Source organism: Pontibacter sp. H249, from assembly GCF_037892465.1.
Lineage (GTDB): Bacteria > Bacteroidota > Bacteroidia > Cytophagales > Hymenobacteraceae > Pontibacter.
Map to the genome: position 1 here is coordinate 173,015 of NZ_JBBKTR010000004.1, position 57,013 is coordinate 230,027.

Below are 57,013 nucleotides of genomic sequence, written 5' to 3' on the forward strand. Positions count from 1 at the left end.
TGGATATAATATTTGGTACAGACACTTGGGGTATTACCCAACCCCTTAGCTACCTGCTTTACAGCCTCTTTTATACATTTTTCTTTACCTAGTTCAGGGTTCTCGTCAAGCACGTTTTCCAGGCACTCTACCATGCGCACAGTGCCACCCCAGGTGCGAAAGTCTTTAGCAGTAAAGTCATACTTCGTAGCCTCGCGCAGGTACTCGTTCACATCACCAGATTCCAGCGTTTGCCGTTCTCCGTTCTCATCAAAATATTGGAACAGGTCGTACCCAGGAATATCACGGCACTTTTTAACCAAACGGGCAAGTCTGCGATCTTTAAGGTCAATTTCATGCTCCACACCCTTTTTGCCTTTAAAGGAAAACTTCACAGTGCTGCCATTAAATTTTACATGCTTGTCGCGCAGGGTGGTAAGGCCATACGATTGATTTGATTTGGCATAGTGACGGTTCCCAATCCGGATCAGAGCATTATCCATAATAGAAAGCACCAATGCTGTTACCTTGCGGCGGTCCAAATGACGGGACTTGATATCCTGCTCTATCTGCTCCCGTAGTTCGGACAGACTCTTGCCAAAAGTGATCATGCGCCCAAACTTTGTCAGGTTGCGCGCCTGCTGCCACTGCTGGTGGTAAATGTACTGCTTGCGCCCTTTGGCATCGCGACCAGTTGCCTGCAAATGTCCTTTAGGATGTTTTGATATCCATACTTCTGTCCAGGCTGGTGGTATTACCAAGGCATTCAGTCGCTCCAGCGTCTTTTCATCTGTAATTTTCTCACCTTTATCATCCAGGAACTGAAACCCTTTACCAGCTTTTTTGCGGGTAAATCCTGATTTGGTATCGGATGTATAGCGTAAGCCGGCCCCTGCAGCAGATTTGGTTGGGTCGGCATATAATTCGTGCACTTCGTTCTTTCTTGCCATCTTCAGAGGCTCCATTTCATCACCTCAAGCAAATCATACTACAGTTTACCTTAAAAGTTTTGCGTCGGTCATACTTTAGATGTCTTGTGTTAGTATCGTCGGTGGTTCTCTTTTATATTTGCGGCATCACCTTGTACTTTAAACGCCCTTACCATGCACAAAAACTTATCCTATTTATACGCCTTTTTTGGTTTCTTTATGCTGGCCTGTGGCGTAGTGGCCGTAGACCTTGCCGGAGAGCAGGCAAATACTGCTTTAATAACCGGAGCCGTGGGTGGTTTAATGGGACTCACAGCAGGCCATTTCCTGAACCGGGGGCACCGCTGGGGATTTATACTTGGCGCTGTAGAAGCAGGTATGCTGACACTTATACTTGGCTGGCGCTCTGCCACTTACTTTATTAAACTGCTAGGCATGATGCAAGGTACACAGGAAACAGCTACCACTGAAAAAGCCGGAATGGCTTTTTTACTTACAACTGCCATGCTAGTGATCGCCTTGCTTACCTTCGCAGTGTCAGTAATGTTTGCGAAACAGGTTTTAAGAGAAACAAAATAGGGTTTCGTCTATATTATTTTTGATTTATATTATCTTGTGTTATCTTGTTTGTTAGATTTTACCATCAAAAAAGACAAACATGATAAAGCAAGTCGGTTTGAGTATTGTGCTTACTGCCAGTGTAATAAGCGCAGCCGAAGCTCAGACAAAATTAGTGGAGAAGGTAACCAAGCAAGGAAGCGAACTGGTTATACCTTACTCAAAGTATAAGCTATCTAATGGCCTTACTCTAATTGTACACGAGGATAATTCTGATCCGGTAGTACACGTGGATGTTACCTACCACGTAGGCTCAGCCCGCGAAGAGGTAGGCAAGTCTGGTTTTGCGCACTTTTTTGAGCACATGATGTTCCAGGGCTCAGATAACGTAGCCGACGAAGAGCACTTCAAGATTGTGTCTGAATCTGGTGGTACGCTGAATGGTACAACCAACCGCGACAGAACAAACTATTTCGAAACAGTGCCTAGCAACCAGCTGGAGACAGCACTGTGGCTGGAGGCTGACCGTATGGGCTTCTTATTAGATGCTGTAACGCAGCAGAAATTTGAAGTGCAGCGCGAAACAGTAAAGAACGAGCGTGGCCAGAATTATGACAACCGTCCGTACGGTTTGGTATACGAAAAAACCTCTCAGAACCTTTACCCTTACGGCCACCCTTACTCCTGGACAACCATTGGTTACATTGAGGACCTGAACCGTGTAAACGTAAATGACCTGAAAAACTTCTTCCTGCGCTGGTACGGCCCAAACAATGCTACTGTAACAGTTGGTGGCGACGTAAAGCCTGAAGAAGTCGTGAAACTGGTAGAAAAATACTTTGGCTCTATTCCTGCTGGCCCTGCCGTACAGGACATGAAGCCAATGATACCGAAGCTGGACAAAGACCGTTACGTATCTTACGAAGACAACGTGCGTTTCCCGATGCTGCGCATGACCTACCCTACCCCAGAGGCAGGACATAAAGATGAGCCAGCACTGGATGTATTAGCAGAAGTATTAGGACAAGGTAAAAACTCTATCTTCTACAAAAACTTTGTAAAAGATCAGAAAGCCATGCAAGCTTCTACCTTCAACTCAACTTCTGAGCTTGCCGGTGAGTTTGGCATTACAGTAGTTACTTACCCTACCAACAAACTTGCCGACATGGAAGCTCTGGTACGTAAGTCGATTGCTGATTTTGAGACTCGCGGAATTTCTGACGATGACCTTATTCGTTTCAAGGCATCTGCCGAGAGCAGCCTGATTAACAGAATGGCAAGCGTAAGCGGTAAAGTATCGCAACTGGCTTCTTACGAAACGTTCCGTAACAACCCGAACTACATTCAGGAGGAAATCAAGCGTATCAACGCTGTTACCAAAGCGGATGTAATGCGCGTGTACAACCAGTATATCAAAGGCAAAAATGCTGTTATACTTAGCGTAGTACCAAAAGGCAAGTCTGACATGGTTGCTAAAGCTGATAACTATACTGTCTCTAAAGACGGTTATGTAGCTGCTACAGAAGACTATAGCAACCTGAAGTATACTAAGGCTGTTGATACATTTAATCGTAGCAAACGTCCTGAAATTGGTGCAAACCCAGTGGTGCAAGTGCCTAACTACTACACCACAAAGCTGAAAAACGGCTTAAAGATAATTGGCGCCAAGTCTGATGAGATCCCAACAGTAACGTTGCAACTTTCTATTAAAGGAGGTCACCGCTTATCAGCAAATGATATGAGCAAGGCAGGTGTGGCATCGATTACTGCTGCTATGCTGAACGAGGATACTGAGAACTATACTTCAGAGGAGTTTACAAACGAGCTCAACAAATTAGGTAGCTCTGTTAGCATCTACTCCGGCTCCGAGGAAACATATGTTTACGTACAGTCGCTGAAGAAGAACCTGGACAAGACGCTGGCCCTGATGGAAGAGCGTATGTTTAAACCTAAGTTTAACCAGGACGATTTTGACCGTCTGAAAAAGCAGCAATTAGAAGGCATTGCTAACACGGCAACGCAACCAACTGCTATTGCAAACAATGTATACTTGAAGCTGCTTTATGGCGAAGGTCACATTGAGGCAATGCCATCTTCAGGTACGGCTGAGACCGTGAACAACATCACTTTGGATGATGTAAAGACGTTCTACCAAGCTAATTTCTCCCCTTCTGTAGCAAACCTTGTAGTGGTTGGTGATATTACAGAAAAAGAGATCATGGGTAAACTCAACTTCCTGAAGAACTGGAAGAAGAAGGATGTGAAACTGGTAGCTGATACAAAGGCACCGGCCATCGAGAAAACCCGCATCTACTTTGTAGACAAGCCTGATGCTGCTCAGTCTGAGATCAGAATTGGTTATGTTGGCATACCTTACGATGCAACCGGTGAGTACTATAAGCTTGGCCTGGTGAACTATAACCTGGGTGGTGCCTTCAACAGCCGCATCAACCTGAACCTGCGCGAAGACAAAGGCTATACGTATGGTGCCCGTTCATACTTTGCAGGTTCTAAGTTTGCCGGTCCGTTCACGGCTTCTGCCGGCGTTCGTGCCGATGCTACAGCCGAGTCTGTAACCGAATTCATGAAAGAGCTTACCAACTTCAGCAAGACAGGTATCACTGAGGATGAAGTAAAGTTCATGAAGAGCTCAATCGGTCAGTCTGATGCACGTAAGTATGAAACTCCTGGTCAGAAAGCCGGCTTCCTGGGTCGCATTATTGAGTACGACCTGAACAAGGACTTCGTGAAAAAGCAGACTGATATTCTTAACAACATCACCAAAAAAGACATTGATGCGCTTGCAGCGAAACACCTGCCGGTAAACAACATGCACATTGTGGTGGTTGGCGATAAGAAAACAGTGCTTTCTAAACTACAAGCACTTAATTATGAAGTAGTTGAGCTAGACACTGATGGCAACCCGATCGGTAGCTCATCCGTAAAATAAGGTACATACTACACTTTAGAAGAGTCTCCGGATATTTTCGGGGACTCTTTTTTTGTACCCATTTCAGAAAGTGACTGTGCGCCATACTTGTAACCCCGCAACTTTGTAAATCCGTAAAGTGTATTGCAGCGCCGGGAAAGCCATACGTTGGTTTACCCTTATAGAAAAAGTAATTTTAAGCCGTTTACTGCGTTGCATTAAAAATTATACAAACACTTTATGATTAAAAGATCTTTCATACCTATTTGGGTATTAACTATGTGCAGTTTACTGCTTTTTAGCAGCTGCGAAGACAACGATGGCGTCATCTTTTCTATTCAGGATGATATAAGACTAGGCCAGCAGGTGGCTGAAGAAGTAGACTCGACTTACCGCGCCCAAGGCAAACTCCTCGATCCAAACAGCACCAATGCCAAAACACAGCAAGCTTACCAGAGCCTGAACCGTATTGTGAACCGTGTGCTTAACTCAGGCCAGGTAAAGTATAAAAGCGAATTCCCCTGGACGGTGAAAATCATCAAAGACGACGAGACACTAAATGCCTTTGCCTCTCCGGGTGGTCAGATCTATGTTTTTTCCGGGTTGGTAAAGTTCCTGGAAGATGAGGATCATTTTGCCGGTGTGCTGGCCCACGAAATTGCTCATGCCGATAAGCGCCACAGCGTAAAACAACTGCAACGCGATTATGGTATTGCTCTGCTCTTATCTGTTGCACTGGGTAACGATCCCGGTACACTACAGGCCATTGCCGGCCAGTTAGCTGGCACATTAGCCGGCTTACGCTTTAGCCGAGAGGCCGAGACTGAAGCCGACAACACCTCTGTAGATTACCTGGCGGGCACCAATTACTATGCCTGCGACGGAGCAGCCGGATTCTTCGTAAAAATGCAGCAGGAAGGGCAACAGGCAACTCCACCAGAGTTTATAAGCACACACCCTGACCCAGGCAACAGAATTCAGAACATACAGCAACTTGCACAACAAAAAAGCTGTAAAACAACCTCAGCGGCAGACACCGATTTTCAGCAGCTGAAGAATGCTTTAAATTAACACAACTGTAAATGCCTGCCTACCAGCAGGCATTTTTGCTTACGTACTATATCACTATGAAAAAAGTAAAGGATAAACTGGCAGGCACTATACTTAAAGCCGAAGAGAAAATAGACTACCTTACCTTTAAGTTGAAGGATAAGCTATGGAGAAACAAGCCACTGCACATCGTAACCTATCGCAGCTACGGCACTCCCGAACGCCTCTATGTAAAAGGACGCGTGTTAGTAAATAAAGGCATCAGGCAATCAGAAGAAACCCATACTACCTGGGAGAACCTTTTAAACATGTACCGCCGCTTCGAAAGCGACGAGATACCCAATGCACGCGTGCAGCTTACACTGCAGGGGCAACAACATGAGATAACTACTGATGTAGAAGGTTATTTTGTACTAAACATCCAACCCCAGACACCACTACAACTCGACGACATCTGGCATCCAATTGAGCTAGAGCTCCTGGAAGCACCCGTAAATGGGTTTGAACCAGGCATAAAAGAAACAGCTTATGTGCTTGTGCCGCCTCCGGACGCAGAGTACGGCATCATCTCGGATATTGATGACACCATAGTACGCACCGGTGCCACCAGCTTGCTAACAACAGGCAGGAATGTGCTCTTAAACAATGCCCATACCCGCATACCTTTTCATGGGGTATCGCAGTTTTACAAGGCTCTCCAGCTGGGGCGTAATGGCAAGCGCAACAATCCGTTCTTTTACGTTAGTAGCAGCCCCTGGAACAACTACGACCTACTTTACCATTTCCTGGAGCTAAACGAGATACCACAGGGCCCTCTCCTGCTCCGCGACTTCGGTATAGACGAAACAAAGCTAGGCCACTCCGACCACATGAGCCACAAGTATAAAGAGATAGAGAATATCCTGATCACCTATCCTAAACTAAACTTTGTATTGATCGGCGACAGCGGACAGCAGGATGCAGCTATTTACAGCGAAGTAGTACGCAAACATCCGGGGCGCATTATGGCAATTTATATCAGAGATGTAGCCATTGAAAAACATACGAAAAAAGTTGAAAAGATTTTTGACGAGCTTAAAGAAGAAGGTGAAGTAGAAATAGTGCTAGTAAAAGATACAGCAGCAGCAGCCGCGCATGCCGCTGATTGTGGGTATATCTTTACTGAAAAAGTTGAAGAAGTAGAAAAAGAAGCTGAAGTGGATGAGGCTGGTGATGAGGAATAGCTTACAGGCCATACTTTGAGTACTATGAAAATCCGGTAGCGTATAAGTTTATACTTTACCGGATTTCGCTTTTGTCCATGTAAGGCTGCCAGTTCACAATAAGCACCTTTTCGTCTTCTAGCAGCAAGTAACCATAGTCGTAGCAGAAATGGTAGGTGTTGCCCTGCCTGGTGCGGTAAAGGTGGGTAAAGTGCCTGAAATCGAAGCCGGCCAGTTGGAGCACCTCGCGGCGCAGAGTGGTCTTGCCCTCGGGGCTGGCCCGCTGGAGCACCTGCCGGTTGTGGCGCAGCTTATTGTTAATCTCTTTCATCAAGCGCTCACCCGTGTCCTCGGAGCGCCTCCGGTTGCTGGCTGCCGCGCGGCATTGGTTGGAGCAGTAGCGCTTACCGACCCTGCCCACCAATGGCTGGTCACAGGTTTCACAAGTTCTTTTCAGGTTGTCCATAGGCTAGAGCTGCATTAAACGCAAATAAACGATTAAAATCGTTATATACGTTTATAAACGCACTTAAACGTATAATCTGCGCTTAAGTGCGCGAAATACACCAATTTAGCGCCTGTATAACAGATTGCCTGCCATGACACAAGTAAATTCTCAGTCTGCTGTTTTCCTTAATACCCTTGAGCATGAGGGAAAGCGTTTTATCCGCCTATGGTTTAAGGCCAATCCCTTTATTGCAAAGCGCTTAAAAGAGGCGACCTGGATTAAGTACAGCAAAACCTATAAGTGCTTTGTGATGCACCACAGCCCGCAAAGTATAGATATGACATTTGCGCACTTTCAGGGACTGGCGCAGGTTAACACGCGCTACCTTTACCGCCCCAATAGGTTGAAACCCAGCAAACTGGTTCCTGTTTTGGCAGGTGGGCAGCAGGGCGAGCCGCTCCAAAAGCTGCCGGATATGCCTGTAGTAAAGCTGCAGCCCATGCTAACAGCAGACAGCATAACTATGATCAGCGTAACTTTTAAACCATGTGAGCGTGTTTACGAGACCCTCAGATACAGCAAGCTTGCCAACTGGCAGCGGGAGCAGAAGTGTTTCGCCATACCTGAGGGCGGGCAGCACATACAGGCCCTGGCCAAGGAACTGGAAGGCGTTGGCTGGCTATGGCTGAGCCAGGAGTTGGTGGTGCGCGACATCGTGCTGCTGCGCAAACTCTGGGAGCAAACCTATATGAAGGGAACCGACTACATCACCTGCCCGATCGACTACCTGGAGAAGCTCTTTTTGCTCAACTACTCCATGAACACCATCCGCACCTACCACTCCCTGCTGCTGCGCTTTCTCAACAGCCACAAAGACAAGGGGATGGAGCAGGTTAACACCTTCACTGAGGAGGACATCAACCAGTACCACCGGCAGATGGTGCAGGCCGGAGCCTACTCCTGCTCTTTTGTGAACCAGAGCATCAACGCCGTCAAGTTCTACTATCAGCGGGTGCTGGGCCGCCACGAGGTGCAGCTGCGCAACGTGGAGCGGCCCGAGAAACCCGACAGGCTGCCCACCGTGCTCAGCAAGGAAGAGGTGAAGCGGATTCTGGAGGCCACCGACAACCTCAAACACCGCTGCATGCTGCAGCTGCTCTACGCAGGGGGGCTGCGGATCGGCGAGGTGATCAACCTGAGACTCAGCGACGTTAAGTCGGACAGAAACCTGCTGCTGATCAGGGGCGGCAAGGGCAAAAAGGACCGCACCACCGTGCTCTCGCAGAAACTACTGGAGAACCTGAGGATGTATTATAAAGAGTACAAGCCGAAAGAGTGGCTGTTCGAGGGGCAGTATGGCGGGCAGTACACGGTGGAGAGCATCCGTAACGTGTTCCGGGCCAGCAAGGCGAAAGCTGGGGTAAAGGCGCCTGCCACGCCCCACACGCTGCGCCATTCCTTTGCCACGCACCTGCTCGAGCAGGGAACGGATTTAAGGTACATCCAGGTGCTGCTGGGGCATCGATCCAGCAAGACCACCGAGGTTTACACCCACGTCACCACCCATGCCTTGGATAAAATTGTAAGCCCGCTGGATAATCTCTAGAAAACTGCTATATTCGCTTGAAAATCTAAATGCATGCGCACTTCAACCACAAGTACCACATCCAGGCGGCTAATGTGCGCAGAAGCACGCTGCAGCAATTACGTACATAGTGCAGATAAGCGTATGTTTACGTTTATACCATAGTTATGTGCTATATAATGACAAATGAAAAAAATAGATGGCAGTAGATTATTACACTGATGTTTTAGGTGACCTGTTTATTCATGAAATGAACATCGATTTTATTTCAAAGTCTACCACACTTGCTTTTGGCTACCATCCTGAATCCCACCAAGGAAAAACCCATGAACTAAAATTCACAGGTGTTGTATGGCAGGAATTTAGAAATTTCAATTGCTACAATGTACTCTTTGATATTGAAGTAACAGAAGACTTTGCAGAGTTTAGAAGTAGGGAAAAAGATTATCTAAAAAGCATGAAAGGCTATTTTCCGATTGACATTCTAAATGAAATAGAAAAGGACAAAAGTCTTCATTATTTCTTTATTGGAACATCAGTTGGAGTTGAAGGTTTTGTGATTTGCAAAGAAGCTTCAGTGAAAGAAATCGGTGTTGGTATTAAAAAATCCAGCACATAACAAGACCTATAAGGTAGCTGCGCCATCTTATAGCAGAGCCGTTGGTGGTAATTCATGCATACATTTAACAGCCTTCACATACCCAAAACATGATTCGAATATTTACCTTCGCAACTGCGCTATTATTGTTTCTTGTTTGCCAGACATCGGCACAAACGTCAGATTCTTTGCGGCAAAAAATACAACAAATTATTTCAACAAGGAATGCAACTGTTGGGGTTTCGATTATCGGTAACAATGGTAAGGACACTTTATCAATAAATGGAGAAAGGCGCTTTCCCATGCAAAGTGTCTTTAAATTTCATATCGCCTTAGCAGTCTTATCCCAAGTCGATAAAGGAAGGTTGTCGCTTGACCAAAAAATCAAAATCGAGAAAAAAGACTTGTTGCCCGGTCTTCATAGTCCCCTCCGGGAAAAGTATCCGAATGGCGCAACGCTGCCACTCGCTGAAATTATAAGCTATACCATTTCCAACAGCGATAATGTAGGGTGTGATGCGTTGTTAAGGCTTCTTGGCGGACCTACGGAAGTTGAAAAGTATTTTTTAAGAAATAACTTCAAAGACATTTCAATAAAAATCAATGAAGAAGTAATGCAGAACAATTGGGACCTGCAATTTCAAAACTGGACGACCCCGAAAGCTGCCAACAACGTTTTAGAAGCCTATTATCACAACCAGAAAAAACTACTTTCCCCAAGAAGTTATGACTTTGTCTGGAAAGAAATGAGAGAAAACGAATCAGGCAAAAACAGATTGAAAGGACTACTGCCTGAAGGCACTGTTGTTGCTCACAAAACAGGTTCGTCCGGAAAAAATAAAACAACCGGGATAACAGCAGCGGTCAACGATATTGGCATTGTCTTTTTGCCCAATGGAGAACATTTTTTAATCAGTGTTCTTGTATCCAACTCAAAAGAAGACTTTAACACGAACGAAAAAATCATCGCTGATATTTCTAAAGCAGCCTGGGACTATTTTAATACACATAGTAAATAAATCTACCACCAACATTGTGTAAACGGCAGCCTCGCCTAACGGCCTCCGCAGCTTACACGAGACCGTTAGCGGTTATTGCATACACACGCACCCCTATTCATAATGAAATAAAAAATGAAAACTAATAAAATTCATTACATATCAGGCATAGCAATGATATCTTTTGTAGGTATTCATTTATTTAATCACATATTAAGCATTTGGGGTGCTGATAGACATATTGACATGATGAATGTTTTGCGGTTCTTTTATCGGAATATTTTCATAGAAGCAATTTTACTGTTTGCTGTTTTTGTGCAAATCGTTTCAGGATTGAAACTTTTCAAGGAGAACAGAAAAACAGCAGCTTCACCATTTGACAAACTACAAATTTGGACAGGACTTTACTTGGCAGTTTTTTTCATCATCCATTTAAGTGCTGTTTTGAGTGGACGAATTTTTCTGCACCTGGACACAAACTTTTATTTTGGAGTAGCAGGATTAAATTCGTTTCCTTTCAACCTTTTTTTTATACCCTATTACGGACTTGCCATAGTTTCATTTTTTGGCCACATCGCTTCTATTCATAGTAAAAAAATGAAACAGACTATTTTTGGTTTGTCCCCTAACAGACAATCGATCGCAATCGTGACTTTTGGAGTTGTTCTGACCATTGTAATATTTTACGGACTCACAAATCATTTTAACGGAGTAACAATCCCAAAAGAATACGGGGTTTTAATTGGAAAATAAAAAAACAAACCCGTAACGGTCATTGAAAACGACTTGCTTCAATTAACAAAAGGACATATGAAAAGCAATGGTAACACGTCCAGTATTCCTGCTAAATCGATATTAAAAAAAGACAGTGAATTGTTTGACTATATCGACAGTTATCAAAGTTTTTTTTCTGATACTGAAGAGAGCATCGACTCAACAAAAATTGGGGTCTTGTTTTTTTCAGGCAGGTCTAAACTGGGGAGTACTCTATTTGCGATAAGAAACAAAATTGTTAGACTTTTCGGTCTTAAAACATCAGCGCAACTAAGCAACAAACAGAAATTGCTTGACAGTTTTAAATGCGAACCAGGTGATCAACTCGGCCTTTTTAAAGTATTTGACAAGACAGAAAACGAGGTCATATTAGGCGAAAACGACAAACATCTGGATTTTAGGGTTTCATTATTTCTTGACAGACTTCTGGATGAAGCAGGCCAAAAAAGTTTGACGATAACAACGACCGTAAAATTCAATAACCTCTTCGGGCGAGTTTATTTTTTGTTCGTTCGGCCTTTTCATAAACTTATCGTTCCTGCAATGTTAAAAGGCATGATCAACCGAATAGAAAACGAAAAATCAACCAACCGCTAACAAAGGGTTTAAGTTATGCCCGGGTGCATGCACCCGGTTCTTTTAACTTTTTAATTACGCTTATGCTGGGGGAGAGGTGAAGTACTGTTAATCGGGCACAACTCAAACCCAAACCGTTGTAGGATATTGAAATTATGAAGAAACTATACTGTTGGCGGTGCAAAATGGAAGTCCCGATGTTAGATGAGTCGGAATTTGAAGTAGCGAATCGGCTTTATAGTGAAGGCATTAAAAATACTTCTCCAGGTTTAACCAGAGAAGCCCGCTATCAGCCATTGCTCGATTACTATAAAGAAGTAACAGGAATGGAAGAGACGGAGCCCAATGCTATCATGCATCACAGAATCGCTCAGTATGGACCTCCTTGTGAAAACTGTGGCAAACCATATAGAACATCGAAAGCATCATTTTGTGCTGCCTGTGGACATAAAAGAGAGTCAAAATAAAGAAAACAACAACCTACAACACAATGCATGCTCAACCTTCGCTACGCTTCAGGCTCCGCATGCACCCGTCCGTTGGCCGTGATTGGGATTATTTTCAGGTTTTAAAGTGGCGTGTCTTTCAGGCTCTTTAGGGGCTGGAGGGCATCAAAGGCCACTAAAGCTTGAGCAACCGATTGAAAAAGAGCCAAAGGCATGAATGGAATTTGGGCCGGGAAGTCTTGCTTCGGCGATGCCGGGAGAAAGCCAGCGCTTTCGGACGGGGGCGTCCAGGCAAGACTTTGGTGGGGCGAAGTTATAGCCTGAAAATGACAAAGTCAAGTCTATAACTTAGGCTCGAGGTGGCTCTTTTTCAATCGGTTGCGGCAATAGAGGGGCCAATGATTAGTCAGTCTTTCTTTAGATGGTGGCCAGCCCGGAGCCTGACGCCTGCGGAAACATTGCCGATACAAGCATCAACAGTATTTCCTTCGGCTAAAGCGCCACTTAGAATGGAATTTAAGAGGAGAAAATAACCCAACCATGCAGGTTGTTTTTCCCTTGAAACAAAAGAAAAAAGTTCGCATTAATCCGGGGTAAAGTTCGCATAACCCGGTAGGAAAAAGGGAAAAACAACCTCGACCAACACCGTCCAGATGCCATTGGAGGAACCTTGCCGAGCACAGCGAGCCTCCAACGAGACACCATCTGGACTAACGTTAGAGCAAATTTAAATTATGAAGGCAAGATCTGTGACGCTATTCCTACTCCTCATGGTTGGGGTCCTTAGTTCATGTGACTATTTTATAATACAAGAAGGGTGGGTTGTTGATTCGCAGACAAAGGAGCCTATAGGCCAAGTCCAAGTAGAACTACTAATCAACAATGACGATAATAGAACTCCGTTAGGATATGAATTTGACACTTTGACAATTGAAAGTCGAGACAGCCTGAACAAAGCACTGGGCATAGGCAAGAAATGGGAAGAGCAGGGTTGGTATGTATCTGTTCCAAGTATAGAAACTGGAAGGTACGCTCGACACGTACCATTGAAAACAGACTCTGTTGGATATTTTAACGTCCTACTTCATACTGTATATTATTCCAAATATAATTTTAAATTCACCAAGACAGGATACTTTGAAAAAGTTGTTACTGATGAGGATATTGAGAGACTCTTTTGGCAGCAAAAAGATACTCTTATAGTTAGTATGGAAAAAATTAAACCTTCGCATTTCATTAATTAAAAAAACAGGCTCTAACAAGGTATAAAAGCCATACTTCGGCTACGCCTCGTTCGCTTTTTATACAAGCCGTTGTAGGCAATTTAAACTATAGGTTATGAAACAAGTAAATTGGATGTTGCTTCTGTTGTTTGTCTTTTTATCTATTGCGTCAGGATGTATAAAGAAGGAAGATGACTTGATTGGTCCCGTTTGCCAAGGCTGTACTATAATAAAAGGGCAGCTTACTTCTGGTGACGGAACAATTCCCATTGCTAATGCTAAAATAACCTCAAACTGGATAAAAACTTTTTACCTTCAGGGTGGCACTATCAGAAAGAAAGCTGCCACAACTACTGATTCCAAAGGATATTATGAGTTGAAGTTTCAAATTAGGGATGATGAGAAAGGAGAAGGCTATTTCAAAACGGAAATTCTCCCACCTTCAGTAGAATACCTTTCCTGTTCCAACATCGGTCACAGTTTTGCTTTTTTTGATTTAAAAAAAGACACAACCATAGTAGTTAATTATTTTATACCTAAAAGAGCATTTGTTGAATTGCGTTTAACTAATCAAAGCCAAATAAAGGCTTCCGATTACTTTGCAAGCTCATTTACTTCAAAGATGGGGATAGACGGAAAACAAGGCTGTGCACCAGTCATAACATGGAGCGGTGGGTTACCCTCCAATCCTGTTCTTGAAGTTGCTGCAGAACAGCCTGTCATTGTCACGACACATAAGACTAAAGATGGGGTCAAAACTACAACCTATGACACTTTAAATCTATCAGAAGGTCAAAAAGCTGTTTATAATGCAGAGTTTTAAATAAAACTACCTACAACAACACCTAAAAAGCATAAAACGCTTTTTAGCCAAGCCGTTGGCAGAAATTAGAATAATGAAAGATTACTCTCATCTTGTACATAATTGTATAATAAATAAACTGGAACATGATTTCGTATCCAGAACAATTACTTTCTTCCTTGACGGTGGAGAAGAAAAAGGAATGATGGAAGTTCAATTTGTAGGGGTAATTAATCAAGACTTTAAAGTCATTGACAGTTATAACTTACTTTCTGGGATAGAAGAAACAGATTGGAGTGGCTTAGAATCAGAATTCCCTGACCTGATGAATTACTATAAGCACTACAAAAGGATATCTGATGAAAACCAGAAAAAAATAGCTGATAGAATAGCCAAATGTTTTTCTATCAGCAGCCATACTGGACTGTTCGGTTATATAATAGCTGAATCCATAATTTTCAAAAAAATAAATCCTGCCAACAAGACCTATAGTGCATAAACGCACCATAGCAAAACCGTTGGCGAAAATTATATGATAAACTTGATTCATTCATTAAGAATATGGTTTAATTCTCCTAGCAGAGAAGTATATGATAGCATTACGCAAGTTTTAGGAGTTGAACCTCAATCAGTCTTTAGCAAGGAAGTTGATAGAGATATTCCATCGGTTTGGATGTATGAAGTTGATGTAAGTGCAGTGAATGATCACTATGATTACATAAACAAATTTTGTGATTTATTAGATGGAAGATATGATCAATTAAAGGAAATAGGAATCGAAAAAAATCAAATATCGATTTGGACATTATATGGATATGAAGGGCAATGTAACATAGAATATGATCCAAAAGATTTAAAAAGATTAGGTGATAATGGAGTTAAACTATGTTTTTCCTGCTGGGACAATGGTTATGACAATTAAAATTTTGAATAATTAACTTTCTCCAACCAAGTTCAGCCATTATGCTCGGCTCCGCCTCGCCCATCGGCTGCACCAGCACGTTACCTATCATTATAATCTATAGAACTTTGGCTTGTAAATAAGCGTTAATGTAATAACTTTGTAATTACATTAAATAATAAGTGTTATGGAAGTATCAATCATTAAAATAGGAAATTCCAAGGGATTACGGCTGACAAAGTCCATTCTGGACAGGTATAACATCAAAGATAAAGTTGAGCTTATTCTGGAAAAAGGGCAGATTATTCTAAAACCAGTCGAGCATCCAAGAAAAGGCTGGGACAAGGCATTCATGAAAATGCATGAAAACGGCGATGACCAGCTTTTACTGGATGATGTGTTTGGTGATGAAAGCTTTGACGAATGGAAATAAGCCAATATGAGATAGTCTTAGTGAATCTGGACCCCACTGTAGGTAGTGAAATACAAAAGACAAGACCCTGTGTGGTGATATCCCCTGATGAGATTAACCATAACCTAAGAACAGTAGTTATAGCGCCCATGACTACCAAAAGCCGTAGTTATCCAACTCGTGTGAAAGTGAAGCACAATAATCAAGCGGGGTGGGTAGTGATTGACCAGATAAGGACAATTGATAAAGTCCGCATCGTTAAAGTGTTAGGAAAGTTGAATCCATCAGAAGTAGCAGCCTGCAAGAGTGTGATAAAAGAAACCTTCGTGGACTAGTAAAGAACAACGTTAGGTATCCCAGTTCCGCCGTAACCCCTTGCTACGCTTCGGGCTTCGGCTGCACAAGACGTTACCCACAATAGGAGTTTTTAAAAGTTTACATATAAGGAAACTTTTCTTTATCTTTGGCAGTATCTAAAGAGAAGAACTAATGCAACAAAAATTTGAAGTTGACTTGCTGGAGGAGGCTTTCAAGTATTTGGAATCGCTTGAACTGAAGCACCGAGAGAAAATACTTCAGAATATCCGGAGAGCACAGTTCCACACCGACCCTAAGCTGTTCAAGAAGCTAACGAACGAAATCTGGGAGTTCAGGACTCTTTATGCTGGGCTTCAGTACAGACTTCTTGCCTTCTGGGATAAAGCAGACAAGAAAGAAACACTTGTACTAGCCACCCATGGTTTTGTCAAGAAAAACAGCAAAGTAGATAAAAGAGAAATTGACAAGGCCGAGCGTATTCGGGAAATCTATTTTAAAGAGAAATAACCATGAAAAAATATTCATTAAGTGAAGCCGAGGATAAGCTTATCGGTATAAAGGGAACGCCTGAGCGTGACAACTATGAGTTCGAGCTCAAGTTGGAGCTGATTGGAGACATGATTCAAGCAGCAAGAAAAGAAAGAAACCTGACGCAGGAGCAACTTGGGCAGCTTGTGGGTGTGAAAAAAGCCCAAATATCCCGACTTGAGAATAATGCCACTAACGTGACAATAGATACCATTCTTAAAGTCTTTAGTGCACTCGAGGCAAAGGTTAACTTCAAAGTTGAATTACTCAACAGACAAGTGAAAGTTGCCTAAAAGAATCAAAGTGGGTAACCCTGTGCAGCCTAAACCCTTGCTATACTACGGGCTTTGGCTGCACTTATCCGTTGTACCACAAGTAAATCAGCATCCCTCTAAAAAGCATAATTCCTCCTGACCTCTGCCATAATTCGCCGTAAGCAATAGTCTAACCTTAGGATTGCTATGGTAGATATGACAAAGGCTAAGATCATACTTTTTATACTTTGGTTAGTAAATTTCTCTGCGGCCTCTGTGCCACTCCCAGCATCAACAGCTGATTCAGATACAATCACCACCTCCCGTGCAGCCATCAACCTGGGCTTATATGGGCATTATGGATTTATCATCCCCCACTCCCAGGACATCCGAAATATAGCCGACTCAAACCCTTGGGGTATTACTACAGAACTGAGTATACATTTTACAGATAGTGCCTCCTGGCAGTACCTGCAGGCTTACCCCAGGCTGGGAGCTACGTTTGCCTACTACAATTTTGATAAACCGGATGTGCTTGGTAATGCCTATGCCCTTATACTTTATGTAGAGCCTTTCCTGTCGGCCCATAAGAATTTCAGCCTGTCGTTCAGGCTTGGCGCCGGCTTGGCTTACATGAACAACGTTTACCACCCCACAACTAATCCCGATAACTTGTTCTATAGCACCAAAATAAGCTTTCCGCTGGTGGCAAACCTAATGGCCAATTACAGGCTGAACGACTATCTGCTGCTTAGAGCAGGCGCCACATACAAGCACATATCAAACGGTGGTATAAGGCAACCGAATAAGGGCATTAACTTTCCGTCGGCATCGCTAGGTATAGATTATGCATTAAGGCCGGCACACTTTCCGCAGCGCCAGCCAATTGCAATTAAAAGCGGCGAACGAAAGCGCCATTACCTGGTTGCCATACTTGGTACTATGAAAGACCGTAAAGACATACCAACCGATAAGCTGCCTCTTGTGGGAATTAATGCCTACGCCAGCCAAAAGCTAGGCAGGTTAAGCGCCTTAACTGCCGGTGCAGAATGGGTGGCCGACTATACGCTTAAAGAAAACCTGAAAGACAGGGGCAGGAACGAAGACTTCCAGCGGGGTGCCCTGCTTGCCGGCCATGAACTATACATTGGCAGGTTTAGGTTTAGCCAGCAACTGGGGGTATATGTTTATGCTCCGTCCAAAGGCCGCGATCCTGTTTACCAACGCTGGGGGCTGGAGTATCATACGGCAAAGAGGTTGTTCTGGGGCATTAACCTTAAAGCACACCGCCATGTGGCCGATTTCCTTGATGCGCGTGTTGGGCTAAGGCTGAAGTAGGCGTTTGCTGCATTATACTAGGTATTACTACAGTCAGATACAGCTTATACCATTAGTGCCCTTTCAACGCAATAAAACTAAGCGATACAAAAAAGCAGGCTTAACTGGAATGGTCCGCTACTATTTTCCAGCCATCCGTAAAGTGTTTGAAAACAACAAAGAAGTGGCCTTCGAGGTTGCCCTTTGCTGCTTCACGCTGCAGGTGCCATTTACCAACTACCAGCATGGTTTCCGGTGAGAGTTCGCGCATCTCTTTCACGTCGAAAGTCAGCATACCCATGGCTGAGGCATCAGGATAGCTGCGCTTGTAGTTATCGAGGGTTTGCTGCCAACCATAGGTAAGCCCACGGGAGCCAACAAACAGCAACGAATCCGACTTCCAATAGCCTTGCATATAACACTCCAAATCGCTGCGGCTCCAGCAATCCGATTGCGCCAACAGCACATCGCGAATCTTATTTTTTGCAGCAGCAGTAACCTGAGCAGGAGCTTTGGCAGCGGGTGCGCAGGCTGTTACATAAACTGTAGCAATGGCTGCAAGTATAACAAGTTTACTTTTCACTGTTCTCCGGAAGTATAGATTTGATGTAGGTTGTACCACCTAAGCGCCCCATGGCACGTGCAATTCTGGTTCGGCGCCTTTGCGTATAGCCCGATGGATTTTTAGCTGAGTATTTAATTGGATTAGGCAATACAGCGGCAAGCAAAGCCGCCTGCTGACGGCCTACATTTTTGGCTGGTTTGTTAAAGTATTTCTGCGAGGCCGCCTCAACACCAAAAACCCCATCTCCCATCTCTGCAATATTAAGGTATACTTCCATGATGCGCTGCTTGCCCCAAAGTACCTCAATTAACATGGTAAAATAAGCCTCAACGCCTTTGCGTAGGTAACTGCGGCCATGCCATAAGAAAACGTTTTTAGCTACTTGCTGGCTGATGGTGCTACCCCCTCTTATGTTGCCCCCTTTTTGGTTACGCTTAAAGGCATCCATAATGGCATCCACATCAAAACCGTTATGCTGCAGAAAAAGCTGGTCCTCAGAAGCCACCACGGCCAACGGTAACTGCTCCGACATCTCTTCCAGGCGCACAAACTTATACGCTATTTCAGGGTTTGATTTGTCGGCAGTACTAGCCTCTGCCCTGCGCTTAACCATGTGCAGGGTTGCAGGCGGCGCTACCCATCTGTACAGCAGCACCCATGCAATACTTATCAGGAAAAGGCTAAGCACCAGCTTTACAAACAGCAGTTTTATCTGCCTTAAGCCTAATCTTTTTTTACTCATCTTAAAGGTTGGTTTCGGAGCAGGCAAAGGTACAGAGTTTACCACATTTATCAAGATGGCACTGTTATTCTTGGTTGCCAAATCTAACACAGCTCTGCTTATAACCGTAAGGAAAACATATAACAACGTAAAACCTGTTAGCGCGGCTGTGCGCCAACACCTCCAGAGCATTATGGCAAAATACCTTCCGCTGTTTCCGCTTAACATTGTTGTGTTTCCGGGCGAGAAGCTGAACCTGCATATTTTTGAGCCACGTTACAAGCAGCTGGTTCTGGACTGCACTGAAAACGAAAAATCGTTTGGCATTCCAACCTACATCCAGGATGGCGTAGGGGTGTATGGCACCGAAATGGAAATAGTTCAGATTGAGAAAACCCATCCTAACGGCGAAATGGACATCCGCACTAAGGGCATCCATATTTTTAAGATAGAGCACTTCGATAAAATGGCACCAGGCAGGTTGTATGCTGGTGGCGAAGTAGAAGTGTTTGAAAATGATTACAAGGATGATATCGTAACAAGGCTGAAAATTAAAGAGCTGCTCCAAAAACTTTATAATTCGCTGGGCCTGGAGAAGCTGTTTACAGAGCTGCTGGAGGATTTTAAGAGTTATGACATTGCGCACCACCTGGGCCTGAGTACCGAACAGGAGTATGCCCTTTTGCAGCTACGCACCGAGGCAGAACGCCAGGAAGCTATATTACAGCACCTACAGCAGGTGGTACCCATCATAGAAGCAACAGAGCAGCTAAAGGAACGTGTAAAACAAAACGGGCATTTTAAAAACCTAACGCCTCCAAACTTTTAACCACTGAGCTGTTTATACTTTATGCTTAGTTACTTTCTCATTATAATACCCACCCTGTTTGTAGCTTACCTGCTGCTAAGTTATGTGCAGGAGGTAAAGTATAAACGCAAGCCTTTCTACAAACTTTCTGATGTAGGCTGGCAACATTTTCATCCAGATCCGGAAGCAAAACTACTACATTCTGTCGCTATGCTAGGTGATGTTGGTGCCATCGCCACAGACGGTACAGATCCTGTTATGCAGATGCTGGAGGCATGGCAACAGGAAAATCCAAGTAACAGCACCGTACTTTTTCTAGGGGACAACCTCTACCCCATCGGCCTACCCCCTGAAGGCAACCGGCACCGCAAACTAGCAGAAGATCGCCTGAACGTGATGCTGAGTCATTTTAAAGGCTTTGCAGGACAAGGTATTTTCCTGAGCGGCAACCACGACTGGTTTAAGGGTAGAAAAGGAGGTTATGAGCAGATGCTGCTACAGCAAAAGTATGTGCAAGAACATGGTGGCAGCAATGTTGCATACTTGCCTGAGAACGGCTGCCCCGGACCGGTGGCAATACAGCTGGCAGAGGGTTTACTGCTTGTTGTGATAAACACGCAGTGGTGGGTACAACGCGGCGAGAAACCTTTAGGTAAAAAGTATGGCTGCACCTGCGAAAACATAGATGACTTTTATGCAGACCTGAACCGGCTGCTGCGCGAGAACAGGCACCAGCGCATATTAGTAGCTGCACACCACCCACTCTACAGCAATGCCCTTCATGGAGGCAAGTTTACAGTAAAACAGCATATTTTTCCGCTTACTGCTGCCCATAAACGCTTTTACGTGCCGTTACCTATTTTCGGATCGCTTTACCCTTTTTACAGAAAGCTGTTTGGTGCACACGAGGATATGGCCCACCGAAAGTATAAAAAGATGCGCCGCCGGCTGCTCCGTGTCTTCCACAGATACAACAACATTGTTTATGTGGCTGGCCACGACCATAACCTGCAGCACTTTGAGGTGCAGCAAAACCATTACCTTGTCAGTGGCTCCGGCAGCAAAACTGCCTTTGTTAAAAAAGGTGGAAGAGCTACTTTTACCTTAGAGCAACCCGGTTTTATTACTTTGAACTACTATGATACCGGAGAGGCCTGGGTTGAAGTACACATTACTTCAGAAACCTCCAAAGCAGGTCAGGTGGTCTTCCGGAAAAAACTGGAAACTATACTTCAGCCGGTAGTTTGATTGTTGATTTAGAGTATACTTACTGCTTTACCACACGAACCTGCATTGAAATGTTATAAATAGGTTTGCTAAACTTTCCGGAAGATGCGCAATAAATTACTCAATAATCACCTACAATCAACAACCTACAAGCAGTACTCAAATCACTCATCCATCTCTGGTGTAGGAAGTATAACTTTCAGGCTTCTGGGGTGCATTTCTACTTTTATCACTTCATCCATTTCCACGGGTTCGCCGTCTATGTGCAGTAGTTCATGCTCTGTATTGTAAATGGTGGCTCTGCGACAACTGATCCTGCGCGTAAACACAGAAGTGTCTATACTATCTGTGTAAAGTTTGTATAATATGCCAATGCCAGCAGATTTTGGAAAGGGCTCTATCAGGCAAATTTCAAATTTACCATCGTTTAAAATGCCATCAGGGTTAATAGAAGCGTTAGACCCAAAAGCATTGGCGTTGGCGATGGATACCATAAATGCCTCTCCCTCAAATGTCTCTACATCTGTTTCTATTCGGTACAGTTTAGGTTTATAGCTTAAATACTCCTGCAGAGCTATCCAGGCGTAAGAGCCTGGGCCACGGGTATCGCCGTCACAAAAGCGTTTTACTACCAAGGCATTAAATCCCAGATCACTCAGATGAATAGACGGTATGCCATTTAAAGTGATGGTATCGATATTTCTTACAACATGGCTGTGTATGAGCTCAAGTGCATCTTCTGTATCCTGTGGTATGTTTAAATCTTTAGATAGGCCGTTACCAGATCCCAGGGGCACAATACCAAGTGGGATATTTTTACCAATAAGCAAACTACCTAATATATTAACTGTACCATCACCTCCTACTGCATAGGCTCCGTCAAAATTATTTTCGCTTAACAGTTTTTTGATTTTCTCTTTATCGCCTTGGCCGGTTGTACGGTAAATATGACAGTTAATGTGGTGTTCTTTACATTTATCCTGTATCTCCTCCTCTAGTTCTGCTTTATCAATGTCGCCTGCAATGGGGTTAACAACAAACAACAAATTATGATGCTTCTCAGGATTTTCCATAGTGTAGGGTGTTGTATTATACTATCTGCATCTGATACGAAATAATGAAAACAAAGTAGCTATAAAAAAGAAAACTAACTCCAGTGGCGAAGTTAGTTTCCTGCGTCGGCATAAGCCGGCTTTTACTTAAAATCTTAGCTTTTAGATCCAGACATTCCTGATGATCCGGATTTGCCTGTTCCACTGGATCCAGAGGACTTAGAAGAAGATCCTGAAGAACCAGAAGATTTAGAACTTGACCCCATGGATGAGCTGCTGCTCTTTGCCTGAGGAGATTTAGAAGTATTTGATTTTGATGAAGAAGAGGAAGAACTTGATTTGTTAGTGTCTCCCTTCTTATTTTGATTTGTTGCCATAATCAAATTGCTTTCATAGTAAAACATATAAATTTGAGCAGTTATCACATTACCGGGGTAATGTACCGGGGAGGCAACAGGCACAGCGGCCATGTTGTACTTTATCTTATACACAACCTTTTCTATAAAGTTGTTTAATCAGAACATTTTATTGAACTAGGCCAGAAGGTAACCCTTCAGGATATTCTTCTTGTATGGCGCTTTGTATCTGTGCGATACGATTACCCGGATTAGGGTGCGTTTGCATAAACTCCGGTCCACGGGCAGCGCCTCCACTTGCCTGCTCCAATATTTCCATTACACGTATCATAGCACGGGGGTCGTAACCAGCCTCTCCGGTTAACCTTACAGCCAGCCTGTCAGATTCTAGTTCGTCTTCTCGTCCGTAGCTCATGTTAAGCAGTTTCCCAATCATGGCGGCTGCTACAGCACCTGTACGGCTGGCAGGGTTTTCGGGGTCGTAAGTTGCAATTGCCGCAGCACCGGTAAGCCCTTGTGTAAGCTTTGCCTTTGCTAATTGCTCGGCAGAGTGCCTTGCCACCACATGCCCGATCTCATGCCCCAGCACGCCTGCAACCTGTGCCTCTGATTCTAATTGCTTAAGTAAGCCGGCAGTAATAAAGATCTGGCCACCGGGCAGTGCAAAAGCATTTACAGTTTGTTCATCAGCCAACAAATGAAAATCGAACTGATAAGGTGTTTCACTTGCTTTTGTACTTTGCACCAACTTTTGCCCAATTTCTTTTAACTGTGCTGCCGCCTGCCTGTCGGGGTGCAGCCCACCGTATTGCTCTGCCATTTGGGGTGCAGCTTGTAAGCCCAGGGCAATTTCCTGCTCCACGGTCATATCAACGTGCTGCTGCTCGCCGGTAAATTCATTTTCCTGTGTGTTGCACCAATAAGTTACCAGCGATACCGCCGCAATCAATATGGCCACAATAAATTTTACTACTCCTCTCATCGTGTTACATAATACATTAAAATCTTAATCTGTATAGGTATTGCTGCAGAAAGGCAGCTACTTTCCTCTCTACGTTATTTGTTACTGCCGAACTAAAATGAAGGACAAAAATCTACACAAGTAAAAGCCATTCATCTTTGTGCTGTATGCCTTACCATAAAATTATTCAACAGCTTCAGATTAGGGTATCATAGCTTAGTATAACACGGGTATACTTGTTAATATAAATTTCGTAATACGAGTGATTGTTGCCTCAGCGCAGCACGATGTAGAATTAAATTCGTATAAAAATGAACATGAAAAGAACCTTTGGTGGTGTACTGTTAATTCTAGGCATCATCGGGATTATATGGGGAGCTTACGCTTTTCTGATGGGAGGCGACGGAATAGCAGTTGGCCAGTATACAGCAGCTGTACCGTTTATAGTAGGACTTATCTTCTTTTTCTCGGGCATTAGCCTGATTAAAACTATTAAAGACAAAGCATAGCATAAAAAAAGCCCCTTTGGCATAACCAAAGGGGCTTACATATCTAAAATTGTTCTTAAATACCTAAACTTTCACAACATCCGCCATATTGTTTGCTGCAAAAGCATTAATTGCACCCATCTCATTTAAAAAGTCAGAAGTATAACTTTTATCGTTCCCGTGGATATACAGCACTGTTTTATCCTTTATTGTTTCGATCACATCCTTAGACAGCTCCTTAGGAACTGCCGGACAACCCAAGCTGCGACCTAAGCGGCCATACTGCTTAATAAAGGCATCTGTGGCATAATCAGCACCATGCACTACAATTGCACGTTCCATGGCATTTGAGTTATATACTTCATCCATACCTGATAATCTTAGTGAAAGACCGTGCTTTCCATAATATGTTGCATCTGTGAGGTAAAAACCCAGACTGCTCATATAAGAATTAGGCTTATTAGAGAACTTATCGGCGGTAGCGTTTCCTGTGTTACGGCCATGGGCTACCAGCGTGTTAATAAGCAGTTTTCTAGCATCTAAGTCAATAATCCACATACGCTTTGCGTTGCTCGGCTTGGTAAAATCTACTACAGTAAGTATAGCTTTTGAGTCGGAGCTAAGCTTTTTGATTTGGAAATTCTGGTAACCAATGTAAGCTTTACGAAAAACACTATATTCAAGACCTTTGCTCTTAAGCCCTGCCTGCTGGTATACTTCCTGCAGGTGAGTATCAAAGGCAAGTTCTTTATCGTGATAAGATAAAGACCCATCATTAGTATTTACGGCAGAATTAACAGCTGGAAGTAATTTAGCCGATTCTTCTGGTGAAACAGAGGTAGGTGTTGTAAAAGATAATAAGCCAAGGGCAAAGGAAGTTAAAACTATTCTTATCATAGGTTTTTATTAAGCTTCAGGTTTACGCAATTATAAGACCAACAGCCAAAGCAGTGCAAATTGTTCCGATCCTGTTTAGTACCGCAAGGCTCCATTTCGAATAGTAGCACCTGTTTATTGTATTAAATAACACTATATTGCTGATTAGCTGTAATTTTATAGTACAATTTGTTTATCATACTTTACAGTTACAATATATTAATAATCGTGTAACTTTGCAGCCACGGGGCTGTTTCCTGTTAATAGTTTTACTTTGTATTGTTATGTTAAAACGTTCCCTACCTATACTTTTATTGTTCTTTGCGCTACTTAGTGCATGTGGAGTACCTGATAGCTTAAAAGGATTTGACAGCGAAACCTGGAAAAACGACCGCTACGCATGCGACGGTAAAAGAACAGAGATGACGGGTGATTTCGATAAGATTAGACGAGAGCTATATGGTAAAAAAGAATATGTAGTGCGAAACCTATTAGGTAAGCCAGACAGCGAAAGTCTGCTGGAGCGTAACCAACGCATTTACTACTACTACTTGGAACCAGGCACGCAATGCACAAACCGCAACAAACTATCGGAAGCAAATTGGGTAGAGGTTCGCATTAACCCTACTGGAAAAGTATCTGAGGTTAGTTATAAAACACCTTTATAAGCAAAAGGCCTGGTTAATTACCGGGCCTTTTGCTTATCTTATTCTTCTGCATGTTCGCTTACTAACCGTAAATCCTGTCGGCCTTCCAGCTCCAGAAACAGCCTCAACTGCCTTGGATCAAGCACGCTGCTCAGAGCTTTGTCAGCTTCCATGTTTATAGTGTAGATGGATTTGGAGCGCACTAAAGCATCTTCCTTATGCACCTCTTCTACCTTAATTATTTGCTCGTAACGCTGCTGGTTAAGTTGCATTACTTGGTAATACTGCTCTTGCGTCAGGTCCAGTTCCTTTTGCAGCTCCACTGCGGCTAGTGTTGGTCCCTCAAGGCTCACCTGCAGCACCAGCTTATCTAAAGCACCTTCTTTTAATTTAAGGCGCTGCGCATTGGCAAATGTACAAATACCAGTTGCTAAAACTAAAAGTATAATCCTTCTCATATAATCTCTTGTTAATTCTCCCCTGCTGTCCTTCTGCTTTGAGGTTGTGGTTATAAGAACGGAAAAACAAAATCTAGGTTTGGTATTATCTGTATTATTTTTATACTTTTCTAATAACCTCATATTTAAACCTAAACTACATATATTATACTTTAATCATAATACTTTAAAGTATAAAAAGAACTTATAGCAAAACCTATTTATTTGAAACTCGAAGCTTCTTAAAAGGTATAAAATACTATACTACCATAAATAGTATTTTTAAAAGTATAACCGCAAAACGCATTTTAAATGTTTTGCCAAACCATAGTCTCATGAGAACAACATACTATAATCCCAGCCGGTTGGAAGTAGATTTTGCGAAGGCATTTAGAGAACTTACTCCACAACTGGAAGACAAATTAAGCGAAGGAGAGCAGGTGATCAGTATCAAATCAAACCATGACTTAGACAATCCGATGGTTACATTTAAGTTAAAAGATAAAGAAGGAGATATACATGAAGTTGTTGTACAAATCATTCAGCGACCTGATCAGATAGTGGTCTGAACGCTAACACTATAAATAAAAGGCCCCGCTAATATAAATTAACGGGGCCTTATTTATATCTTTAAATACATGTTAGGGACTTCCCGGCACCTTATGACTTTTCTGCTTAAAGTATTGCATCGCAATAAAGGATATCAGCACTCCTGAAATTACACCTTCCAGCATCAGCACAGAGAAAACTACAATACCTGGCGTAGACTGTACTCTGTCGCCGAAGTAGCGCTCAGCCGAGAGCACCTCTACCAGCGAGTCGCCCGCTAATTTGATATAAAGCAGCATAAGTGCTGCAAACAAGGTTGTGCTAACAATGGCAGTTAGAGTTCCCACGCCAAAACCACTGAAATAACCAATATTACCTTCTTTTTTTATTTTATAAGCTCTGATAGCCATACTAACACCGACTGCCATAATTAAGCCGTTCAGGAACCGTAACTCAATAATATGCACTAATCCTAAAAGGCTCATCAGCAGAAAATAACCAATAAGGCCAGCGGCAGTTAGTAAGCCGTACTTTAGGCCTATTTTTTCCATAGTTCAGTTAGAGTTTGCTTAAGTTAAATACGTTCAGGCATTGTGTGGTCAGGGCGTTTAAACCACTGCATAGCAATAAAGCCTATAATTACGCCTGGCACTGTGCCATAAATTATTGTGATCAGGAACAAGGAAAGCTTTGAAAGGCTCTCAGGAAAAAGATAACTAGACTGTAAGGAAAACAGGTAATCTTGCCCCAATGTACTAACAAAAATCATCATGAAAATTGCCAGAATAATGGAGGATACCGCTCCTACAGTTGCTCCTATTCCTAATCCTTGAAAATAATGAATCATTCCGTTCTTCATGCGTTTAAACCGAGAAATGGCCACTATTATACCAACCACCAGAAAAATACCGCTGAAGAAAGAAAGCTCCACCGTCTCCTGTAAGCCAGAGGCCCACATCAGCAGGAAGTACACAATGTGTACAATACCTACTATAATGCCATATTTGATAGATACGCTTTGGTAGCTCACGTTTCCAGATGCCATACTATTTATAGTTTAATAGATTTCAAATTAATAACTTTAAAATGAACAGAATAGCCATGCATTTGGTTAAGAATTCAGCTAAACAAGTTTAATTGCAGCTAAACAGCCATGGCTAAATGTATATTACTAAAATTATATACTATAGAAAGACAAGTGACGTTGTGGTTTGCAAGATAAATTTTTAGCATGTGGTCCGGAACCAGTTGATTTAAAAAGGATTAAAGAACACATTTCTTTAGCATTTCTCATAAGTGTTTGCAGCAGATTGCGCTAATCCCCGATTTAATTTTGTAGTTTTGCGCCCAGTTTAAGTTAAATTCTCATACTTATCTCATACATAATATAATATGATCAGTACCAACAATGTTAGCTTGTCTTACGGTAAGCGCACATTATTTGAAGATGTTACCATTAAGTTTGTACCCGGAAACTGCTACGGCCTTATCGGTGCCAACGGTGCGGGTAAGTCTACTTTCCTGAAGATTCTGTCCGGAGAAATCGACCCGAACACAGGCTCTGTGGAAATACCTGCTAATGCACGTCTGGCAGTTTTAAAGCAGGATCACTTTGCATATGATGAGTATCCTGCTTTACAAACGGTGATCATGGGCCATAAACGCCTGTGGGATATTATGCAGGAAAAAGACACTATTTACGCAAAAGCTGACTTTACGGAGGCTGATGGTGTACGTGCCGCAGAACTGGAAGGCGAGTTTGCCGACCTGGAGGGGTGGAATGCTGAGTATGAGGCAGCTGAACTTTTGAGTGGTTTGGGTATTTCTGAAAACCTGCACTACTCGCAGATGAAAGACCTAAGCGGTAGCGAGAAAGTACGAGTATTATTGGCGCAGGCCCTATTCGGCAACCCGGATATCCTACTGCTAGACGAGCCTACCAACCACTTGGACGCTGAGTCTATTATGTGGCTGGAGAACTTCCTTGATAACTTTAATAATACAGTAATTGTTATCTCTCACGATCGTCACTTCCTGGATGCTGTTTGTACGCATGTTGCTGATATTGACTTTGGTAAGATAAAAATGTTTGCTGGTAACTACAGCTTCTGGTATCAGTCTAGCCAGCTGGCGCTTAAGCAGCGTGCAGACGCTAACAAGAAAACAGAAGATAAGCGTAAAGAACTGGAGGAGTTTATTCGCCGTTTTAGCGCCAACGCCTCAAAATCCAAGCAGGCTACTTCGCGTGCCAAATTGTTAGAAAAATTAACGGTAGAGGATATACAGCCTTCGTCCCGTAAATATCCATACATTGCCTTTAAACCAGAACGCGAGGCTGGTAACCAGATCCTGAACGTTGAAAACTTAAGCAAATCTGTAGACGGCCAGCCTGTCTTCACAGACATCAGCTTTATGGTTGATAAAGGCGATAAGATTGCTGTGATTGGACGTAACGACATTGCTGCTTCTACTTTCTTCAAAATTCTTTTTGATGAGGATAAAGCTGACAGCGGTGACTACAAATGGGGTACTACTATCACGTCATCATTCTTCCCGAAAGACAACCAGGAGTTTTTTGATACTGACCTTAACTTAGTGGATTGGCTGCGCCAGTACTCAACTGAAAAAGACGAGAGCTTTATCCGTGGCTTCCTGGGCCGTATGCTGTTCTCTGGCGAAGAGTCTCTGAAGAAAGCGAATGTATTATCAGGTGGAGAGAAAGTGCGTTGTATGTTCTCGCGCATGATGCTGCAGTCTGGCAACGTGCTGGTATTTGATGAGCCTACCAACCACCTAGACCTAGAGTCTATCACAGCCCTTAACAACTCGTTGCGCGATTTTGATGGAACTATCCTGTTCTCGTCTCATGACTTACAGTTTGTGGATACCATCGCCAACCGTATTATTGAGTTAACACCGGCCGGTATTATTGATAAGCGCATGACGTACGAAGAGTATCTGGCTGATGATAATATAAAAGAGCTTCGTAAAAAGATGTATGCCACTGCGATGGTATAAGTTAAGCTATCATCTTGTACACGAGAATGAAACGATATTTTAGTTTTACAGGACTGTTTAGCTTAGCGGTTGTGCTGTTTATCAGCATGCCAGCCTTTGCTCAGGTGCCAGATACTGTTTCCCGTAAACCTGAACTGCCAACCGGGCCTCCCACACCTTTGCAGGAAACAAAACCTGCAAAGCCGCGTGTGCAGCAAAAGCCAGTTGTGGTACAAGCTCAGGAACCTGTACAGCTAGGAGAACAGGAAGCACCTGATTTAATAGATCGTTTATACTTTGGCGGCAGTTTTGGTTTGCAGTTCGGCACTTATACCAATATTTCACTAATGCCTATACTTGGTTATAAGGTAACTGATAAATTGAGTGTTGGACCTGGCTTCGTGTATCATTTTATACGTGCTGGAGGCCAGACTTTCCAGAACTTTGGGGGTAAGGTTTTTGCGCAACACGAAGTTTTGGGAGGTGTTATAAATAACGGGGCCATACTTGTGCATGCTGAGTATGAGGCGCTGAGTTACGAGAACTACTGGAGAACTACCAATGGTGTATATGAGCTGAGCAGACGCACTGTATACACACCATTGGCAGGAGTAGGCTACAGGCAAAGTGCAGGACGTGCATCTTTTGATATGCTTTTGCTTTACAATTTTAACGAGATTGATTCACCATACTCTAATCCTGTGATAAGAGTGGGCTTTAATATCCCATTCAGGAGATAGAATACTTATAAAACTAAAAAGGCTGCCAGAATCTGGCAGCCTTTTTTAATTGTCTCTATTTATAAGCTAAGCGTAAAGCTTTAGCCACGAATGAGTCGTAAAAGTACTACAATAATGGCGATCACAAGTAAAATGTGAATCAAGCCGCCTACTGCATCAGGGAATCCTAAGAAACCGATCAGCCAGAAGATTACGAGTACTACAGCAATTATATACAATAAATTTCCCATAGTTTTATTTGTTTTGTGAGTTCTTGTAATAAACATTAATCATTATTACTAACGAAATTTAGCCAAACAGGTTAAACTCCGCGTATCAGTCGTAGTAATACGGCGATCACAGCCAGCACAAGCAGCACATGAATAATACCTCCTACTGCATCAGGGAATCCTAAGAAACCGATCAGCCAAAAGATTACGAGTACTACTGCGATTATATACAATAAATTTCCCATAGTTTTTAATCTTGTTTGTTAAGCATAAGTATCTGTTGATATTGCAGTTACTTAAATCATACATTTAATGTTACAAAAAAAGTTATTTGTATTTTTTTGTTTATTGCTTTTACGAGCAGTTGTATAAAAAGATTTAAATAGAGGCATGTATTTTATTAGTTTCAGGATATATACTACTTTACAATAAAATCAAAAAAAGAGCTCATTAAAGTGTAGTGTGCTATATTACAGGATTTTGCCAGCCTGTTTTCATCAATGCATTAGCCTTATAAACTTGTATAAAATACAGCACAACATCTGGTACTTCACAATAATATCAAAGCCAATATTACTCTTACATAATTGAAGTCTTCCAATACCATCAACTATTAAATGCGGCTTATACTTATTTATAGTATTTTTGTATATATAAATTTAAACTCACTAACCACTATATGAAAAAAGTAGCAGTTATTGGTTCTGGCACCATGGGCAACGGCATAGCACACGTTTTTGCTCAAAATGGTTTCCCTGTATCGCTTGTAGATATTTCGGAAGAGGCACTTCAGAAAGCCTTGGCCACTATTTCTAAAAACCTGGACCGCATTGTAGCTAAAGGCAACCTGACAGAAGAGCAGAAAGAACAGACGCTTAAAAATATCACAACATTTACTAGCATGCAGGAAGGCGTGCAGGATGCTGACCTAGTAGTAGAAGCTGCCACAGAGAATGTAGACCTTAAATTGAAGATTTTCCGCGATCTGAACAGTTATACCAAACCGGAAGCTATACTTGCCTCAAATACTTCTTCTATATCAATTACTAAAATCGCTTCTGTTACAAACCGACCTGACAAGGTTATAGGCATGCACTTTATGAATCCAGTGCCTGTTATGAAGCTGGTTGAGATTATCCGTGGCTACTCCACTTCTGATGAGGTAACAAGCCAGATCATGGATATTTCGCTGCAACTGGGCAAAGTACCAACTGAGTGCAACGATTACCCTGGTTTTGTGGCAAATCGTATTCTAATGCCTATGATCAACGAAGCTATTTACAGCCTTTATGAAGGTGTAGCTGGTGTTGAGGAAATAGACACGATCATGAAACTAGGTATGGCACACCCAATGGGTCCGCTCCAACTTGCTGACTTTATTGGTCTGGATGTTTGCCTTTCAATCCTGAATGTGCTACACGATGGCTTCGGTAATCCTAAGTATGCTCCTTGCCCATTATTGGTAAACATGGTTCAGGCAGGCCATAAAGGTGTTAAATCTGGTCAGGGTTTCTACTCCTGGACCCACGGCACTAAAGAATTAATCGTTGCGGATCGCTTTAAGAAAAAGCACTTCGTGCAATAAGTATGAGCCATCAGAACAATGTGGTAGGCTGGTTTGAAATACCAACCACTGACCTGCAGCGCTCCATCAAGTTTTATGAGGCCGTTTTTGGTTTCAAAATGCAATATGTACCAATGGGGGAATTAGAAATGGCATGGTTCCCGTCTAATGAAGAAGGCGCAGGCGCAGGAGGCACTCTGATTTACCATAAAGAATGGTACAAGCCTAGCACTGACGGGGTGTTGGTATACTTCTCCTCCCCTTCCGGCGACCTGGCAAATGAACTACCCAAAGTTGAAGCTGCCGGAGGTCAGGTGCTACAGGAGAAAACTCTTATAGCAGAAGACATTGGCTATATGGGCATATTCCTGGACTCAGAAGGAAACCGTATTGCATTGCACTCCAGATAATAACTTAGCACTGGAACATCGACTACAATTACTTTAAGGCCTCTGCTGTAACAACGGCAGAGGCCTTATACTTTTAAAACCTCTCAGCGTGCCCAGCCCCTGCGAGGTCTGAATAAAAAGCGCCTCTGCCAGAATTACCGATAGAGGCGCTTTTTATACTTATGAAAATTGTTGCGTATAATCAACAATTAAGCCATTCAACAATTAAACCGCAACTGCGTTTTCTCGCAGGGCATCGTTTAGCGAAGTTTTCAGGTCGGTACTTTCCTTACGCTGACCAATAATTAGGGCACAAGGCACCTGGAAATCGCCTGCAGGAAATTTCTTAGTGTAAGAACCCGGAATTACTACTGAGCGAGGCGGCACATAGCCGTTGTAGATCTTCTGCTCGCTACCTGTAACATCAATTATTTTAGAGCTACCTGTAATAGTAACACCTGCACCGATCACAGCCTCTTTACCGATGCGGCAACCTTCAACAAGTATACTTCTGGAACCGATAAAGGCACCATCCTCGATAATTACCGGTGCAGCCTGAACCGGCTCCAACACACCACCAAGGCCAACACCACCACTCAGGTGTACATTTTTACCAACCTGTGCACAGCTACCAACCGTAGCCCAGGTATCTACCATAGTACCGGAATCCACGTAAGCGCCAATGTTTACATAAGAAGGCATCATGATAACGCCTTTAGCCAGGTAAGCGCCGTAACGTGCCACCGCATGAGGCACCACACGAACACCTAACTGCTCATAATTTCTCTTTAGTGCTATTTTATCATGAAATTCAAATGGGCCAACTTCAATCGTCTTCATTTGCTGAATCGGGAAGTACATCAGTACCGCCTTCTTCACCCACTCGTTTACCTGCCAGTCATCACCGTTTGGTTCAGCCACACGCAAAGTCCCTTTATCTAGTTCTTCTATAACAGCACGGATAGCTTCTACTGTATTGCTTTCCTGAAGCAACTCGCGGTTATTCCATGCCTGCTCAATTATTTCTCTTAGCGCCATCTCTAATTAGTTAAGTAAGATTAATGCGTAAAAGTATTAAATTTAGACGATGTCTGAAAAGAGAATTCTGATTGCCTCGCTCCTGAAGCCTGTGAATGATACCCGCATGTACGAAAAACTGGCGGTGTCGCTTAGCAAATTACCTGGCGCTATGGTACACCTATGCGGCTATTCTGCTCCCTTTCCTGAGCGTGCAGCAACAAACATCATTTTTCACCCACTGTTCAGTTTCCGGCGGTTAAGTATGGCAAGGTTTACGGCTCAAGTAAAATATTACAACTTACTAAAGTCGGTAAAGCCAGACCTTATAATTGCCAGCACACATGAACTACTGCTCACTAGCTATATTTACTGCAAAAAGTATAAAGTAAAGCTGGTGTATGATGTACAAGAGAACTATGCCCTTAACCTGCGTATGCAGCACAACTATAATTCGGTGCTTAAAAGGCTGTTTGCTTTTGGAGTAGAGAGGACAGAAAGCTTTATTGCTCCGCGTATTGCTCATTTTATACTTGCTGAGAGAAGCTATGCCCACGAACTAAACTTTTTGAATGGCCGCTATACTATACTGGAGAATAAGTATAAAAAGCCCCTTAAGTATACTTTACCACACACACCGGTTTTATTGCGTAAACAGCCATTGCGCCTGCTCTACTCTGGTACTATTGCAAAAGAATACGGTATACTGGAAGCCATTGCACTGGCAGACAAACTTCACGAAATTGATACAGACACAACGTTTACAATAATTGGCTACTGCGCGAATTCTGATACATGGGAGCAGGTGGTGCAGCAAACAGAAGGTAAAGCATATTTAAAAGTGGTTGGTGGCTCTAAATTGGTGCCACACAGTGAGATCATTAAGGAAATGCAGCATTGTAATGTCGGCCTTCTGCCCTATCACCCCAACGAAAGTATAAATAGCTGCATCCCCACAAAACTATATGAATACATGGCAAACGCTCTGATTATTCTGATACCTGAAAACCCCACATGGAAAGCTATAGTACAACAGCATCAGGCAGGAATAGCGATCGATTTCAAAAGTATAAATGCAGCCCTATTGCACGAACTGCTACAACAACAGCTATTTTATACTTTGGGAATAGCAGATGATATATTTTGGGAACAGGAAGAGCAGTATTTACTTAATCTTGTCCAAAGGCTTACAACTGAATAAATTTATTTTTAGACGAATCTAAATCTGTAATAAATAAGTATATTTGTCATATTAAAGAACTCTAAATATGCGTAACTCTAAAATAGCCGGCGTTGGCCATTACGTTCCTGAACGTGTCGTATCAAACAAAGACCTTGAAAAACTAATGGATACTTCCGATGAGTGGATCAGGGAACGTACAGGTATTGTGGAGCGCCGTTACTTCCAAGAAGGTGTAGACACAACTGCTAACATGGCCGCACAAGCATCCCGCAAAGCCCTTAAAATGGCTGGCCTCGAAGCAAAAGACCTGGATATGATCGTTTTTGCAACGCTAAGTCCTGATTATGTATTCCCGGGGTCTGGCGTACTGTTGCAGCGTGAACTTGAGATTAAGGAGATTCCAGCCTTAGATGTGCGTAACCAATGCTCTGGGTTTATCTATGCCCTTTCAGTTGCTGATCAGTTTATCAAGACGGGGATGTATAATAACATACTGGTTGTTGGCTCTGAAATCCATTCCAGCGGACTTGACTTCTCTACTCGTGGCCGTGGTGTTTCGGTTATTTTCGGAGACGGAGCTGGTGCAGTTGTACTTACCCCATCATCAAGCAACGACAAAGGCATTTTGTCTACACACCTGCATGCTGATGGCGAATTTGCAGAAGAGTTGGCTGTACTTGACCCAGGCAGCAATAAACAAGAGCGCCTTACCCACGAGATGATCGACAGTGGTTCTATTTACCCGCACATGAACGGTAACATGGTATTTAAGCACGCTGTTACACGCTTTCCGGAGGTAATTATGGAGGCACTGCAGAAAAACGGTTATAAGCCAGAAGATATCGATATGCTGATACCGCACCAGGCAAACTTGCGCATTACCTCTTACATACAGCAGAAAATGGGACTACCGTCTGAAAAGGTGATGAGCAACATTCATAAGTATGGCAATACCACAGCTGCCTCTGTTCCAATTGCTTTAAGCGAAGCCGTGGAAGAGGGCCGCATTAAAGAAGGTGACTTAGTGTGCCTTGCCGCATTCGGTAGTGGTTTTACCTGGGCCTCGGCATTAGTACGCTGGTAAGTATAATTGCGAATGAGTGATTGAGTGGATGTATGAATTGTAGTTAGTTAATGGCTACATATTATTGGTTGATAGTATATACAGCATAAATTAGTTGCTTACACTCCTGCTGTAACTGAAACACAAATTGCTCACACATTCACTTAATCACTTAATTACTCATTCAAAATTCTAAAAAGTGCACAGCTACACAGAAGAGAATTACATTAAAGCCATTTACAAGCTTTCGGAGAACAGCACACAGGAGGTAAATACCAATGCCATTGCAGAGGTACTCGATACAAAAGCGGCTTCGGTAACAGATATGCTGCGTAAGCTAAGTAGCAAGAACATCGTAAACTATGTAAAATACCGTGGTGTAACACTAACTGAAGAGGGTGAACGCATTGCACTGCAAATCATAAGGAAGCACCGGCTTTGGGAAGTTTTCCTGGTAGAGAAGCTTAAATTTAACTGGGATGAGGTGCACGAAGTGGCCGAAGAGTTGGAACATATCTCCTCTACCCTACTTACAAGGCGGCTAGACGAGTTTCTGGGCTTCCCGCAGTTCGACCCGCACGGAGATCCTATTCCATCAGAAAGCGGCGAAATGAAGCAGAAAAAGCAACGCCTGCTAGCTGAAATGGAAGTAAATGACGCCGGTGTGGTGGTAGGTGTAAACGATTCGCAGCCGTTGTTCCTGCAGTACCTCGATAAAGTGGGCATTGCGTTGGGCTCACGCATACGGATCATCGACAAAATGCCTTATGATAACTCTTTGGAGATCCTGTTGGAAGAAAATAAGGGAATGCTTATTTCCAGTGAAGTGTCCAGAAATATATTTTTATCTGCCTAACCACTCTTTACTTTATATGCGTTTTACTCCACTTATACTTTTAACCTGCTGCGTTTTTTTACTAGCTATTGCATCCTGCACCCAAACCGAGAATAAAGGTGTGTTGCAGGCTGGTAAACGTATGAAAGTAGTTACCACCACCAGCATTCTAAAAGATGCTGTACAGAACATAATTGGTGATGCTGCTGATGTAGACGCTATAATGGGCAGTGGCGTGGACCCACACCTGTACAAGGCCACACAAGGCGATTTGAAAAAGCTAACCGAGGCGGATGTGGTAATTTATAACGGCCTGCATCTGGAAGGAAAGATGGGTGAAGTTCTGGAAAAGCTTAGCCGCCAGAAAACAGTTGTGGCCGGTGCAGAAAGTATTGCAAAGGATAAGTTAAAACGCTCTCCGCAATTTCAGGACAGTTACGACCCGCATGTATGGTTTAATGTAACGCTTTGGAAAGAAGTGGTGCAGCACCTGAGCCAGGAGCTGCAGAAAAAAGATCCGACCAATGCCGAAGTATACCAGAAAAACACAGCAGCCTACCTGCAGCAACTCGATGACCTTAACCAGTGGGTAACACAGGAAATACAGTCTATACCAGATAATCAGCGCATTCTGATTACAGCACACGATGCCTTTGGCTACTTTGGCGATGAATACGGTATAAGTGTGCGTGGTTTGCAGGGCATTTCTACTGTATCTGAGTTTGGACTGCAGGATGTTTCGGCGTTAGTAAATTACATTTCTGAGAATAAGATTAAAGCTGTTTTTGTAGAGTCTTCGGTTTCGCCAAAGGCCATTGAGGCAGTGGTAATAGGCAGTAAGCAAAAAGGGCATGAAGTAAAAATTGGCGGCACTTTATACTCTGATGCACTTGGCGAGGCTGCCACACCAGAAGGTACATATACTGGTATGGTGCGGCACAATGTGAACACGATTGTATCTTCTTTAAAATAGAAAATGATACTACAAGTAGAAAACCCGGTAGCAGAAGTACACGACCTGACTGTAAGTTATGATCGCAAGCCGGTGCTGTGGGGAGTGGACCTTACCCTTCCGGCTGGTGCACTGGTAGGCGTTATCGGACCAAACGGCGCTGGTAAATCCACGCTTATCAAGGCTATGATGGACCTGTTGCCCTCCGGTAGCGGCTATGTTCGGCTTTTCGATAAACCCATTGACCAAGTTCGCAAACGCATCAGCTATGTGCCCCAACGTGAGTCAGTAGACTGGGATTTTCCGGCCTCTGTTTTTGATGTAGTGCTGATGGGCCGCTACGGCAACCTCGGCCTGTTTAAAAGACCTCGCCAGGCTGATAAAGACGCTGCCATGGAAGCCTTAACTAAAGTTGGCATGCAATCCTTTGCGAATCGCCAGATATCACAGCTTTCAGGTGGGCAGCAGCAACGAGTTTTCCTGGCAAGGGCACTGGCACAAAACGCTGATTTATACTTTATGGACGAGCCCTTTGCCGGCGTAGATATTGCCACAGAAACAGCTATTATAGAATTGCTGCGCACCATGCGCGATCAGGGAAAAACTGTTATCGTAGTGCACCACGACCTACAATCAGCTGCCGATTATTTTGATTGGGTAGTACTGCTGAACATGCGCCTGGTAGCCTCTGGCCCTACAGAAAAAGTACTGACGCAGGAGCTACTTGAACAAACTTACGGTGGTAAGCTAACTGTGCTCAGTAAAGTTGGCGACCTTCTTCGAAAACAGGAATTTCCACTGAGAGAGAAAAAAGTAAAGAGTTGATGAGATACAGAATTTGAAAGCTAGAGAGTTTGGGAGTTAGATATATCGAATGAATGATTAATGGTATTACATAATCATGTGCATCATTTTAAATCCAGAAAATCCTGATTCAAAAAATTAACAATTCGCAACCATTAATCAAACCATGAAAGAGTTTTTTGAATTCTTCTCTTTTGCAGATGCCAACGTGCGCTATGTTACGATTGGCTCGGTGCTATTAGCAGCAAGTTCTGCTGTGGTGGGTTGCTTTACGCTTTTGCGCAAACGTGCACTAGTTGGTGATGCGGTGGCGCATGCCGTACTGCCGGGAGTTTGTCTGGCGTTTATACTTTCAGGCACAAAAAATCCACTTATACTTTTGCTGGGAGCCTTCGTAACTGGCTGGCTATCTTTGGTTGTAATCGATTTTATCACTTCCCGTTCACGTATTAAAGAAGACACTGCCATTGGACTTGTACTTTCGGTATTCTTTGGTATTGGTATACTTTTACTTACAGCCATTCAGCACTCCGGTAATGCAGCGCAGAGCGGCCTCGATAAGTTTTTGTTCGGAAAAGCAGCCTCATTGGTAGGTGAAGATTTAATTACCTTCAGTGTTGTAGCTATACTTTTATTAGCCGCTACCATACTTTTTTATAAAGAGTTAAAGCTGCTGTGCTTCGACGAAACCTATGCCCGTACCATCGGCTTTCCGGTAAGAAGACTGGAGTTATTACTTACAACGCTTACTGTATTGGCGGTGGTAGTGGGCATACAAGCTGTAGGCGTTGTACTGATGGCGGCCATGCTTATCACACCAGCTGCTGCGGCACGTTTCTGGACCGACAGGCTTGGTGTTATGCTGGTGCTTGCAGCTGTTATGGGAGCCTTTTCTGGAGTAGCAGGAGCTTTTGTTTCCTATACTGCTCCGGCTATGCCAACTGGCCCTTGGATCGTGCTGATCGTTTCGATGATCGCCATACTTTCCTTTGCCCTTGCCCCTGATAAAGGCTGGATAGCACGTATACTTCGCCGCCGCCGCAACAGAAAACTGATACTGGAAGAAAACCTGCTAAAACTTCTTTACCAGCTGGGTGAGGCAAAGCAGGATTACGCTGCAAACCGGCCCCTGCAGGAGCTGCTGGAAAAAAGAGCTATTCCGGCTAAAGAAGCCAAGTATGGCCTGAATAAACTTAAAAAACAGGGTTATCTGGAAAAAAGAAAAGGAACATGGGCCCTAACCCCGGAAGGCTTAAACCGAGGCAGAAGGGTTGTAAGGCTGCACCGCCTTTGGGAACTGTATCTGACCCAATACCTGCACCTTGCCTCCGACCATGTACACGAAGATGCCGAAACTATAGAGCACATTATCACACCCGAACTGGAGCAACGCTTGCTTGAGGAACTCAATTACCCGGAACTGGACCCGCATAGCACCAGGATACCATGAGTTGGAGATTAATTTTAGATGAGTGATAATTAACAACAAACAACATTACCATGAATGCCTTTTGGATCATACTTACCGGATCTTTAGTAGCTGCCTGCTGTAGCCTGTTGGGTTGTTACCTGATATTGCGGCGCATGGCTATGGTTGGTGATGCAATCTCGCATGCAGTGCTGCCGGGCATTGTAATAGCCTTTTTGCTTACAGGTTCCCGCGATTCTGTGCCTATGCTGATCGGTGCCGGTTTGCTTGGAGTGCTCACTACTTTCCTGATAGAGTTCTTCCATAGATATGCTCGTGTACAGTCCGATGCTGCCATTGGCGTTACTTTTACCTGGCTGTTTGCTATCGGCATCATACTTATATCAGTGTTTGCCGGACAGGTAGACCTGGACCAGGATTGCGTGCTTTACGGAGAAATAGCCTATGTCCCCCTCGATCTCTGGATCACGGAAGGTGGCCTGAGCATGGGTCCGCGCACTGTCTGGACGCTGGGCCTCGTAACCATTATTATACTTTTGTTCATTGTTATCGGCTACAAAGAGCTTTTCCTGACTGCATTTGACTCAGGTTATGCGGCAGCTATTGGTGTATCTACGTCGCTATGGTATTACCTGCTCATGACAGCGGTATCCCTTACAACGGTGGCATCGTTCGAGTCGGTGGGTGCAATATTGGTGGTGGCATTACTTGTGGCCCCTCCTGCTACGGCTTACCTGCTTACCGATAATTTTAAAACCATGCTGATACTCTCGGTTGTGCTGGGTATACTGGCAGCTTTTGCCGGCTATTACCTTGCCGTCTGGATAGATGGGTCTATTGCCGGCGCCATTGCTACTGTTACAGGAATTGAGTTTATGATAGCGTTTCTTTTTTCTCCGTCGCGCGGCATCCTTATGAGTAAAAAACTGATACAACCGGTACAGCACTAAGTATAAAAGAACCTACGCCGGCAGTATGTTGTTAACAAAACGTAATCATAGAAAACATACATGTTTTATAAACTGATCATACTTCCTGTACTTGCTCTAAGTATACTTGCCTCCTGCACCAATAGCCAGCCAAACGTTGCTACTGATGCTTCGGTACTAGCAGATCAGACAGCTTCTGACAGCACAGTTAAACCGGCCACTAAACCTGCCGAAAAAATAAAGTGGCTTACCATAGAACAGGCCGCTGCGCGTATGAAACAGGAGCCCCGCAAGGTAGTGATCGATGTATACACAGACTGGTGCGGATGGTGCAAAAAAATGGACAAGAGCACCTTTACAGATCCAGAAGTAGCCGCGCTGGTAAACAAACACTACTACGCTGTTAAACTGGATGCCGAAGGCAAAGACCCGATCACATTAAATGGCCATACCTATACTTTTAAAACAGAATACAGGTCGCATGAACTTGCTGTAGCTTTGCTGCAAGGGCAAATGAGTTACCCTACCACAGTATACCTCGACGAAAAATTTAACATGATTGCCCCGGTGCCCGGTTACCTGGACGCTAAGAACTTCTCCAAAATTCTGCGCTATTTCGGCGAGGACCATCACAAGCAAATGAACTTTAAAGAGTATGAAAAAGAGGACCGGTGATTAAGGGGATTTTATAGATTCGTGTGAGTTTTCTTGACTAGGATTTTCAGGATTAATGGATTGATTGGAAGCAGATAGTGAATTCCTTTTGCATCCCGATGAATAAATTCAAAACTGCCCTTTAGCCAAACAGATAGTCCTGTTCATCATAAAAAATCAAATAAATCAAAGTTCAGACAATAATCCGTAAATTTGCACAGCGCATAATTTATACTTGCTTTGATCAACCCACTTCACAATACTGATACAATAGTTGCAGTAGCTACTGCATCCGGCACAGGTGCCATTGCCGTTATCCGCTTGTCCGGGCCGGAGGCTATTACAATAACCAATAGTGCTTTTAAAGGCAAAGATCTCACAAAACAAGCCAGTCATACTATCCACTTTGGCACTATCCGCGACGAAGGAAAAATACTGGACGAGGTATTGGTATCGCTATTTGTGGGCCCTCACTCTTACACCAAAGAGAATGTAGTAGAGATCTCCTGCCATGGCTCTGACTTTATAGTGCAGCAGATCGTAAAGCTGTTGCTGAAACATGGTGCACGCCTGGCTAATGCAGGTGAGTTTACCAAGCGCGCTTTCCTGAACGGGCAGTTCGACCTGGCCCAGGCCGAGGCTGTAGCCGACCTGATCTCCTCTGATTCCGCACTTTCCCATGAAGTGGCCATGAAGCAGATGCGTGGTGGCTTTTCACAGGAAATTAAACGATTACGCGGAGAACTAGTGCACTTTGCCTCTATGATTGAGTTGGAGCTCGACTTTGGCGAAGAGGACGTGGAGTTTGCTGACCGTGACCAGTTGCGCGCACTTATACTTAACATTCAAAGTATAATCCGGGAGCTTCTTAAGTCATTTGAACTGGGCAATGTGATTAAAAACGGTGTGCCTACGGTGATTGTGGGTAACCCAAATGCGGGTAAGTCTACGCTGCTTAACAAGCTACTTAACGAGGAAAAAGCGATCGTATCGGATGTACCCGGTACTACCCGTGATTTTATTGAGGATGAGATAAGTATAGAGGGTATTACGTTCCGGTTTATAGATACGGCCGGCCTGCGCGAAACTACTGACAAAGTAGAAGCCATTGGCGTGGAGCGTACTATGCAGAAGCTAAGCCAGTCGTCGCTGATCATTTACCTGTTTGATATTACCGAAGTAACAGCTGAAGAAGTACAGGCTGAACTGCAAAGGCTAAATCCGAAAAGTCTTCCCTTATTAGCAGTTGCGAATAAGATAGACCAGGCATCGCCGGAAAAATTAGCTGCATTTGCAAGTATAGAAAACCTGGTGCAGATCTCTGCTGCTGAAGGCGCCAACCTAGAAGACCTTAAAATGGCCCTAGTTAACAAGGTGAACCTGGGCAAGCTTAACACCCAGCAACAAACCATAGTTACCAACCTGCGCCACGTAGACAGCCTGAACAAAACCTACGCTGCATTAGATGATGTGCTTAACGGCCTTGCCCTTGGTATGAGCGGCGACCTGGTAGCAGCGGATATCCGCAGAGCCCTTTATAGCTTAGGCGAGATAACGGGTGAGATCACAACAGACGATTTGCTGGATAATATTTTCACTAAGTTCTGCATCGGAAAGTAGACTTTACCATTTAATGATGCAAATACGTTGAAGTTCATTAATAATAAGTCACATCTTGGAAGGAGTTAGCTCACAGTACAGTTCTACTCTATGTAAAGCTTAAACCGAGTCATCGTTTCATACAGATTTTTTCGTCGTTGCTGAAATATAATGATGTTCACTGTCCGGAAAGAACAGGCCATCACATCGGATGGCCTGTATAAAAGGATGAGCACATTAGGATGCCCACTTAATGGTACAGCCTATAGCTTTAGTTTTAGAAATTTCCGGCGCTTTATTGTTCTCGAGGGCCATAATCGCATCCTCTACATAAAGTTTATCTGCACTTGCCGCATCTCTGGCATTATTATCTATAGAGCCAATATATACGACCTTACGATCTTTATTTAATACATAAACATGAGGAGTATTTGTAGCCCCATATGCCCTGGCTATCTCCTGTGTTTTATCCTGTACATAAGGAAACTTAAACCCCTTTTCTTTGGCTCGATCAATCATATTATCATATGAATCGCCCCACTTTTTCCGCGCGTCATTTGGATTGATAGCGATTACAGGAAAGCCTTTATCTGCGAATTTGGCATGGAGTGCATTAATCCGATCTTCATACATTTTTGAAAAAGGACATGTATTGCAGGTAAAAATAACGATATACCCTTTAGCCTCTTCATAATCAGTTAATGACACCATTTTTCCATCTACATTCTTTAACCGGAAGTCACGTGCAGTATCACCAACCGCATATCCGCCAGTAACGCCTTCACTTCTAGTATCACCTTCAGAAGATGAACAGGCAAAAAAGATGAGCAGTAATAGAACCAGAATTAGGTTTACATTTTTCATAGAGTTAATCTTTTAAAAGTTTATTGATATGTTTTTCAAGCTCAGACTTTGTAAGTTCTCCTTCGAGGAAAACCCTTTGAGCAGTTGAATTTCTTATAAGAAGGGTAGCAGGAATGGCTCCAGACCAGGAAGGATCCACCTGGTCAATAAAAAGATTGGGATCTTATTCGTCCAGTAGCCAAACAGTAGAGCCTATTTTTTTGCGTTTAATGAACGAATTAACCTTGTTAAGTTCATCTGGAAAATCAAGGCTCACAAGCAGTACCTCAACTTTGTTTGGGTCATATGCATAACGCAGGGAGTCTATAAAGGGCAACTCCTTTATACAAGGCTGGCACCAGGTAGCCCAGAAATTGATAACCTTTACTTTAGTGTCAGAGCGTGTAGCCATGTATTCCTGGAGCTCAGGAAATTTGATCACTTTCTCTGATTTAAAGTCACGAGCAGTGTCACCACTTGCAAATCCGCCTGCGTTGTTAACAATTTCAGACTCTCCATTTGAAGAGCAACATGAAAAAATGATTAGCAGTAAGAAAACCATTACATTATTTATGTATTTCATAGTCTCAACCATTTATAGGCTTATCTAACACCGGTTACTAAATTTGCTTGAACACATTATATTCCACTTGTAATTATTCTTACTACAGAAGACTGACCTCACTACTATTGTTGAGTCTTTTCAGATCCATTAGGAGATGATTCGGGTCAATACCGGCGTAAGCGGGCTTGTGGGGCAACTCCACCACAATAGTTTGCTTTCCTGAGCGGATATGGTGCCATTGTAAGTAGAGCATTTCTTTTTCTCCCTGCTGTCCATCGACAGGTTTAAAAACTCCCACTTGGATCCAGTCATCCATAGGTACATCTGTTTCGACACCCAATGTGTCAACAGTGTATTTTCTTGCCTGCAATTCCAAGCTCACCGCCCACTTACCTGCCTTGTTTTTTCTTGCTGAAGACCGTTCTGTTTTCAAGTCCCAAAATGTGTTGGCAGCGAATAAGTCATGTAATAGATATTGGATAGAATCAGGGGTAACCTTCTGAAGTTCGCTAAACAGATCTTGCGGGATAGGCAGCGGTGGAAAACCATCTGCATTTTTACTGTACAATTTTTGCAAAGCCCCTCCTACTTTCTCTTTCCCTATATATTCTCGCAAAGTATACAAAGCAAGGGGACCCTTGCGGTAGATCAGGGTGTGGTCATTTGCCTGCAACAACGGTTGTCCAGCCCTTGATTGTGGGCTAAAGTATTCTTGCTGTAGCATACGAACGTACCCCATTAAATTCTTCTGGCCTTTGGCTTCCTCTATGATTTCCAGAGCGGAATACCATGCGAGACTTTCGGTGAGCAATAGATTTCCTTCTACAAAGGCAGGAGAAAGTCCGTGGGACCACCATTGGTGCGCCACTTCATGTGCAACAGTGGCATATACAAGATCAACATCCCGTGGGTCCTCCGCTGGGTTGAGAAGCGCAATCCCGGTTCTGTACCAAACGTTGGTTGGATGCGCATACATACCCTTATTATAACCGGAGTGCTCCAGAAAACGTATTTCGCTGTGCGGATATGGACCCAACTGCCGGTTAAGATAGCTTAACGACGCCTGTACACCACGTATCATCCGATCAATGTTTAGCGAGTGCCCAGGATGATAGAGAATTTCAATATCAACAGTCTGTCCAGAATCTGAGTTTTTCCATTGCGCTTTACGCACATCATAATCAGCTGAGAAAAAAGCATATTTATTTTTAATAGGTGACTCAGTTTTATAATGGAAATAATTGCGACCATCTTTCTTCCAACTCGCTTTTAGCTTTCCTTGAGTTACTGCAATTTGCCCATGATCGGTACCCACGACTGCTTCGAAATTGATACGTTCCTGTCCCGAAATCCCCATCCGTGCTACATTAATTTCAGGCCAGATTTCACGGTTGGGGTGTAATTTTTGATTAGCTCGTTCTACAGGGTCTTCAATTTCTCGTTCCTTTTTATAGCCAATTTGAGGCAAGTAATCATTTCCAAAGTATGAGCCATTCTCAACTAAAGAAGCATCAACTCCCCAGTTTGGGAAGCCTTGCGGGCTAACCTTCACATGGAAGTCAAGCCGTATCGAATCTCCGGGAAATAGAGGCTTTTCCAGAACGTAAATTCGGTGGCCAAGCTCCTCGTCCACGAGCACTGGTCTGGTTGTGCGGTTAAAGCGTATTAAATGATTTTCAACGCCCAGCGTAGTCGCCAAGTGGATAGAATCAATCTTCGATGCAGTCCCATTCACAAAATCAGAACTACCGCGTATTTCTACTGCCCGTCGTTTAGGGTAGATCTCTACATGAAGTTTTGTTCCAGTCAACCAAGGCTGTGGGCTGTTCTCATATTTGCTGTATAACTTCTCATATGCTGCTTTCCACTCCTCTCCTTTGGGGGCTGCAGTACGAGGGTATAGAATGTTGGTGTTATAAAATATTATACTTCCTAGTATTAGCATGAGCAAGCCCGCGAAGGCGGCAATTGCTTTTGTTGGGCGCGTTAGGCGGCGGCTCCCTTCCTGAACTCTTTGTTTCAGACTTTTTTCTGTGCCTCGTGGCCATAGTAAATTTGCTACTACAGCCAATAACAGAGCCCAGGCTACCCAATAAAGTTTATACAGAACCCACGGCCCCATGTACGGCTCCAATCCTCGTATTTCTGAATAGGTCCATCCGGGATCAGATCCATATACTAGCAGACTTGGTTCTATGCCCATAGCAGGACCAAAAAAGAGAACAACAAAAAACATGATCACGATCAGGTGAGCAATGTACTTCTGGTTGACCACTACATGTATAACCAACGAGAGCAGCGCCATTAATACATAATCGACAAGTCTAATCCCAAAAAGGATTTTCAGGTAAAGTCCTACCTCAAAATCATAGTACCCCATCCGCATCTGCACTAACATCCCTGAAACTATCATGAGCAACTGCAATAGCACAAGTGCAAGGAAAAGTCCGGCGAATTTGCCTGCAAAGGAGGCCCAAACCGGCAAGGGTGCCGCTCCAACAATCTCATTAAGCCTTGCTTCCCGCTCCCGCCATACGAGTTCACCGGCATAGTAGAGGATGAGGAGCGGAATTGCAAACCACATGGCATTGTGTTCAATGTTTTCTAATAAAATTGAAAGGTGTCCTGTAACTGGCAGCTCAGGTACGAAATGATAACTATTGAACCAGGAAGGGCTCGTAACCACCACAAAAATTGAGAAGCAGGCAAAAACTATCCATCCCCTATACATTACTACCTTGAATGACTCCCTGGCGACAGTTACAATCTGTAGTACCTTGGTAGAAATACCAAAAGTTTGTTGTAGCTGAGGAACTGTAATAGGGACAATTTTTACAATATGGTAACTCTCCGCAACCGTAGAAGAGGAAGATATACGGAGCCTTGTGCGATTTTTTTTCTCCCCCCTAGAGCTAGACTTAAAAGTAAAGCGGAAATAGGTGAAAGCGAGCATACCTAGCGCGACAGCACACCACATGAGTCGGTTTAAAAGCGTCCAGGTTTGAATTGCTGGCAGCTGTGTGTTCTTCTCTACCGGTGTCCATAAACTTTTAAGATTTTGAATTAGAGTGATTCCCAGTGGATCTGTCAGTTTTGCAAGGGTCCAATTCTCTAGCCCTACAGCAATTAACTGCCATGTGGCGAGCGCTGTGAAAACCATAAATATTCCCATGAGAAAACTCGCAACGCCTCTTCGGCTCAAGATAGCAACAGCAAACATGAGTGCCACTGCAACAAAGGTATTTGGCAGCAGGAGTAAAAAATAGGCGCTAATATAGGCGGCTGGATTAACTGGTCCTAGAAGGCCCAAATGTTCACTTGGGAAAAATAAAGCACCCAAGAGGCCTAGCGGAATGGCAGTCATGACGAGTGATCCAAGGAAAAAGGCGGCCAAGAAGCGCCCCCCTAGGTAGACAAGCTTACTTACAGGTGCGGTGTAAAGTAGCGGGTGCATCCTGGTTTCCACGTCTCTTGCTGCAGCATTGCCTGCAATTGGAGCCAAGACCCACACCCCCAGGATACAGGCTATCACAGTAATCTTCGCAATAAAAAACGGGGCGTTTCTGGAGTAGCCACCAATGATCATCTCTTCAGTGAAGACGTCACGGGACATGAAGAAAGTTATTACTAAAAGAAGCAGGAAAAAGAACCAAGTCGAAATGCTTCGCATCTGGTAAGCAACCTCATACCGAAATGTTTCCCAGAGTTTCATATTAGCACCTCTTTATCTTTTTGTACCACGTTCTTTATGGAGTCCTGTGTGATCACAGTGAAATAGACATCCTCTAGATCGGGAGATACCTCTTCAAAACCCCTCCCTAGAGATGTTTCGCTAAAGATGTGTATCACAGTCCGGCCACCAAGAAGTTTTGTTGAGATGATAACATACTCTTGCTCAAGCGCCGGCAACTCACTTTTATTTATCACCCGCCGCCATACTTTCCCATTTAAGTTTTCGATCGCCTTTTGGGGTTCAGTCTCCAGTAATATCTGTCCTTTATTGATCACCGCCATGCGCGTGCAAAGCTCGGACACATCCTCCACGATGTGCGTAGAAAGGATAACTACACTGTTTTCGCCCATCTCACTGAGCAGGTTTAGAAACCGTACCCGTTCTGCCGGGTCTAGTCCCGCAGTCGGTTCGTCTACAATGATCAACTTTGGGTTTCCCAGCATAGCTACGGCCACTCCAAACCGCTGTCGCATCCCCCCTGAGAAGCCTCCAAGCTTTTGCCTGCGCACGTCCCACAGGTTCGTTTGCCTTAGTAGTGCCTCTACCACTTCTCTTCTTGATTTTCTTTCCTTTATTCCTTTAAGCACAGCAAAATAGTTTAGCAGTTCTTCTGCGTTTGCCTTAGGATGTAGTCCAAAGTCTTGGGGAAGATATCCCAGCGTTTGTTGTACCTTATCCTTTTGGTTGAGTACATCAATGCTCCCAAAGTGAATAGTACCTTCATCTGGCTCCTGCAATGTTGCTAGGGTACGCATAAGAGATGATTTACCGGCACCATTCGGACCCAGCAGACCGTACATGCCGGGCGGTATTGTCAGAGAAATATTTTGAAGCGCCTTTACGCCATTGGGATAGGTTTTGGAGACGTTCCGTATACTTAAAGTAGTTTGATCTTTCATAATGCGAAGCGCTTTGATGACAGCACAAAGGAGCAGGTACCGATGCAGAAAGCAAAAAGCGATATACCACCGTTAAAAAAAATCGACAAATAGATGCTGTATCTCTGCCAAAGCACTTGCAGAGATATAACTTGGTTTTGTAGATTATTTCTGGCGATGGTCGATTTGACCGAAGCGGAATGACAGGATAAAATACCTTTACTCCATGAATAGAATAAAAAAAGTATTAGCACTTATTCACATCATCCCGTGGGCTTTTGCTTTGCTGAATTTTACTGTAGAAGTTTTGGTAAATGACAGGCCCTTCAGGCCTCAGGCATTATTAATAGGGTTATATGTTTTTTATGCCCATCTATACATTTTCACGAAATACCTAAATAAAAAGAAATACCAATCCTACCTCTGGTACCTGATTTGGATCTTTTTGACTGGCCCTCTTCCCTTTTTAGTATTTGCAATTTTTGTAAATGGAAAAGTTAGCACATGGATGGGTTTTCTGAATTACTATAGTAATTCTATATCAATCGTTATTATTTTCATTCTTACGAGCACTCTTGTCGGAGTTATCCAGAACCTGATTATCAATACAGTAAAAAAAGAACAGCTAGAGAAACAGGCTATTAACACAGAGCTTGTTTATTTGAAGTCACAGATCAACCCGCATTTTCTTTTCAATACCCTTAATAACATCCACACCTTAGTGTATACTCAGGATTCTGCAGCACCTGAAGCCATGATGCGTCTTTCTTCACTGATGCGCTACATGATCTATGAATCCAATGCCTCAACTGTTCCACTTTCCACAGAGATAGATTATCTACAAGACTATATAAGCCTGCAGCAGCTGCGATATAAGGCAACACCCGTTGTAGACTTTCAAGTAGAGGGAAACACAGAGACCTGCCATGTGGCACCGCTGTTGTTTATCCATCTTCTTGAGAATACCTACAAACATAGTCCGTCTCGATTAAAACCATGCTCCATAAAGGTGAGGATAGAGGTAAAAGAAAATGTGCTTGTTGCGACTTTTCAAAATCCCATAGGGAAAAAAACAGGTAACTTACTGGAAGAACCAGGTGGGATTGGATTTACGAATGTGCAAAAAAGGCTGCAATTACTTTACCCGAAACAGCATAGCCTAGTAATTGATAAAAATGATGAAGTCTTCACTGCTGAATTAAAAATTACAAATCTTCACACCCAGACCAATGAAAAAAAAGCTCAGCTGCTACATAATTGATGATGAGCATCTGGCTCAGAAAATACTGGAAAAGTATGTAGCTAAAGTTTCCTTTCTGGAGCACAAAGGTAGCTTTGAGAGTCCGTTAGAGGCAGTTGATCAAATGGACATTGATAAGCCCGACCTGCTATTTTTGGATATAAATATGCCTGATCTGGATGGACTCAGTTTCATACCTATGCTGAATCCAAAACCGAAAATCATCCTGACAACTGCCTATGACCAATATGCCCTGAAAGCTTTTGATCTAGAGGTGAAAGATTACCTGTTAAAGCCCATTTCTTTCGAACGCTTTTACAAAGGAGTACTCCGAATTTATCAAGAGCTGAATCCGCAGCACCAGCCGGAGCTAGTAGAAGCGAATGTAGTGCCTAAAAACGAGCAGGAATACGTTTTTATAAAAGCAGGTACTCGAATTCAAAAGATTGACATCCGCGATATTTTATTTATCGAAGGAATGAAAGATTATCTCCGAATCCATACCAATAAGGAAAAGATAATGACCTTGATGAGTTTTGCTAAAATACAGGAACTGCTACCTGACAGAAAAATTGTCCGGGTGCATAAATCCTTTATGGTTGCCATCGATAAAATAGATCACATCGAAAAAAACAGGATTAGAATAGCTGATCAAATTATACCAATCAGTAGTACGTATGCAGACACGTTTTATAAAGTATTGAAAGATTTTAAAGACTAGTATTCCTGGAAGGCTGAAAGAATAACCAAATAACTGTTGGCTATCTTAACAGGCCACTGCTACTAAGGATTGTACTTCTACTAGTAAACATCACCCGTTCGATTTAACTTTTTAAAATAAAGATTATACTCTCCCAAAGGGGGCCATGACTACACTGTAGTGGCCAATTTTACATTAAGAATCCTCTGAAGTTTTAAAAGCTATAGTATAATAGCTGTATCAACCACCGTATTCTTAAACTTTATAGCTTTTATAGGTACACATTATCTATAGCTGCGTATGGGTATATAAAATAACTCGAAGCCATAGTAGTTATCATAATAACACATCTACTATAAGCACTTAAAAGACAAGAGTCTACGCCATACTTGCGACATGAAAATTAGGTTTCCATATTTCGATTACCTGGGTATGCCTCTACTCGGAGCTGCGGCTGTTATTTTTTTTGTTGTTGAGTCTAAAAGGCAACTGCGACAACGGACAAGATCTAAAGTTGATCGTTTAAAAGAAAACACTAGTGTAGCAGCCGTAGCGCTTCCAGCATTAAGGTTCCTGTTATTACCTTGTAGTTATTTGGCAGCAAAGCACGCTACTGAAAGACAGTTTGGCCTGCTTCATTGGGCCAGGCTGCCAAAATGGGGAAAGTATATAGCTGGTTTTTTATTACTAGATTACTCTAATTACCTGTGGCACGTGTTGCTACATAAATCTAACCTGCTTTGGCGCTTCCATAATGTGCATCACATAGATATGGACCTGGACCTATCTACAGCCTGGCGTTTTCATGTCGGCGAAAACATAGCCTCAGTTCCTTATCGAAGTACTGCCGTTGCCTTAATTGGTGTACCAGCTCCGCTTGTGTTGTTTTACGAAGTAATTTTTGAAGGCTGTACGGCTTTTCATCATTCTAACATGCGACTGCCATTTAACCTGGAGCGAGGGCTTTGCCGGTTTATAGTTACTCCCCGCATGCACGGCATACACCATTCAATAGTAGCAAAAGAAACAAACAGTAACTACTCAGTTATATTCTCGTGGTGGGATAGACTACACAAAACTCTGCAACTGCATGTTACACAGGATGAAATAGTAATTGGCGTACCTGCTTACAGAGATCCAAAGGAGCAGACTCCACTAAAACTTTTTACTATGCCGTTTAAGAAACAAAGAGCTTGGCGCCTGCCAGACGGTACAGTACCAGAACGTAAAGAGCAATACCCCTTGCACCGTTTATGTCCGTAGTTATACTTTTAAATCAGGTCTGCCTCGCTAAAAAGTAAGGCAAATTCGGCAAACTCTATAAGACACCATCTTATAGTATATTCAAACAACTTTAATAAACCGGAAAACTAGATCTACTAATTTATACTTTAGCGCTGTTTGCTAACTGCACTACCAGTAATGCGATTTCCTCAGGTTTCTCCTCCTGCAGAAAGTGTTTGGAATCAAGCTTATGCACTGTGTTTAGATTAGCGGCCTCCTTGATTTCTTCCCCGAAGCGATCATAGTTTAGCCCTGGGTCATCGGCTCCCCATATAGCCTGTATCGGATAAGGTACATTCTCCACAGCCTCGTAACAGAGCTTTTTAAACTCTTCTGACTTCTGAAAATTCCGCATGATCTTCAGAAAAGCTTTTCCCCCGTCACCTCGCTTGAGCAAGTCCACGTAAGCGTTTACTTCTTCCTTTGGTAAGGCATCGGCATGGTTTACCCCTAATTGGGAGAAGAGTAGGTACCAGGTAGAATGTGCAATAGATTTAAGCTCCGCCTCTCCCAGCAATGGTATTTCGAATGGGCGCATCGGCAACGGCTTTTTAAACTTGTCTACCTCAATCCAAGTGTTCAAGATAGTTAAGGAAAGTATTTTATCCTTATTCTCCGCTGCCATGGCAAATCCAATGGGCCCGCCAATGTCATGAACAAGCAGGTGGTACTTCTCAATACCCATCACTTCGGTTGCACGGGCACAGAAGCGGGCAAAATTGTGAAAAGTGTATTCAAAATCTTCGGGTCTGTCAGATAGGCCTAGACCTGGTAGGTCAACGGACACGCCTCGCATACCTCTAGCTGCCAGTGCCTGTATCACCTTACGGTACAGGTAAGATGAAGTAGGCACACCATGGATGCAGAACACTACCTCACCTTCTCCTTCATCTAAAACAAAGGTGTTTATGCCATCCACTACAATGTACTTGCCAGCAGCTTTATGCTGCTCAATTACGTGCTCAACGCTATTATTACCGTTCATAGCTTCTGTGTTTTAACTATACTTCTTACTTATCATGCTATACGCCCCCCTTTACAAACTATAAGTATACTTTTTACCCTACGAAGGTTATTTTATATAAGCATCTCATACCTTAAACAGTTTGGCTTACTACTACACCCCAGCGCTAAAACCTGCAGAAGCGAACAGTTTTAAAGCGGTTAGCAAACGTCTAATTAGTGTCAATCCTGCAGCTTCGACTTTATGATAAGCCTGTTGTAAATAGAAACAAGTTTCTGTTGAGGAACCTTAAGATAGTAGAGCAGCCATATTATCAGAAAAATAAATTGCAGACGGTAAACACCATTTTCACGGTACTTTTGTGCAGATGTTACAACAGCAGCCGGCAACACTTTAAACTGGGTCACTTCTTTTATCCTGTATATTATTTCTTGATCTTCCATTACAACATGGTCTTCACTAAAGCCGCCAATCCGTACAAAATCATACTTTAGTATAAACAGGCTTTGGTCCCCAAACCGTAAGTGGTCCAAGTCAAAGCGTGTGAACCAGGCATTTACTTTTAAAAACCAGTGTTTCTCATCGAACTGCAATCGAAAACAACCAGCGCCAGCTCCTGATCGGCAGTTTTTTATGATATCCTTATGAAAATCAGCAGGTGGAAATGTATCAGCGTGAAGAAAATAGAGAATTTCACCAGTCGCTGAGGCTGCGCCACTATTCATTTGTGCAGCTCTGCCTTTTTTCGGTGAACATACTACTTTTGCTCCTGCCGCGCTAGCCAAAGCAGGTGTATTATCTGTACTGCCTCCATCAGAGACTATTACCTCAAGTATAGACTCACCCCCTGATGTTAATAGGTACTGAACAAGCTGTTGAATCCCCCCCGCCTCATTATATGTAGGAATTACAATACTTATGTTAGCAGGCATGACAGAAAGTAGGTTATAGTAATTTTAAACTTATACTTATGTGTTCGCTATAAGAAGCTTAAAATATTATAACTGATTTTATGAGATGTGGTTTTTTTCTGGCTTTTCGAAATGTAAGTATAGCTTCTTACCTCAAACTAACTTTATGGATGTAAGCACTAGTGCTCATATAAAAACTGAAATTCTGGGGAAGTATAATCATCTACTAAGAACTCCTATTAACTGCGTGTAAATCTTAGTTACAGTTATACCAAGCATCAGTAAATTCTATGAAATAAGGCTAGGGCGGGTTTGCACCACCATATTTACTCATGAAGGATTACGGCATCCTACATAAGAGACATTACATCTAATCAATAAAAACGGCCTCTGGAATCAACTTCCAGAGGCCGTTTTTATTGATTAGATACTACCTATTCTTTTACAAACATATAGTTTCGGTGATAGTCGGTTGGTTTACGGTAAGGGTATTTATCAAATTCCCTGAAACTTATCTTCTTGCCATTTGCAAAAAAGAAGCCTTTGTAGCCCATGTTGGTTAGCAGTGTGAACACCTCACCGCTCTTGGCTTCATCGTGTCCGCACTCAAATAATAAAGTAGGCATAAATTTCTGCAGCGTTTTCTGGCCTCCCTTGAAAACAGAAAGCTCATGACCTTCCACGTCGCATTTTATAAAAGCAAGGTTTTCGATTGGGTTTTTCTCGAAAAACGTATCTAAGGTTGCTAACTCTACTTCAACTTTATGAAGCTGCCCGTCTTCAGATAGATTTTCACCTTCTTTCTGTAGTTTAGCTCCACCTGCACCTATAACAGGTCTAAATAACTCGAACTTTCCCTCCTTATCAGATAAGCCCTTATTAATTACGCTCACATTGCTCAGCCCGAATGCTCTGATTAATTCTTTCAGAAAACCGCCTAATTCAGGCTGAGGCTCAAATGAAATTACGCGGCCTGTTGGGCCTACTTGCTTCGACATCCAGTAGGTATAAATACCTCTGTTAGCACCTATATCAAGTACTGTAGCTCCTTCCATATCCTGGTTTAGCAGGAATTTTATAGACTCTCTTTCGCTCCTTCGCCGGTACCGCCAAAAGCGTGAAACCATGTGTAATTTGTCGATGATGTTCATAATTAGGTTAGTTTAAGCAAAGATTCTAATCAGCAAAACCCATGCTATTGTATTCATATAGCCAGCTTTTTAATCTTCTAAGATAGAAAAAAGATTTTAATAACGCGGAACAGGGAATATGGCAGAAAGGGATAAGTATGTATTTAACACCTAAGTATAAATGGCAGATAATTAGTGTATAAATCTCTGAATTTAGGTCATAGTGCTCCAATCAGGGATTTTACCAGTTCCTTATACTTAGTTTTTAGCTACAGTCGCACATTTTAGCATTCTTAGTCTTTCTTTGCCAGGCCAATTACGTATAATAATTAACCTTCTGCACCATCTTCCTACCAGATTAGCACTACATACTAGATGCCTGATTAAAAGGTACAATTACAACTGTATAGAACACTGCTATGAAAATTATCGAACTTAAGGTTATGCGTGGGCCTAACTATTGGTCTATTAAGCATCCAAAGATAATTGTGCTGAAAATAGACCTGGAGGAACTGCAGCAGGTACAAAGCAACGAAGTACCACAGCTGGCGCATAAACTTCAAAAGCTTTTCCCTGGCATTTACAAACACCGATCTTCAGAAGGCACAGAAGGAGGATTTATAAGACTTGTAAACGAAGGCACTCCTTTGAGCAAAGTAGCAATGCACATTGCACTCGAACTGCAAACTATGGCAGGGATGGTATGTAGTTACGGAAGGCGCTACGGAACCAAGCAGGCAGGGGTAGACTATGTTGTTTACTCTTACCAGGAAGAAAGAGCAGGCGTGTATGCAGCAGAAGCAGCCATAAAAATTACAGAGGCACTGGCCCGCAACGAGAAAGTGAATGTAATACAGGATGTGGCTAAGCTACACCAGATCCGCGAAGATGAGTATTTTGGTCCATCTACAGAAGCAATTGTGCAGGAGGCCATTAACCGGAACATCCCCTACATCCAAAACCAGGCCAGCGAACTGATACACCTCGGATATGGTGTGTACCAGAAACACATACAGGCAGCCATGTGCAGCAATACATCTTGTTTTGCTGTAGAGAATGCCAGCGATAAGAACAGAACCAAACTAATCTTACAAGAAGGCGGAATCCCGGTTCCGCAGGGCAGAACTGTAAAAAGTACACGTGAACTAGAAAAGGCTGTAGATGAATTAGGATTCCCGATCGTGACCAAACCACTTTTCGGAAATCAGGGAAAAGGCGCCAGTATAAACCTCTCTACCTGGAAAGATGCTCTTAAGGGATTTTTGGAAGCACAGCGCCACTCACAGGAGGTAATGGTGGAGCAGTATATTCAAGGCGATGATTACAGATTGCTTGTGATAGACGGAAAATTTATTGCCGCTGCCAAACGAACACCGGCCATGGTTACAGGCGATGGCACGTCCACGATCAGGCAGCTGGTGAACCAGGTAAACAAAGACCCCAGAAGAGGCATAGGGCACGAAAAAGCCCTTACCCACATTAAAATCGATAAAATAAGCCGCCGTATTCTCCGTGAAAAAGGGCTTTCACTCCAATCTATTATACCAGCCGGTGAGATACTGTACCTGAAAAGTACAGCTAACTTAAGTACAGGTGGTACCGCCACTGATGTAACAGACCTGGTGCACCCTTATAATGTATTAATGGCAGAACGTATTGCCGGTATCATTGGCCTTGATATTTGTGGTATTGATGTGATGACCACTGACATAGCCATACCATTACCGGAAACCCGGGGCGCTGTGATCGAGGTAAACGCTGCGCCGGGTTTAAGGATGCATATTTCGCCTACCGAAGGCCTGCCACGTAATGTAGCCGAACCGATCATTAATATGCTTTTTCCGCATAAATCACCCTCACGCATTCCAATTGTGGCTGTTACCGGAA

At 43.2% G+C, this 57,013-nt stretch carries 62 protein-coding genes (2 of these 62 cut by a window edge); 41 read left to right on the plus strand and 21 right to left on the minus strand.

Features of this window, described 5'->3' with window-relative positions; all coding sequences use genetic code 11:
* Positions 1-929 carry the 5' portion of a DNA topoisomerase IB gene (locus WG943_RS07610; protein ID WP_340407918.1) on the minus strand. It extends 160 nt beyond the left edge of the window, so 929 of the gene's 1,089 nt are visible here — the first part of the coding sequence; it begins with the start codon at positions 927-929; the stop codon falls past the left edge of the window.
* A 153-nt stretch (positions 930-1,082) separates the two neighbouring features.
* On the opposite strand from WG943_RS07610, the gene WG943_RS07615 reads away from it, so the two are divergent.
* The 4 genes from WG943_RS07615 (at position 1,083) to WG943_RS07630 (ending at position 6,668) form a co-directional block, all read left to right on the plus strand.
* On the plus strand, positions 1,083-1,487 hold the full coding sequence (locus WG943_RS07615) for a hypothetical protein (RefSeq protein ID WP_340407919.1): 405 nt from the start codon (positions 1,083-1,085) through the stop codon (positions 1,485-1,487).
* Between the two features lie 79 nt (positions 1,488-1,566).
* The gene (locus tag WG943_RS07620) at positions 1,567-4,416 is read left to right on the plus strand and encodes a M16 family metallopeptidase (RefSeq protein WP_340407920.1); all 2,850 of its coding nucleotides are present in this window, start codon (positions 1,567-1,569) and stop codon (positions 4,414-4,416) included.
* Positions 4,417-4,674: 258 nt separating this feature from the next.
* A complete protein-coding gene (locus WG943_RS07625) occupies positions 4,675-5,466 on the plus strand; it encodes a M48 family metalloprotease (RefSeq protein ID WP_340407922.1) in 792 nt (263 codons plus the stop codon).
* 56 nt (positions 5,467-5,522) lie between these two features.
* Complete coding sequence (locus WG943_RS07630; RefSeq protein WP_340407924.1) at positions 5,523-6,668, plus strand: App1 family protein; 1,146 nt, start codon at positions 5,523-5,525, stop codon at positions 6,666-6,668.
* A gap of 55 nt (positions 6,669-6,723) precedes the next feature.
* On the opposite strand, the gene WG943_RS07635 is transcribed toward WG943_RS07630, so the two are convergent.
* On the minus strand, positions 6,724-6,978 hold the full coding sequence (locus WG943_RS07635) for a hypothetical protein (RefSeq protein WP_340407926.1): 255 nt from the start codon (positions 6,976-6,978) through the stop codon (positions 6,724-6,726).
* Positions 6,979-7,246: 268 nt separating this feature from the next.
* On the opposite strand from WG943_RS07635, the gene WG943_RS07640 reads away from it, so the two are divergent.
* From WG943_RS07640 to WG943_RS07710, 15 genes are all read left to right on the plus strand, one after another.
* Positions 7,247-8,701, plus strand: coding sequence for a tyrosine-type recombinase/integrase (locus WG943_RS07640; protein ID WP_340407928.1), 1,455 nt, complete (start codon positions 7,247-7,249; stop codon positions 8,699-8,701).
* Between the two features lie 178 nt (positions 8,702-8,879).
* Complete coding sequence (locus WG943_RS07645) at positions 8,880-9,299, plus strand: hypothetical protein (RefSeq protein ID WP_340407930.1); 420 nt, start codon at positions 8,880-8,882, stop codon at positions 9,297-9,299.
* Between the two features lie 89 nt (positions 9,300-9,388).
* A complete protein-coding gene (bla, locus tag WG943_RS07650) occupies positions 9,389-10,297 on the plus strand; it encodes a class A beta-lactamase, subclass A2 (protein ID WP_340407931.1) in 909 nt (302 codons plus the stop codon).
* A 114-nt stretch (positions 10,298-10,411) separates the two neighbouring features.
* Complete coding sequence (locus tag WG943_RS07655; protein WP_340407932.1) at positions 10,412-11,029, plus strand: hypothetical protein; 618 nt, start codon at positions 10,412-10,414, stop codon at positions 11,027-11,029.
* 57 nt (positions 11,030-11,086) lie between these two features.
* On the plus strand, positions 11,087-11,647 hold the full coding sequence (locus WG943_RS07660; protein WP_340407933.1) for a DUF2867 domain-containing protein: 561 nt from the start codon (positions 11,087-11,089) through the stop codon (positions 11,645-11,647).
* A 164-nt stretch (positions 11,648-11,811) separates the two neighbouring features.
* Positions 11,812-12,093 carry a hypothetical protein gene (locus WG943_RS07665; RefSeq protein ID WP_340407934.1) on the plus strand — a complete coding sequence of 94 codons (282 nt, stop codon included), beginning with the start codon at positions 11,812-11,814 and terminating at the stop codon, positions 12,091-12,093.
* 713 nt (positions 12,094-12,806) lie between these two features.
* Positions 12,807-13,316: a hypothetical protein gene (locus tag WG943_RS07670; RefSeq protein ID WP_340407935.1), complete on the plus strand. Its 510-nt coding sequence runs from the start codon at positions 12,807-12,809 to the stop codon at positions 13,314-13,316.
* Between the two features lie 94 nt (positions 13,317-13,410).
* Complete coding sequence (locus WG943_RS07675) at positions 13,411-14,118, plus strand: hypothetical protein (RefSeq protein WP_340407936.1); 708 nt, start codon at positions 13,411-13,413, stop codon at positions 14,116-14,118.
* Positions 14,119-14,173: 55 nt separating this feature from the next.
* On the plus strand, positions 14,174-14,596 hold the full coding sequence (locus WG943_RS07680) for a hypothetical protein (protein WP_340407937.1): 423 nt from the start codon (positions 14,174-14,176) through the stop codon (positions 14,594-14,596).
* A gap of 42 nt (positions 14,597-14,638) precedes the next feature.
* Complete coding sequence (locus WG943_RS07685) at positions 14,639-15,019, plus strand: hypothetical protein (protein WP_340407938.1); 381 nt, start codon at positions 14,639-14,641, stop codon at positions 15,017-15,019.
* Positions 15,020-15,185: 166 nt separating this feature from the next.
* Positions 15,186-15,431, plus strand: a complete 246-nt coding sequence (locus WG943_RS07690) for an AbrB/MazE/SpoVT family DNA-binding domain-containing protein (protein ID WP_340407939.1) — start codon at positions 15,186-15,188, stop codon at positions 15,429-15,431.
* Positions 15,422-15,745, plus strand: coding sequence for a type II toxin-antitoxin system PemK/MazF family toxin (locus WG943_RS07695; protein WP_340407940.1), 324 nt, complete (start codon positions 15,422-15,424; stop codon positions 15,743-15,745). The genes WG943_RS07690 and WG943_RS07695 overlap by 10 nt, the downstream gene beginning before the upstream one ends.
* A gap of 154 nt (positions 15,746-15,899) precedes the next feature.
* Positions 15,900-16,235: a type II toxin-antitoxin system RelE/ParE family toxin gene (locus WG943_RS07700; RefSeq protein ID WP_340407941.1), complete on the plus strand. Its 336-nt coding sequence runs from the start codon at positions 15,900-15,902 to the stop codon at positions 16,233-16,235.
* Between the two features lie 2 nt (positions 16,236-16,237).
* A complete protein-coding gene (locus WG943_RS07705) occupies positions 16,238-16,549 on the plus strand; it encodes a helix-turn-helix domain-containing protein (protein WP_340407942.1) in 312 nt (103 codons plus the stop codon).
* A 168-nt stretch (positions 16,550-16,717) separates the two neighbouring features.
* A complete protein-coding gene (locus WG943_RS07710; RefSeq protein WP_340407943.1) occupies positions 16,718-17,848 on the plus strand; it encodes an acyloxyacyl hydrolase in 1,131 nt (376 codons plus the stop codon).
* 100 nt (positions 17,849-17,948) lie between these two features.
* Here WG943_RS07710 and WG943_RS07715 read toward each other — a convergent pair whose 3' ends face one another.
* Both WG943_RS07715 and mtgA read right to left on the minus strand, forming a co-directional pair.
* Positions 17,949-18,410, minus strand: coding sequence for a YybH family protein (locus WG943_RS07715; RefSeq protein WP_340407945.1), 462 nt, complete (start codon positions 18,408-18,410; stop codon positions 17,949-17,951).
* Positions 18,400-19,134 carry a monofunctional biosynthetic peptidoglycan transglycosylase gene (mtgA, locus tag WG943_RS07720; protein WP_340407946.1) on the minus strand — a complete coding sequence of 245 codons (735 nt, stop codon included), beginning with the start codon at positions 19,132-19,134 and terminating at the stop codon, positions 18,400-18,402. Before mtgA ends, WG943_RS07715 begins: the two co-directional genes overlap by 11 nt.
* Positions 19,135-19,306: 172 nt before the next feature.
* Here mtgA and WG943_RS07725 point away from each other — a divergent pair, with 172 nt between their 5' ends.
* Together WG943_RS07725 and WG943_RS07730 are read left to right on the plus strand one after the other, a co-directional pair.
* Positions 19,307-19,942 (plus strand): LON peptidase substrate-binding domain-containing protein, encoded by a 636-nt coding sequence (locus WG943_RS07725; RefSeq protein ID WP_340407947.1) that lies wholly within the window; start codon positions 19,307-19,309, stop codon positions 19,940-19,942.
* Positions 19,943-19,963: 21 nt separating this feature from the next.
* Positions 19,964-21,169, plus strand: coding sequence for a metallophosphoesterase (locus tag WG943_RS07730; protein ID WP_340407948.1), 1,206 nt, complete (start codon positions 19,964-19,966; stop codon positions 21,167-21,169).
* A 143-nt stretch (positions 21,170-21,312) separates the two neighbouring features.
* Here the strand turns inward: WG943_RS07730 and WG943_RS07735 are convergent, their stop codons facing one another.
* The 3 genes from WG943_RS07735 to WG943_RS07745 all read right to left on the minus strand — a co-directional run bounded on the left by WG943_RS07735 (position 21,313) and on the right by WG943_RS07745 (position 23,538).
* Entirely contained in the window at positions 21,313-22,221 is a 909-nt protein-coding gene (locus tag WG943_RS07735) for a diacylglycerol/lipid kinase family protein (protein ID WP_340407950.1), read from the minus strand.
* A gap of 134 nt (positions 22,222-22,355) precedes the next feature.
* Positions 22,356-22,691 (minus strand): hypothetical protein, encoded by a 336-nt coding sequence (locus WG943_RS07740; RefSeq protein WP_340407952.1) that lies wholly within the window; start codon positions 22,689-22,691, stop codon positions 22,356-22,358.
* A 34-nt stretch (positions 22,692-22,725) separates the two neighbouring features.
* Positions 22,726-23,538, minus strand: coding sequence for a M48 family metalloprotease (locus WG943_RS07745; protein WP_340407954.1), 813 nt, complete (start codon positions 23,536-23,538; stop codon positions 22,726-22,728).
* Positions 23,539-23,834: 296 nt separating this feature from the next.
* On the opposite strand from WG943_RS07745, the gene WG943_RS07750 reads away from it, so the two are divergent.
* Positions 23,835-24,026, plus strand: a complete 192-nt coding sequence (locus tag WG943_RS07750) for a hypothetical protein (RefSeq protein WP_340407956.1) — start codon at positions 23,835-23,837, stop codon at positions 24,024-24,026.
* Between the two features lie 63 nt (positions 24,027-24,089).
* Here WG943_RS07750 and WG943_RS07755 read toward each other — a convergent pair whose 3' ends face one another.
* Positions 24,090-24,902 carry a murein L,D-transpeptidase catalytic domain family protein gene (locus WG943_RS07755; RefSeq protein ID WP_340407958.1) on the minus strand — a complete coding sequence of 271 codons (813 nt, stop codon included), beginning with the start codon at positions 24,900-24,902 and terminating at the stop codon, positions 24,090-24,092.
* 263 nt (positions 24,903-25,165) lie between these two features.
* Here WG943_RS07755 and WG943_RS07760 point away from each other — a divergent pair, with 263 nt between their 5' ends.
* Positions 25,166-25,549, plus strand: coding sequence for a hypothetical protein (locus WG943_RS07760; RefSeq protein ID WP_340407960.1), 384 nt, complete (start codon positions 25,166-25,168; stop codon positions 25,547-25,549).
* Positions 25,550-25,587: 38 nt separating this feature from the next.
* Here WG943_RS07760 and WG943_RS07765 read toward each other — a convergent pair whose 3' ends face one another.
* Complete coding sequence (locus tag WG943_RS07765; RefSeq protein WP_340407961.1) at positions 25,588-25,986, minus strand: hypothetical protein; 399 nt, start codon at positions 25,984-25,986, stop codon at positions 25,588-25,590.
* Between the two features lie 314 nt (positions 25,987-26,300).
* Here WG943_RS07765 and WG943_RS07770 point away from each other — a divergent pair, with 314 nt between their 5' ends.
* A complete protein-coding gene (locus tag WG943_RS07770; RefSeq protein WP_340407962.1) occupies positions 26,301-26,534 on the plus strand; it encodes a hypothetical protein in 234 nt (77 codons plus the stop codon).
* 72 nt (positions 26,535-26,606) lie between these two features.
* On the opposite strand, the gene WG943_RS07775 is transcribed toward WG943_RS07770, so the two are convergent.
* Both WG943_RS07775 and WG943_RS07780 read right to left on the minus strand, forming a co-directional pair.
* Positions 26,607-27,065: a DUF4199 domain-containing protein gene (locus WG943_RS07775; RefSeq protein ID WP_340407963.1), complete on the minus strand. Its 459-nt coding sequence runs from the start codon at positions 27,063-27,065 to the stop codon at positions 26,607-26,609.
* Between the two features lie 23 nt (positions 27,066-27,088).
* Positions 27,089-27,559, minus strand: a complete 471-nt coding sequence (locus tag WG943_RS07780; RefSeq protein WP_340407964.1) for a DUF4199 domain-containing protein — start codon at positions 27,557-27,559, stop codon at positions 27,089-27,091.
* Between the two features lie 347 nt (positions 27,560-27,906).
* On the opposite strand from WG943_RS07780, the gene WG943_RS07785 reads away from it, so the two are divergent.
* Together WG943_RS07785 and WG943_RS07790 are read left to right on the plus strand one after the other, a co-directional pair.
* Positions 27,907-29,532, plus strand: coding sequence for an ABC-F family ATP-binding cassette domain-containing protein (locus tag WG943_RS07785; protein WP_340407965.1), 1,626 nt, complete (start codon positions 27,907-27,909; stop codon positions 29,530-29,532).
* Between the two features lie 26 nt (positions 29,533-29,558).
* Entirely contained in the window at positions 29,559-30,251 is a 693-nt protein-coding gene (locus WG943_RS07790) for a hypothetical protein (protein ID WP_340407966.1), read from the plus strand.
* An 80-nt stretch (positions 30,252-30,331) separates the two neighbouring features.
* On the opposite strand, the gene WG943_RS07795 is transcribed toward WG943_RS07790, so the two are convergent.
* Together WG943_RS07795 and WG943_RS07800 are read right to left on the minus strand one after the other, a co-directional pair.
* The gene (locus tag WG943_RS07795; protein ID WP_187065451.1) at positions 30,332-30,481 is read right to left on the minus strand and encodes a lmo0937 family membrane protein; all 150 of its coding nucleotides are present in this window, start codon (positions 30,479-30,481) and stop codon (positions 30,332-30,334) included.
* 71 nt (positions 30,482-30,552) lie between these two features.
* Positions 30,553-30,705: a lmo0937 family membrane protein gene (locus tag WG943_RS07800; RefSeq protein ID WP_340407967.1), complete on the minus strand. Its 153-nt coding sequence runs from the start codon at positions 30,703-30,705 to the stop codon at positions 30,553-30,555.
* A 434-nt stretch (positions 30,706-31,139) separates the two neighbouring features.
* Between WG943_RS07800 and WG943_RS07805 the strand changes: the two genes are divergently transcribed.
* Both WG943_RS07805 and WG943_RS07810 read left to right on the plus strand, forming a co-directional pair.
* Positions 31,140-32,045, plus strand: a complete 906-nt coding sequence (locus tag WG943_RS07805; RefSeq protein ID WP_340407969.1) for a 3-hydroxyacyl-CoA dehydrogenase family protein — start codon at positions 31,140-31,142, stop codon at positions 32,043-32,045.
* A gap of 2 nt (positions 32,046-32,047) precedes the next feature.
* Complete coding sequence (locus WG943_RS07810; RefSeq protein WP_340407971.1) at positions 32,048-32,434, plus strand: VOC family protein; 387 nt, start codon at positions 32,048-32,050, stop codon at positions 32,432-32,434.
* 204 nt (positions 32,435-32,638) lie between these two features.
* On the opposite strand, the gene WG943_RS07815 is transcribed toward WG943_RS07810, so the two are convergent.
* On the minus strand, positions 32,639-33,451 hold the full coding sequence (locus WG943_RS07815) for a 2,3,4,5-tetrahydropyridine-2,6-dicarboxylate N-succinyltransferase (RefSeq protein WP_340407973.1): 813 nt from the start codon (positions 33,449-33,451) through the stop codon (positions 32,639-32,641).
* Between the two features lie 49 nt (positions 33,452-33,500).
* Between WG943_RS07815 and WG943_RS07820 the strand changes: the two genes are divergently transcribed.
* From WG943_RS07820 to mnmE, 9 genes are all read left to right on the plus strand, one after another.
* Positions 33,501-34,631 (plus strand): glycosyltransferase, encoded by a 1,131-nt coding sequence (locus WG943_RS07820; protein ID WP_340407974.1) that lies wholly within the window; start codon positions 33,501-33,503, stop codon positions 34,629-34,631.
* Between the two features lie 67 nt (positions 34,632-34,698).
* Positions 34,699-35,697: a 3-oxoacyl-ACP synthase III family protein gene (locus tag WG943_RS07825; RefSeq protein WP_340407976.1), complete on the plus strand. Its 999-nt coding sequence runs from the start codon at positions 34,699-34,701 to the stop codon at positions 35,695-35,697.
* 178 nt (positions 35,698-35,875) lie between these two features.
* Positions 35,876-36,532 carry a metal-dependent transcriptional regulator gene (locus WG943_RS07830; RefSeq protein ID WP_340407978.1) on the plus strand — a complete coding sequence of 219 codons (657 nt, stop codon included), beginning with the start codon at positions 35,876-35,878 and terminating at the stop codon, positions 36,530-36,532.
* 16 nt (positions 36,533-36,548) lie between these two features.
* Positions 36,549-37,484, plus strand: coding sequence for a metal ABC transporter solute-binding protein, Zn/Mn family (locus tag WG943_RS07835; RefSeq protein WP_340407980.1), 936 nt, complete (start codon positions 36,549-36,551; stop codon positions 37,482-37,484).
* Between the two features lie 3 nt (positions 37,485-37,487).
* Complete coding sequence (locus tag WG943_RS07840; RefSeq protein WP_340407982.1) at positions 37,488-38,288, plus strand: metal ABC transporter ATP-binding protein; 801 nt, start codon at positions 37,488-37,490, stop codon at positions 38,286-38,288.
* A gap of 145 nt (positions 38,289-38,433) precedes the next feature.
* Positions 38,434-39,717 carry a metal ABC transporter permease gene (locus tag WG943_RS07845; RefSeq protein WP_340407983.1) on the plus strand — a complete coding sequence of 428 codons (1,284 nt, stop codon included), beginning with the start codon at positions 38,434-38,436 and terminating at the stop codon, positions 39,715-39,717.
* A gap of 50 nt (positions 39,718-39,767) precedes the next feature.
* Positions 39,768-40,646 (plus strand): metal ABC transporter permease, encoded by an 879-nt coding sequence (locus WG943_RS07850; protein ID WP_340407984.1) that lies wholly within the window; start codon positions 39,768-39,770, stop codon positions 40,644-40,646.
* A 60-nt stretch (positions 40,647-40,706) separates the two neighbouring features.
* Positions 40,707-41,300, plus strand: a complete 594-nt coding sequence (locus WG943_RS07855; RefSeq protein WP_340407985.1) for a thioredoxin family protein — start codon at positions 40,707-40,709, stop codon at positions 41,298-41,300.
* Between the two features lie 219 nt (positions 41,301-41,519).
* Positions 41,520-42,899: a tRNA uridine-5-carboxymethylaminomethyl(34) synthesis GTPase MnmE gene (mnmE, locus tag WG943_RS07860; RefSeq protein ID WP_340407987.1), complete on the plus strand. Its 1,380-nt coding sequence runs from the start codon at positions 41,520-41,522 to the stop codon at positions 42,897-42,899.
* Between the two features lie 216 nt (positions 42,900-43,115).
* On the opposite strand, the gene WG943_RS07865 is transcribed toward mnmE, so the two are convergent.
* The 4 genes from WG943_RS07865 to WG943_RS07880 form a co-directional block, all read right to left on the minus strand.
* Positions 43,116-43,742 carry a thioredoxin family protein gene (locus tag WG943_RS07865; RefSeq protein WP_340407988.1) on the minus strand — a complete coding sequence of 209 codons (627 nt, stop codon included), beginning with the start codon at positions 43,740-43,742 and terminating at the stop codon, positions 43,116-43,118.
* 163 nt (positions 43,743-43,905) lie between these two features.
* On the minus strand, positions 43,906-44,304 hold the full coding sequence (locus WG943_RS07870) for a TlpA disulfide reductase family protein (protein WP_340407989.1): 399 nt from the start codon (positions 44,302-44,304) through the stop codon (positions 43,906-43,908).
* 82 nt (positions 44,305-44,386) lie between these two features.
* On the minus strand, positions 44,387-47,998 hold the full coding sequence (locus WG943_RS07875) for an ABC transporter permease/M1 family aminopeptidase (protein ID WP_340407990.1): 3,612 nt from the start codon (positions 47,996-47,998) through the stop codon (positions 44,387-44,389).
* Positions 47,995-48,918 (minus strand): ABC transporter ATP-binding protein, encoded by a 924-nt coding sequence (locus WG943_RS07880; protein ID WP_340407991.1) that lies wholly within the window; start codon positions 48,916-48,918, stop codon positions 47,995-47,997. The genes WG943_RS07875 and WG943_RS07880 overlap by 4 nt, the downstream gene beginning before the upstream one ends.
* A gap of 205 nt (positions 48,919-49,123) precedes the next feature.
* On the opposite strand from WG943_RS07880, the gene WG943_RS07885 reads away from it, so the two are divergent.
* From WG943_RS07885 to WG943_RS07895, 3 genes are all read left to right on the plus strand, one after another.
* Positions 49,124-50,158: a sensor histidine kinase gene (locus WG943_RS07885; protein WP_340407992.1), complete on the plus strand. Its 1,035-nt coding sequence runs from the start codon at positions 49,124-49,126 to the stop codon at positions 50,156-50,158.
* Positions 50,127-50,858, plus strand: coding sequence for a LytR/AlgR family response regulator transcription factor (locus WG943_RS07890; RefSeq protein ID WP_340407993.1), 732 nt, complete (start codon positions 50,127-50,129; stop codon positions 50,856-50,858). The genes WG943_RS07885 and WG943_RS07890 overlap by 32 nt, the downstream gene beginning before the upstream one ends.
* 375 nt (positions 50,859-51,233) lie before the next feature.
* The gene (locus WG943_RS07895; RefSeq protein ID WP_340407994.1) at positions 51,234-52,100 is read left to right on the plus strand and encodes a sterol desaturase family protein; all 867 of its coding nucleotides are present in this window, start codon (positions 51,234-51,236) and stop codon (positions 52,098-52,100) included.
* A 121-nt stretch (positions 52,101-52,221) separates the two neighbouring features.
* Here the strand turns inward: WG943_RS07895 and WG943_RS07900 are convergent, their stop codons facing one another.
* From WG943_RS07900 to WG943_RS07910, 3 genes are all read right to left on the minus strand, one after another.
* Positions 52,222-53,106, minus strand: coding sequence for an alpha/beta fold hydrolase (locus tag WG943_RS07900; RefSeq protein ID WP_340407996.1), 885 nt, complete (start codon positions 53,104-53,106; stop codon positions 52,222-52,224).
* Between the two features lie 200 nt (positions 53,107-53,306).
* Positions 53,307-54,017, minus strand: a complete 711-nt coding sequence (locus WG943_RS07905; protein WP_340407997.1) for a TIGR04283 family arsenosugar biosynthesis glycosyltransferase — start codon at positions 54,015-54,017, stop codon at positions 53,307-53,309.
* A 413-nt stretch (positions 54,018-54,430) separates the two neighbouring features.
* On the minus strand, positions 54,431-55,147 hold the full coding sequence (locus tag WG943_RS07910; RefSeq protein WP_340407999.1) for an FkbM family methyltransferase: 717 nt from the start codon (positions 55,145-55,147) through the stop codon (positions 54,431-54,433).
* Between the two features lie 398 nt (positions 55,148-55,545).
* Between WG943_RS07910 and cphA the strand changes: the two genes are divergently transcribed.
* Positions 55,546-57,013, plus strand: the 5' portion of a protein-coding gene (gene cphA / locus WG943_RS07915) for a cyanophycin synthetase (RefSeq protein WP_340408001.1). It continues 1,163 nt past the right edge of the window; the window shows 1,468 of its 2,631 coding nt (coding positions 1-1,468); it begins with the start codon at positions 55,546-55,548; its stop codon lies beyond the right edge, outside the window.

Bases quoted from the DNA above. Each gene is read 5' to 3' on its own strand.
- WG943_RS07615 (WP_340407919.1), top strand. From the start codon at position 1,083: ATGCACAAAAACTTATCCTATTTATACGCCTTTTTTGGTTTCTTTATG.
- WG943_RS07620 (WP_340407920.1), top strand. From the start codon at position 1,567: ATGATAAAGCAAGTCGGTTTGAGTATTGTGCTTACTGCCAGTGTAATA.
- WG943_RS07625 (WP_340407922.1), top strand. From the start codon at position 4,675: ATGTGCAGTTTACTGCTTTTTAGCAGCTGCGAAGACAACGATGGCGTC.
- WG943_RS07630 (WP_340407924.1), top strand. From the start codon at position 5,523: ATGAAAAAAGTAAAGGATAAACTGGCAGGCACTATACTTAAAGCCGAA.
- WG943_RS07635 (WP_340407926.1), bottom strand. From the start codon at position 6,978: ATGAAAGAGATTAACAATAAGCTGCGCCACAACCGGCAGGTGCTCCAG.
- WG943_RS07640 (WP_340407928.1), top strand. From the start codon at position 7,247: ATGACACAAGTAAATTCTCAGTCTGCTGTTTTCCTTAATACCCTTGAG.
- WG943_RS07645 (WP_340407930.1), top strand. From the start codon at position 8,880: ATGGCAGTAGATTATTACACTGATGTTTTAGGTGACCTGTTTATTCAT.
- bla (WP_340407931.1), top strand. From the start codon at position 9,389: ATGATTCGAATATTTACCTTCGCAACTGCGCTATTATTGTTTCTTGTT.
- WG943_RS07655 (WP_340407932.1), top strand. From the start codon at position 10,412: ATGAAAACTAATAAAATTCATTACATATCAGGCATAGCAATGATATCT.
- WG943_RS07660 (WP_340407933.1), top strand. From the start codon at position 11,087: ATGAAAAGCAATGGTAACACGTCCAGTATTCCTGCTAAATCGATATTA.
- WG943_RS07665 (WP_340407934.1), top strand. From the start codon at position 11,812: ATGGAAGTCCCGATGTTAGATGAGTCGGAATTTGAAGTAGCGAATCGG.
- WG943_RS07670 (WP_340407935.1), top strand. From the start codon at position 12,807: ATGAAGGCAAGATCTGTGACGCTATTCCTACTCCTCATGGTTGGGGTC.
- WG943_RS07675 (WP_340407936.1), top strand. From the start codon at position 13,411: ATGAAACAAGTAAATTGGATGTTGCTTCTGTTGTTTGTCTTTTTATCT.
- WG943_RS07690 (WP_340407939.1), top strand. From the start codon at position 15,186: ATGGAAGTATCAATCATTAAAATAGGAAATTCCAAGGGATTACGGCTG.
- WG943_RS07695 (WP_340407940.1), top strand. From the start codon at position 15,422: ATGGAAATAAGCCAATATGAGATAGTCTTAGTGAATCTGGACCCCACT.
- WG943_RS07700 (WP_340407941.1), top strand. From the start codon at position 15,900: ATGCAACAAAAATTTGAAGTTGACTTGCTGGAGGAGGCTTTCAAGTAT.
- WG943_RS07705 (WP_340407942.1), top strand. From the start codon at position 16,238: ATGAAAAAATATTCATTAAGTGAAGCCGAGGATAAGCTTATCGGTATA.
- WG943_RS07710 (WP_340407943.1), top strand. From the start codon at position 16,718: ATGGTAGATATGACAAAGGCTAAGATCATACTTTTTATACTTTGGTTA.
- mtgA (WP_340407946.1), bottom strand. From the start codon at position 19,134: ATGAGTAAAAAAAGATTAGGCTTAAGGCAGATAAAACTGCTGTTTGTA.
- WG943_RS07725 (WP_340407947.1), top strand. From the start codon at position 19,307: ATGGCAAAATACCTTCCGCTGTTTCCGCTTAACATTGTTGTGTTTCCG.
- WG943_RS07730 (WP_340407948.1), top strand. From the start codon at position 19,964: ATGCTTAGTTACTTTCTCATTATAATACCCACCCTGTTTGTAGCTTAC.
- WG943_RS07735 (WP_340407950.1), bottom strand. From the start codon at position 22,221: ATGGAAAATCCTGAGAAGCATCATAATTTGTTGTTTGTTGTTAACCCC.
- WG943_RS07745 (WP_340407954.1), bottom strand. From the start codon at position 23,538: ATGAGAGGAGTAGTAAAATTTATTGTGGCCATATTGATTGCGGCGGTA.
- WG943_RS07750 (WP_340407956.1), top strand. From the start codon at position 23,835: ATGAAAAGAACCTTTGGTGGTGTACTGTTAATTCTAGGCATCATCGGG.
- WG943_RS07755 (WP_340407958.1), bottom strand. From the start codon at position 24,902: ATGATAAGAATAGTTTTAACTTCCTTTGCCCTTGGCTTATTATCTTTT.
- WG943_RS07760 (WP_340407960.1), top strand. From the start codon at position 25,166: ATGTTAAAACGTTCCCTACCTATACTTTTATTGTTCTTTGCGCTACTT.
- WG943_RS07765 (WP_340407961.1), bottom strand. From the start codon at position 25,986: ATGAGAAGGATTATACTTTTAGTTTTAGCAACTGGTATTTGTACATTT.
- WG943_RS07770 (WP_340407962.1), top strand. From the start codon at position 26,301: ATGAGAACAACATACTATAATCCCAGCCGGTTGGAAGTAGATTTTGCG.
- WG943_RS07775 (WP_340407963.1), bottom strand. From the start codon at position 27,065: ATGGAAAAAATAGGCCTAAAGTACGGCTTACTAACTGCCGCTGGCCTT.
- WG943_RS07780 (WP_340407964.1), bottom strand. From the start codon at position 27,559: ATGGCATCTGGAAACGTGAGCTACCAAAGCGTATCTATCAAATATGGC.
- WG943_RS07785 (WP_340407965.1), top strand. From the start codon at position 27,907: ATGATCAGTACCAACAATGTTAGCTTGTCTTACGGTAAGCGCACATTA.
- WG943_RS07790 (WP_340407966.1), top strand. From the start codon at position 29,559: ATGAAACGATATTTTAGTTTTACAGGACTGTTTAGCTTAGCGGTTGTG.
- WG943_RS07795 (WP_187065451.1), bottom strand. From the start codon at position 30,481: ATGGGAAATTTATTGTATATAATTGCTGTAGTACTCGTAATCTTCTGG.
- WG943_RS07800 (WP_340407967.1), bottom strand. From the start codon at position 30,705: ATGGGAAATTTATTGTATATAATCGCAGTAGTACTCGTAATCTTTTGG.
- WG943_RS07805 (WP_340407969.1), top strand. From the start codon at position 31,140: ATGAAAAAAGTAGCAGTTATTGGTTCTGGCACCATGGGCAACGGCATA.
- WG943_RS07810 (WP_340407971.1), top strand. From the start codon at position 32,048: ATGAGCCATCAGAACAATGTGGTAGGCTGGTTTGAAATACCAACCACT.
- WG943_RS07815 (WP_340407973.1), bottom strand. From the start codon at position 33,451: ATGGCGCTAAGAGAAATAATTGAGCAGGCATGGAATAACCGCGAGTTG.
- WG943_RS07820 (WP_340407974.1), top strand. From the start codon at position 33,501: ATGTCTGAAAAGAGAATTCTGATTGCCTCGCTCCTGAAGCCTGTGAAT.
- WG943_RS07825 (WP_340407976.1), top strand. From the start codon at position 34,699: ATGCGTAACTCTAAAATAGCCGGCGTTGGCCATTACGTTCCTGAACGT.
- WG943_RS07835 (WP_340407980.1), top strand. From the start codon at position 36,549: ATGCGTTTTACTCCACTTATACTTTTAACCTGCTGCGTTTTTTTACTA.
- WG943_RS07840 (WP_340407982.1), top strand. From the start codon at position 37,488: ATGATACTACAAGTAGAAAACCCGGTAGCAGAAGTACACGACCTGACT.
- WG943_RS07845 (WP_340407983.1), top strand. From the start codon at position 38,434: ATGAAAGAGTTTTTTGAATTCTTCTCTTTTGCAGATGCCAACGTGCGC.
- WG943_RS07850 (WP_340407984.1), top strand. From the start codon at position 39,768: ATGAATGCCTTTTGGATCATACTTACCGGATCTTTAGTAGCTGCCTGC.
- WG943_RS07855 (WP_340407985.1), top strand. From the start codon at position 40,707: ATGTTTTATAAACTGATCATACTTCCTGTACTTGCTCTAAGTATACTT.
- WG943_RS07865 (WP_340407988.1), bottom strand. From the start codon at position 43,742: ATGAAAAATGTAAACCTAATTCTGGTTCTATTACTGCTCATCTTTTTT.
- WG943_RS07870 (WP_340407989.1), bottom strand. From the start codon at position 44,304: ATGAAATACATAAATAATGTAATGGTTTTCTTACTGCTAATCATTTTT.
- WG943_RS07875 (WP_340407990.1), bottom strand. From the start codon at position 47,998: ATGAAACTCTGGGAAACATTTCGGTATGAGGTTGCTTACCAGATGCGA.
- WG943_RS07880 (WP_340407991.1), bottom strand. From the start codon at position 48,918: ATGAAAGATCAAACTACTTTAAGTATACGGAACGTCTCCAAAACCTAT.
- WG943_RS07885 (WP_340407992.1), top strand. From the start codon at position 49,124: ATGAATAGAATAAAAAAAGTATTAGCACTTATTCACATCATCCCGTGG.
- WG943_RS07890 (WP_340407993.1), top strand. From the start codon at position 50,127: ATGAAAAAAAAGCTCAGCTGCTACATAATTGATGATGAGCATCTGGCT.
- WG943_RS07895 (WP_340407994.1), top strand. From the start codon at position 51,234: ATGAAAATTAGGTTTCCATATTTCGATTACCTGGGTATGCCTCTACTC.
- WG943_RS07900 (WP_340407996.1), bottom strand. From the start codon at position 53,106: ATGAACGGTAATAATAGCGTTGAGCACGTAATTGAGCAGCATAAAGCT.
- WG943_RS07905 (WP_340407997.1), bottom strand. From the start codon at position 54,017: ATGCCTGCTAACATAAGTATTGTAATTCCTACATATAATGAGGCGGGG.
- WG943_RS07910 (WP_340407999.1), bottom strand. From the start codon at position 55,147: ATGAACATCATCGACAAATTACACATGGTTTCACGCTTTTGGCGGTAC.